The sequence below is a fragment of the Sandarakinorhabdus sp. genome (assembly GCF_051860625.1).
In the GTDB taxonomy this organism is placed as follows: Bacteria; Pseudomonadota; Alphaproteobacteria; order Sphingomonadales; family Sphingomonadaceae; genus Sandarakinorhabdus.
Genome location: NZ_JBHYDQ010000015.1, coordinates 1 through 57,671, shown reverse-complemented (window position 1 = coordinate 57,671; position 57,671 = coordinate 1). Strand labels below are relative to the sequence as shown.

At 66.5% G+C, this 57,671-nt stretch carries 32 protein-coding genes and 1 tRNA gene (1 of these 33 running past the window's edge); 17 read left to right on the top strand and 16 right to left on the bottom strand.

Annotated features, from left to right (window positions below):
* Together ACTIEZ_RS13460 and ACTIEZ_RS13455 are read right to left on the bottom strand one after the other, a co-directional pair.
* On the bottom strand, nucleotides 1-1,727 hold the 5' portion of the coding sequence (locus tag ACTIEZ_RS13460) for a caspase family protein (protein WP_439547199.1). 181 nt of this gene lie to the left of the window's left edge; 1,727 of the gene's 1,908 nt are visible here — the first part of the coding sequence; the start codon lies at nucleotides 1,725-1,727; the stop codon falls past the left edge of the window.
* Nucleotides 1,724-4,930 carry a caspase family protein gene (locus ACTIEZ_RS13455; protein WP_439547198.1) on the bottom strand — a complete coding sequence of 1,069 codons (3,207 nt, stop codon included), beginning with the start codon at nucleotides 4,928-4,930 and terminating at the stop codon, nucleotides 1,724-1,726. Before ACTIEZ_RS13455 ends, ACTIEZ_RS13460 begins: the two co-directional genes overlap by 4 nt.
* 114 nt (nucleotides 4,931-5,044) lie before the next feature.
* Here ACTIEZ_RS13455 and ACTIEZ_RS13450 point away from each other — a divergent pair, with 114 nt between their 5' ends.
* Entirely contained in the window at nucleotides 5,045-6,991 is a 1,947-nt protein-coding gene (locus ACTIEZ_RS13450) for a hypothetical protein (protein ID WP_439547197.1), read from the top strand.
* A gap of 118 nt (nucleotides 6,992-7,109) precedes the next feature.
* Here ACTIEZ_RS13450 and ACTIEZ_RS13445 read toward each other — a convergent pair whose 3' ends face one another.
* From ACTIEZ_RS13445 to ACTIEZ_RS13435, 3 genes are read right to left on the bottom strand one after another with little or no spacing between them, the layout of a single operon-like run.
* Nucleotides 7,110-8,063, bottom strand: coding sequence for a fumarylacetoacetate hydrolase family protein (locus ACTIEZ_RS13445; protein WP_439547196.1), 954 nt, complete (start codon nucleotides 8,061-8,063; stop codon nucleotides 7,110-7,112).
* 10 nt (nucleotides 8,064-8,073) lie between these two features.
* Nucleotides 8,074-10,680, bottom strand: a complete 2,607-nt coding sequence (locus tag ACTIEZ_RS13440; RefSeq protein ID WP_439547195.1) for a bifunctional 3-(3-hydroxy-phenyl)propionate/3-hydroxycinnamic acid hydroxylase — start codon at nucleotides 10,678-10,680, stop codon at nucleotides 8,074-8,076.
* A 4-nt stretch (nucleotides 10,681-10,684) separates the two neighbouring features.
* Nucleotides 10,685-11,791, bottom strand: coding sequence for an MBL fold metallo-hydrolase (locus ACTIEZ_RS13435; protein ID WP_439547194.1), 1,107 nt, complete (start codon nucleotides 11,789-11,791; stop codon nucleotides 10,685-10,687).
* 103 nt (nucleotides 11,792-11,894) lie between these two features.
* Between ACTIEZ_RS13435 and ACTIEZ_RS13430 the strand changes: the two genes are divergently transcribed.
* On the top strand, nucleotides 11,895-12,527 hold the full coding sequence (locus tag ACTIEZ_RS13430; RefSeq protein ID WP_439547193.1) for a TetR/AcrR family transcriptional regulator: 633 nt from the start codon (nucleotides 11,895-11,897) through the stop codon (nucleotides 12,525-12,527).
* Nucleotides 12,528-12,587: 60 nt separating this feature from the next.
* Here ACTIEZ_RS13430 and ACTIEZ_RS13425 read toward each other — a convergent pair whose 3' ends face one another.
* Both ACTIEZ_RS13425 and ACTIEZ_RS13420 read right to left on the bottom strand, forming a co-directional pair.
* Nucleotides 12,588-13,196 (bottom strand): response regulator transcription factor, encoded by a 609-nt coding sequence (locus ACTIEZ_RS13425; RefSeq protein ID WP_439547192.1) that lies wholly within the window; start codon nucleotides 13,194-13,196, stop codon nucleotides 12,588-12,590.
* Nucleotides 13,196-15,652 carry a hybrid sensor histidine kinase/response regulator gene (locus ACTIEZ_RS13420; RefSeq protein WP_439547191.1) on the bottom strand — a complete coding sequence of 819 codons (2,457 nt, stop codon included), beginning with the start codon at nucleotides 15,650-15,652 and terminating at the stop codon, nucleotides 13,196-13,198. Before ACTIEZ_RS13420 ends, ACTIEZ_RS13425 begins: the two co-directional genes overlap by 1 nt.
* 292 nt (nucleotides 15,653-15,944) lie before the next feature.
* On the opposite strand from ACTIEZ_RS13420, the gene ACTIEZ_RS13415 reads away from it, so the two are divergent.
* The 3 genes from ACTIEZ_RS13415 (at nucleotide 15,945) to ACTIEZ_RS13405 (ending at nucleotide 20,036) form a co-directional block, all read left to right on the top strand.
* Nucleotides 15,945-16,439 (top strand): DUF4402 domain-containing protein, encoded by a 495-nt coding sequence (locus ACTIEZ_RS13415; protein WP_439547190.1) that lies wholly within the window; start codon nucleotides 15,945-15,947, stop codon nucleotides 16,437-16,439.
* Between the two features lie 120 nt (nucleotides 16,440-16,559).
* Nucleotides 16,560-17,399, top strand: coding sequence for a fimbrial biogenesis chaperone (locus tag ACTIEZ_RS13410; RefSeq protein ID WP_439547189.1), 840 nt, complete (start codon nucleotides 16,560-16,562; stop codon nucleotides 17,397-17,399).
* Between the two features lie 15 nt (nucleotides 17,400-17,414).
* Entirely contained in the window at nucleotides 17,415-20,036 is a 2,622-nt protein-coding gene (locus ACTIEZ_RS13405; protein WP_439547188.1) for a hypothetical protein, read from the top strand.
* Between the two features lie 68 nt (nucleotides 20,037-20,104).
* Here the strand turns inward: ACTIEZ_RS13405 and ACTIEZ_RS13400 are convergent.
* Nucleotides 20,105-20,181: transfer RNA gene (locus ACTIEZ_RS13400), tRNA-Arg, on the bottom strand.
* A gap of 71 nt (nucleotides 20,182-20,252) precedes the next feature.
* Here ACTIEZ_RS13400 and ACTIEZ_RS13395 point away from each other — a divergent pair.
* On the top strand, nucleotides 20,253-20,807 hold the full coding sequence (locus tag ACTIEZ_RS13395) for a hypothetical protein (protein WP_439547187.1): 555 nt from the start codon (nucleotides 20,253-20,255) through the stop codon (nucleotides 20,805-20,807).
* Here ACTIEZ_RS13395 and ACTIEZ_RS13390 read toward each other — a convergent pair.
* Nucleotides 20,801-21,715, bottom strand: a complete 915-nt coding sequence (locus ACTIEZ_RS13390; protein WP_439547186.1) for a P1 family peptidase — start codon at nucleotides 21,713-21,715, stop codon at nucleotides 20,801-20,803. The genes ACTIEZ_RS13395 and ACTIEZ_RS13390 overlap by 7 nt on opposite strands.
* A gap of 88 nt (nucleotides 21,716-21,803) precedes the next feature.
* Here ACTIEZ_RS13390 and ACTIEZ_RS13385 point away from each other — a divergent pair, with 88 nt between their 5' ends.
* The 5 genes from ACTIEZ_RS13385 (at nucleotide 21,804) to ACTIEZ_RS13365 (ending at nucleotide 28,558) form a co-directional block, all read left to right on the top strand.
* Nucleotides 21,804-22,901: a type III polyketide synthase gene (locus ACTIEZ_RS13385; RefSeq protein WP_439547185.1), complete on the top strand. Its 1,098-nt coding sequence runs from the start codon at nucleotides 21,804-21,806 to the stop codon at nucleotides 22,899-22,901.
* On the top strand, nucleotides 22,898-23,632 hold the full coding sequence (locus ACTIEZ_RS13380) for a methyltransferase domain-containing protein (RefSeq protein WP_439547184.1): 735 nt from the start codon (nucleotides 22,898-22,900) through the stop codon (nucleotides 23,630-23,632). Before ACTIEZ_RS13385 ends, ACTIEZ_RS13380 begins: the two co-directional genes overlap by 4 nt.
* A complete protein-coding gene (locus tag ACTIEZ_RS13375) occupies nucleotides 23,617-24,723 on the top strand; it encodes an NAD(P)/FAD-dependent oxidoreductase (protein WP_439547183.1) in 1,107 nt (368 codons plus the stop codon). The genes ACTIEZ_RS13380 and ACTIEZ_RS13375 overlap by 16 nt, the downstream gene beginning before the upstream one ends.
* 21 nt (nucleotides 24,724-24,744) lie before the next feature.
* Nucleotides 24,745-25,515 (top strand): NAD(P)-dependent oxidoreductase, encoded by a 771-nt coding sequence (locus ACTIEZ_RS13370; RefSeq protein ID WP_439547182.1) that lies wholly within the window; start codon nucleotides 24,745-24,747, stop codon nucleotides 25,513-25,515.
* A 277-nt stretch (nucleotides 25,516-25,792) separates the two neighbouring features.
* Nucleotides 25,793-28,558, top strand: a complete 2,766-nt coding sequence (locus ACTIEZ_RS13365) for a phosphoenolpyruvate carboxylase (protein WP_439547181.1) — start codon at nucleotides 25,793-25,795, stop codon at nucleotides 28,556-28,558.
* Here the strand turns inward: ACTIEZ_RS13365 and ACTIEZ_RS13360 are convergent.
* Entirely contained in the window at nucleotides 28,537-29,658 is a 1,122-nt protein-coding gene (locus ACTIEZ_RS13360) for a hypothetical protein (protein WP_439547180.1), read from the bottom strand. The two genes, ACTIEZ_RS13365 and ACTIEZ_RS13360, sit on opposite strands and share 22 nt — an antisense overlap.
* 46 nt (nucleotides 29,659-29,704) lie before the next feature.
* Nucleotides 29,705-30,103, bottom strand: coding sequence for a MerR family transcriptional regulator (locus ACTIEZ_RS13355; protein WP_439547179.1), 399 nt, complete (start codon nucleotides 30,101-30,103; stop codon nucleotides 29,705-29,707).
* Between the two features lie 68 nt (nucleotides 30,104-30,171).
* On the opposite strand from ACTIEZ_RS13355, the gene ACTIEZ_RS13350 reads away from it, so the two are divergent.
* Genes ACTIEZ_RS13350 through ACTIEZ_RS13340 form a run of 3 tightly spaced genes read left to right on the top strand, consistent with a single transcriptional unit; the run spans nucleotide 30,172 to nucleotide 33,604 of the window.
* Nucleotides 30,172-30,924: a MauE/DoxX family redox-associated membrane protein gene (locus ACTIEZ_RS13350; protein ID WP_439547178.1), complete on the top strand. Its 753-nt coding sequence runs from the start codon at nucleotides 30,172-30,174 to the stop codon at nucleotides 30,922-30,924.
* Nucleotides 30,924-32,903, top strand: a complete 1,980-nt coding sequence (locus tag ACTIEZ_RS13345) for a multicopper oxidase domain-containing protein (protein ID WP_439547177.1) — start codon at nucleotides 30,924-30,926, stop codon at nucleotides 32,901-32,903. Before ACTIEZ_RS13350 ends, ACTIEZ_RS13345 begins: the two co-directional genes overlap by 1 nt.
* Entirely contained in the window at nucleotides 32,903-33,604 is a 702-nt protein-coding gene (locus tag ACTIEZ_RS13340) for a copper resistance protein B (RefSeq protein ID WP_439547176.1), read from the top strand. Before ACTIEZ_RS13345 ends, ACTIEZ_RS13340 begins: the two co-directional genes overlap by 1 nt.
* Nucleotides 33,605-33,647: 43 nt before the next feature.
* Here the strand turns inward: ACTIEZ_RS13340 and ACTIEZ_RS13335 are convergent, their stop codons facing one another.
* From ACTIEZ_RS13335 to ACTIEZ_RS13315, 5 genes are all read right to left on the bottom strand, one after another.
* Nucleotides 33,648-35,033, bottom strand: a complete 1,386-nt coding sequence (locus tag ACTIEZ_RS13335) for a serine hydrolase domain-containing protein (RefSeq protein WP_439547175.1) — start codon at nucleotides 35,031-35,033, stop codon at nucleotides 33,648-33,650.
* Nucleotides 35,034-35,047: 14 nt separating this feature from the next.
* Nucleotides 35,048-37,270, bottom strand: a complete 2,223-nt coding sequence (locus tag ACTIEZ_RS13330; protein ID WP_439547174.1) for a DPP IV N-terminal domain-containing protein — start codon at nucleotides 37,268-37,270, stop codon at nucleotides 35,048-35,050.
* A gap of 175 nt (nucleotides 37,271-37,445) precedes the next feature.
* Nucleotides 37,446-38,579 carry a serine hydrolase domain-containing protein gene (locus ACTIEZ_RS13325; RefSeq protein WP_439547173.1) on the bottom strand — a complete coding sequence of 378 codons (1,134 nt, stop codon included), beginning with the start codon at nucleotides 38,577-38,579 and terminating at the stop codon, nucleotides 37,446-37,448.
* Nucleotides 38,576-39,739, bottom strand: a complete 1,164-nt coding sequence (locus tag ACTIEZ_RS13320) for a deoxyguanosinetriphosphate triphosphohydrolase (protein ID WP_439547172.1) — start codon at nucleotides 39,737-39,739, stop codon at nucleotides 38,576-38,578. Before ACTIEZ_RS13320 ends, ACTIEZ_RS13325 begins: the two co-directional genes overlap by 4 nt.
* Nucleotides 39,736-40,860 (bottom strand): CaiB/BaiF CoA transferase family protein, encoded by a 1,125-nt coding sequence (locus ACTIEZ_RS13315; protein ID WP_439547171.1) that lies wholly within the window; start codon nucleotides 40,858-40,860, stop codon nucleotides 39,736-39,738. Before ACTIEZ_RS13315 ends, ACTIEZ_RS13320 begins: the two co-directional genes overlap by 4 nt.
* A 127-nt stretch (nucleotides 40,861-40,987) precedes the next feature.
* On the opposite strand from ACTIEZ_RS13315, the gene cobT reads away from it, so the two are divergent.
* The 3 genes from cobT to ACTIEZ_RS13300 form a co-directional block, all read left to right on the top strand.
* Entirely contained in the window at nucleotides 40,988-42,841 is a 1,854-nt protein-coding gene (gene cobT, locus ACTIEZ_RS13310; protein ID WP_439547170.1) for a cobaltochelatase subunit CobT, read from the top strand.
* Nucleotides 42,842-43,110: 269 nt separating this feature from the next.
* On the top strand, nucleotides 43,111-44,817 hold the full coding sequence (locus ACTIEZ_RS13305) for a ShlB/FhaC/HecB family hemolysin secretion/activation protein (RefSeq protein WP_439547169.1): 1,707 nt from the start codon (nucleotides 43,111-43,113) through the stop codon (nucleotides 44,815-44,817).
* Nucleotides 44,817-57,671: beta strand repeat-containing protein (locus tag ACTIEZ_RS13300; RefSeq protein ID WP_439547168.1), on the top strand; the 12,855-nt coding region annotated here is incomplete at its 3' end. The genes ACTIEZ_RS13305 and ACTIEZ_RS13300, both read left to right, overlap by 1 nt.

Here is a 57,671-nt window from a genome sequence, read left to right as displayed (position 1 = left end):
CTGGACAGCGCCACAAAGCGCAGCGGGCCGGCTTCGTCGGGCACGATATCCTGCCCCGCCGGCATCGGCAGCGCCTGGCCGGCGGCCAGTGGCGGCTCGATGGCGCCGAAGCCCGGCAGCACCAGCGTCACCTCATATTTCTGGCCCACGGCAAACACATAGGTGTGACGCGGCGCATCGGCCTCGTTGATCACCGAGAGCAGCGCCGGCTGCTCCAGCTTCAGCGTGCGCCGGCCCGGCGGCACCGGACAATAGGCTGGATCGAAGCTGGCGCGATCCCCGTTCAGCACACACAGGCCCACGCCCGGCCGCACCACGGCCAGCTCCAACACTTCTAGCCACGCCTCCACCCGCGCGATCTTCTCCAGCGCGCTCGCCAGCCGCACGCCGAAATCCGGCGCGTCAGCAGCGGGCAGGGGCGCCAGCACCATATTGCCGCGCCGCAGCGCCATGCCGTCGCCGGTGGCCGTCAGGGAAAACGGCCCCTGCGCAGTCACCGCCACAAAGCCCAGCCGCTGCACCGCGGCCAGCGCCGCCGGATCGCTCACCGCCAGCCCCAGTTTCAGCGCGCCAAAGCCATGGCTTTCCTCGCGGGCCACCATCCGACCGGGCAAGCTGGCGGGCAATGGCCCATCGGGCGCCAGCAATGCCATTCCCGACGCCACTTGCGCCACCCGCGCGCGCAGCAACGGCGCATCCCCGCCGGCCCGCACCGCTGCCGTAGTACCCGCATAGAGCGCAAAGCGTGACCCCGTTGTGATGCCCACCAGCGCGCCGCCGGTCATCAGCAACTGGCCGCCATCCACCACCACATCCAAGGTCGGCACCCGGATTTCCGGGCTGTCCAGCGCCGCGCGCAAAGCGCCTTCGGCATGCGGCACCTGGCGGCCACCCGTTGCCTGCGTCACCTCCGCCACCACCCGTGCCGCGATATCGGCAAAGCTGGCGCGCGGCATTGCTTGCAGTGCTGCGGCAAGCGCGGTGGTGAACACGCCGGCGCGCGCGCCGACACTGCCGACTTCCTTGGCGTCCTGGCCATCGCCGGCCGCGCCCAGATGCACGCGATAGGCACCATAGGCGCCATATTGCGCCGGCGCCGCAATCGGGCGCAGGCCGCTTACCCGCAGATCCGGCGCGGTACGGCTGGCAGACCGGCCATCGCGGCTGGCGGTGCCCGAATTGCAACTGTCGAACCAGGTCACCACGCGTATTCCCTTGGCGGTGGCCCGGTCGATCACCCCGCGCACTTCATGATCGACGATATCGGCATTGGCCACCGCGCCGGGCTGGCGGGCATCGGCGGCCATCAACGTGCTGTTGTAGCGGCTGGCCTGATCCAGCGCGACATCATCGATGAAGCGCGATCCATGGCCGGCGAAATACAGGATCAGCGTGTCACCGGGCTGCGAGGCCGCGATCGCGCTGGCCCAGGCCTGCAGGATCGCCGCCTTGGTGGCGCAGCGGTCGGTCAGCGTGATCGATGCCGCATTGCCCGATCGGCACTGGCCAGGGGTGGGCACATCGAGCGCGAAGCCATAAGCCTGTGCCAATGCCGTCTTGATGCGCAGCGTGTCGCCGACCGCGCCCGACAAGTCGTCAAAACCCGCGTTCGCTACCCCGGCGTTTCGCGAAAACTGATATTTGTCGATGCCCACGAACACCGCACGCACGGCCGCCTGTGCCGCCACCGGCATCGTCAGCGCTGCCAATGTCAGCAGCCACCTCACGGCTGCCCCCGCAGCACCACCGGCGACGGCGCCGGGTTGAAATCGAACAGGCTGGGCTCCTGCACGCGCGGTGGCGGCGTGTTTGGCGTTCGCATCACCAGCCGCACGCCGCGCTGCGCCATCGGCCCGCCGCCGCGCCGCACCTCCTCGTTCAACGAGGGCAGCCGGGCGACGGCGTAGCGCAGCCATTCATCCAGCCGCACCCGGCCATCGCGGTTCAGATCGGCCGGGCCACCCGTCGGAGTCAGCCCTTCGCCCAGCGCCGCGGTCAGCAGCCCCTGGCGTAGCGAGGCGCTTTCCAGCGCGACGTCATCGGCTTGGGTGGCGGCCAGGATGCGCAGGCCCTTGTCATAGGCCAGTTGTCCCAGGCCGGGGTCGCCCATCGGACCGGGCTTGAAATCCGGTGTGTCGACCGCGGCGCCGGAATGACAGGCATCGATGATGAAGGCGATTTCCTGCGCCTTGATGGCGCGCAGCCACATGGTGAGATCGTTGGCCGAAATCACGCTGCTGCCCGCAGGCGCTGCGGCCATCGCCGGCCATTGCACATCGGATGGCAGCAGCGCGAAATTGCCGGCGGCATCGGCATGGCCATGGCCGGAAAAGCTGATGATGACGATATCGTCGGGCGTGGCATTGTCCAGCGCGCTGCCGTCATGCCCGTTTCGGGCCAGTTTTTCCTGATCCGGCCCCGGCGGGAACCCGGCCAAGATGCCGAGTGCCGCGTCAATATCGGCGCGCGTCACCTTCACCATCCGGCCATCCGCCAGCCGCCTGGTCACCAGGCTGGTACGTCGCATCTCATAGCCGGGGATTGCAGACAGGCGTTCACCGATCACCCCGGCATCGGCCACCGCAAAGTTCAGCGCCAGTCGCGGCTCGATATAATCATCGACACCGATGGTCAGCACGAAGGCGCGGCGTGGGCGCGGCGCCATCGCTGGCGGGGTCCAGCGGGTGCGTACCGTATCGCTTTTCACCCGGTCGCTGTTGAAGGCATAGGCCTCAAATTCGATCGGCTTGCCGTCGCTGGGCACTTGCACCTGCTGCGTCCAGCGCAGCGTTGCCCCGTCGCGGACCGCATCGATGACATTGCCGGCCCGCCAATCGGGGAGCGAATTGGCGGTTGCGGCGTAGGGGACATCGGGATTGCGCGCCACTTCGCGGTTGTTCATCAGCAATTTGGCGCCAAACGCACCCGAACGCTGCCCGTTGGCAGCGGTGAATTCGGTCACTTCCAGGCCCACATCGGCCAAGCCTGGCCCGGCGCTGGTGATGCCGGTGATGCGCATCGCCGGCAGCAGGAAATTCAGCCCAGCAATCGGCGGCACCGGCCGCAGCACCTGCGCACAATTGCCGGCGCTGTTGCAGTCCATCATCTTGCGGATCAATTGCGGCTCGAAATAATCGCGCATGAAGGTCTGCGGTGCCAGGCTCAGGAAGGGCGCGTTGGGGATGAACCAACGGAAATTCTCCGCCTCCGGGCCCAGATTGGTGTCATAACGGCCATCCCGTGCCACCGTGACATGATGCTGATCCGGCAAGAAGGTTGTCGTCATCAGGAACTGGCCGGTGCGCGCGTTCCAATATTGCAGTTGCCCGGTCAACGACACGCTCCACAGCACCGGCCGACCGGGCATGAAGCCTACCGCCACGGCGCCTGGAAACTCCACTGGCGACAGGGTCTTGCCGGTCAGCAGATCAATGCGCACAATGCGCTCCTCCACCGAACCGGCCACCAGCAACTGGCGGCCATCACTGGTCACGCTGCTGGGAAACGCCGATATCGCATCGAAATCGCGCAACGCCGGCCCGCCATCGGCAGTGGCCGGCGCATCGGGCGTCCACTCGCTGACCTGGGCATCGCCCATCAGCCAGACCTTGCGGCCGTCGCTGGAAAATTCGGCCATGGTCATCGAGAATTTCTCGCCGAGCACGAATGCCGGCCCCACGTCGCCGTTGCGGGCGTCGACAATGCTCACCACCACATCACCATCGTCCAGCCGCGTCGCCACCAGCAACCGGTCGCCGCGCGGGCTGGCGGCAATTGCCCGCACATGGGCGCCTTTTGGCACCACATAGCCGGGCAGCGCCTGCCAGCGCCCGTTCACCAGCCGCGCCAGCGCCGTATCCGTCCCCACCCCGGAACGGCAATTGGCCAGGCCGGACCCCACCAGACTGCCATCGGGCAGCGGCACCACGAAACAGCGCGGCGGGTGGCTGGCCACAACGGCGCCAGTGGCGGCATCGACCCGGCGCAACGGTGATGGCGTGCCCGGCGCAGCACTGTCACGCGGATCATCATTGGCATCCTGCGACATGGCCAGATACTGCCCGCCATTCAGCCAGCGGATCTTGTCATACGCCCCGTCCAGTTGCACCTGCGCAGCAAAACGGCCCACACTGGTGTCAAACAGGTCGATCCGGGTCGTGGCAATGCCGGTCTCCACGCTGATCTTGCCCAGCAAGATCATGGCCAGCCGCCGACCATCGGGTGACATGGCGGCATCATCCACGCCAACGATTTCGGTGGTCACCGCCAGCGCGCGCGGGCGGCCATCGCTGCCCTGCAAGGCAAAGGCCGGCGCGGTGCGCAGCATCTGCCAGCGACCATCCGGCGATGGGGGCAGCGCCGGGAGCTGATTGAGAGCCTCGGCGCGGCTCATGTCGCCGCCGCCCTCATAAATCACCTCCAGCGCCGACAGCCGCCGCCGCAGATGGCTTTCCCAAGTGTCGCCTGCCCGCATCGGCGCAAGGGCCGGCGGCGGCGCGATGCTGATGCGCCGGCTGGCGACATCTACCAGATAGGCCCGGCCGCCACGCAGATTGGCGCTGCGCAGATCCATCACTTCGCCTTCGATGCGCAGCGTGCGGCCGTCGGCTTGCAGCACCATGCGATGCAATTGCATCAGTTCGGTGGGGGACACATTCTCGCTTGGCAACCGCAGCCGATCGATGATCAGGCCGCGTGCCACATCCCACACCAGCAATTCGCGCGCGAAACCCGAAGCCGTGAAGATAAAGCGGCTGTCTGCCGACCACGCGGCGACATCAATGCCCCCCGATTGCAGCGCCTGCACCACGATCTTGGGCGTGACAGCCTGAGCGGTGGGCGGCCGGGCCGGCTGCTGGACCGGCTGCGACAGCGCCATCGCGGCACCCATCAGCATCACCGCCATTCCGATCACGTGGGTGATACGCACTGGCTTCCTCCGCAGGGTAAACTGTTGCAGGGCGCGACCCCCGCTGTCAACGCATCTGCATGCCGACCCAAATTGACTGTTGTCTTTGGGCACAAAGCCCGGAATGTGGCGGCGATGGCCGCCGATCCTGCTTCTGATGCGCAAGCACCGCCGCTGCCGGTCCCGGTGCTGTCGCTGGCCATCACCGGCCACCGCACCAGCAATGCCGATTTTGCCGGCCAGCAGGATCGTATCGCTTCGGTAATCGCCAGTATTTTCGCCACGGTATCAGCCTGTTCAGCCACCGCCCCGGTGCGCCTGCACAGCCTGCTGGCCGATGGCGCCGATCAACTTGCGGCAACGTTAGCACTGGCGCGGGGCTGGGCGCTGGTGGCGCCGCTGCCCTTTGGTCGCGGGCTCAACCGGGCGATCAATGCCCACCCGACAACGGCGGCCGATGCTCAGTTACTGATGGGCGGGCAGCAACCCGTCGATCCGCAGGTCGCCGCCAGCGCCGCCGCGATCGATGCGCTCTATGATCGGGCCCACCTGTTCGAACTGGCCGATGCCGATGATGGCATTGCCGAAAAATTCCTGGCCATGCTGTCGGCACCCGGCGATGTGGTCGTGGCCCAGCGTTATACCGCCGCCACGTCACGCCGCGTTGCCCTGGCCGGCCGCGTGATGATCGAGCAGGCCGATATCCTGCTGGCGGTGTGGGATGGCGCCGCCCGCGATGCACCGGGTGGCACCGGCCATACGCTGGCTGCGGCTCTGGCGGTTGGCGTTGCAGTGGTGCTGATCGACGCCAGAAACCCCGAAGCCTGGCACATGCTGGACGCCGTGGAGGCGCTGGAACAGCCCGGCGATATCGCGGGGCGGGACGCACAATTGGCGGCGGCCGTGCACGGCGCCCTTGCCGCGACCGGCCATGCCGCAACCGCGCTGGCCAGCACCGCCTGGCGATCGCGCAGCAACCCGATATTCCATGCCTATCGCCGCATCGAGGCGGTGTTTGGCGGCAACGGCCGGCCGTGGCGCAATCTGACGCTGGTGCACGAACCGCCGCAGGCGATCGCCACCGGCAGCGGCGCGCCCTTGTTGGCGGCCATTGCGGCGCTGCCGGGCGCCGATCCGGCTTGGCCGAACCGGATTGGGGCGGCCGTGCTGGCGCGCTTTGCCTGGGCCGATGGCATCTCGACCCGCTATTCCGATCAATATCGCGGCGGCATGGTCACCAATTTCGTGGCGTCGTTGACGGCGATTCTTGCCGGCGTCACCTATCTGCCGCTGTCGGTGCCCGAATCGAAATGGGCGTTCGCGCTGGCAGAGTTTCTGCTGCTCGGGTTCATCGTGCTGCTCACTGCGCGGGGGCATCGTGGCCATTGGCATGATCGCTGGTTCGAAACACGCCGCGCCGCCGAATATCTGCGCCATGCGCCGTTTTCGCTGGTCCTGGGCGTCGGCCGGCCACGCGGGCGCTGGCCGCGCGGCCCCGGCGCCGATTGGCCGGAACATCACGCCCGCCATGCCCTGCGCGAGATCGGCCTGCCGCAAGTCGCCATTACCCGGCCCTGGCTGCGCGCCGCCCTGGCCGGTCTGCTGCTGCCGCATCTGGCTGGCCAGCGCGATTATCACCAGGTCAAGGCACAGCGGCTGGCGCATGTTCATCATCGCCTCGATGCGGCCTCTGAAACTGCTTTCAAACTGGCGCTGGCTTCGGTCGCCATCTGGCTGCTGTTGTGGACTGGCGGCGCCATGGGCCTGATCGCGCCAGTGCTGGCTGAAAAACTGGCCAAGCTGTTCACTTATCTGGGCATCATGTTCCCGTCTATCGGTGGTGCTTTTGCCGGCATCCGCTATTTCGGCGATTTCGATCGTTTTGCCGCCATCTCGCGCGTGTCGGCCGAAAAGCTGGACGCCCTGCACCGCCGCGCCAGCCTGCTGCTTGCCACGCCCGAAGCCACGCTCGATTACGGCAATGTCGCTGATCTTGCCCATGCTGCCGACGATGTCGTGGTGTCGGAAATCGAAAGCTGGCAAGCCGTGTTCGCCGGCAAGCATTTCGCGGTTCCCGTTTAGTGCGGTTTCCGCGGGAGATTTTGGCGCCCTTGGGGCGCTGATATCAAATATGTTCCAATGAAACCTGCTGCTTGTCTTCGTCTGCCGCGATTCCAGACTCCTTGCGCATTCCCGGCAGTCAGGCGCCGGCACGGATCAGATTGCGCTGTTGCCCAAGATCGATCGCACCATCCGGGGTGCGAATGCTGGCCGTGATCACCTGTCCGTCCCGCAAATAGCGGGGCTGCTGCAACTGGCCTTTCATGAACGCCTTGAACCGGCGTGCCGGGGACAGAAATCCCGCCAGCGCCTGCACAAAAGCCGATGGCGGGTGCAGCGCCACACCGCCGGGCGTGCCGGTGGCGATCAGGTCCCCGGCCTGCAAATCCATGATCCGGCTGAGTTCGGCCAATGTTGCGGCCGGTTTGAAGATCATGTCACCGGCGGGGCTGCGCTGCCGCTCAGCGCCGTCCACCGCCAGCACAAGCTCCAGTTCACGCCAGCGCGCCAGTTCCGCCGGCGTGGGCAGCACCAGCCACGGGCCGGTGGGGCCGAACGTGCGATAGCTTTTGGATTTGTGGAACTGCATGTGGCTGATTTGCACGCAGCGCGCGGTGATATCGTTCACGATCACCAGAGCGCCGATCCAGTCGGCCAGATTGGCCTCGGTGATGGCCTGTGCACGGTCAAAGCCGCGTTTCAGCACCAGCCCAAGCTCGATTTCGTAATCCAGCAGCTTCACATGCTTGGGGCGGATGATGTCGGCATCGGCCGGCACGATGCAGGATGAGGCCTTGGTGAAGATCACATTGTTGACGATCGCCGCCGGATCGCCGCCCACTTCCCGCACATGGCTGGCATAGTTGGTGGCCTGGCAGACGAATTGCGCATCCTGCGTAACCGGGCTGAGCACGCGGTCGGCCACCACCAATTCGCCGCTTGTCTGCGCGGCCGCCGCATCATCGGGGCCGCCGCTTTCGAAAAAGCTGCGCGTGGTCGGATAATCGCCTGACAGACGGCGCAAGCCGGCGGGGCTGTCCACCGCCCACAGGATGCGGCCGGCGCTTTCGATGCGGGCAATGTTCAGAGCCATGGCTATTTCCTCATTTTGCCCAGGGGCGTGAAGGTGCGCTGATCGCCGCGAGCAGCCGGCGCAGGCGGGCGACGTCCAGTTCGGGGCTGGCGCGCAGGTTGCGGATGGCGGTGAAGATCAAGGCTGGGGTCAGCTTGGGCTTTTCGAAATCGCCCGGCACCGGCGGCCCCCATTGATAGAGGCTGCTGCTGGTCAGCCGGCTGTAGCCGGTCGGCACATCGGCCGAGAGCAGATCGCCATCGGCATAATGTTCCAGCTTGTCGCCAACCGGATCACGCCAATAATCAAAGATCTGGCTGCCCAGCACATGGCGGCCCACGCCCCAGGCATGGCGCCAGCCCTTGGCCAGCAGCCATTCCTGCCCCAGCGCGACATCATCGATATCGATGACTTCAAAGGCGGCATGGCTGAAGCCATTGGCAACATTCTGCGCCACCACCACCGTGTGATGATCGGCCGGATCGTCGCCGCGATCACAGCGCATGAAGCTGAGCGCCGGATCATCGGCGCTGAGGCACTGCACATCCGACGGGATCAGGCCGAACGTGTCGATGTACCAGCGCGCAGTGGCGAAGAAATTCACCGCGCCGATCACGCAGTGGCCGGGGCGCAGCACCGTGGCCGCCTGCAACGGCGCCCGTGCCAGCGCATTGACGCGCTCCAGCCGCGCCGGCGTGTTGGCCGGTGTCGGCGCACGCACGGGATCGTGTGCGATATTCGCCTGCCCATGCACGGCCCACACCTGGAAGCCGGCGGGATCCGTCAGCCGCACGTGGCGGCCACCGCCAGGCAGATCGAGTGGTTCGATGGCCGACGCGCCGGGCAACCGGGCGAGCGCGGCCAGATCATCGGCATCGCGTACCCGCAGCGCCAGGCCGACAAAGCCGGGCTGGCGAGCCTGCCAGGTGACATGCGCCGGACCCAGCCCGCGCGCCGCGCGCATCACCAGCCGGTCCGGCCGACGTTCGGCACGCTTCAGGCCGAAATCGACCAGAAACCGCTCCATCACATCAAGATCGGGCCGGTTGAACATCACGAACGCCAGATCCTGCGCCTTCACCACCGGGTTGGCGGCGCGGGCCAGGCGTGGGTCGGCAGCAGGATCGGTCATGGCAGTTTCTCCGGCACGAAGGGCAAGGGCGCTGCCCAACCAGCCAAGGCGGGGCGCGGCGGCATCGGGCGTCAGCACATCGGCGATGAAGCGATCGGGCCGCACGATGGCGATGCGGCCGGCGCCGACCTGTTTCACCAGCGCCGGATGATCGGCCTGCACAAACCGCGCACCCAGTTGCGCCAGCAGCGCGCGATCTTCGGCGTGCAAGCCTGCGGCGGGATCGACGCCGACCCCCAGCGCCGCCCAGCCAGCGCCGATCAGTTCATCCAGCAGCACATCGTCGATCGGCGGCTGCACCAGCATATGGCCGGCGGCCTTTGCCGTGCCACGGATGGCGCCATCGACAAGGCGCGGACGCGGCAGCAGGCCGCCGCCATCCACATGATCCTTGTGCCCCGGCACCATGTTCATCGTTGTCAGCGACAGATCGCGCAAGGTGGCACGCCAGCGTGCAGTCGGCATGATGGTGTTGCCCAATTTGATGGCGAGATCGGTCATCGCCTGCACATGTGGGCGGCGTTCGGTTTCATAACTGTCGAGCAGCGCATCACCGGCCAGCCCGCGGCGCACCAGATCGAGCTTCCACGCCAGATTCTGCGCATCGCGCAGCCCGCCATTCAGGCCCTGGCCGGCAAACGGCGGGTTCACATGGGCCGCGTCCCCGGCGAGCAGCACGCGGCGCTCCCGAAAGCGATCGGCATAGCGGGCGTGGAAGGTGTAGACCGTCGCGCGCTCGATCACCGATCGGTCATGGGGCGCATAGCCGGCGATCAACCGGCGCACGCTTTCCTCGCGCTCCAGATCGGCGCTGGTTTCGCCGGGCATCTGCAGGAACTCCCAGCGGCGCCGGCCACGTGACACCGGCAGGGTCAGGGCCGGGCGGGCCGGATCGCAGAAGAACTGCATCTCGCGCACGCCATAGCCTTCATCGATACAGTCCACGACCAGCCATTTTTCGGCAAAGGTCGCGCCGCCAAAGCCGATGCCCGCCGCATCGCGCACGAAGCTCTGTCCGCCGTCGCAGCCGATCACATAACCCGCTTCGGCCAGATGGCGCTCACCGTCGGCCGTCGTGAAGGCAACGCGCACGCCGTCCGCATCCTGGGACAAGCCCGTCACCGCCGCGCCCATGCGCACATCAACATCATCAAAGCGGGCGAGGCCGGCGCGCAGCACAGCCTCCATCTCCGGCTGATAGAAACTGCCGAGCTGGCTGTGGCCATAAGGCCGTTCAAACCGCGACATGCGCATCAACTCACGCCCTGCGCCGTTGAAATAGGCGACCGGCACATCCAGCTCCAGCGTCGGCGCCCATTGATCGAGCAAACCGATCTTCTGGAACAGCCGCAGCGTTTCGGCGTCATAGGCGATGGCGCGCGGCACGGTGTAGGGCTCCGTGCGGCGTTCCAACACCAGCACGCGCGCGCCCGAAAGGCCCAGCAGATTGGCCAGCATCAGGCCGACCGGACCGGCACCGACAATGATGGCGAAGGGACGGGTCATGGTCTCAACCCTTCAGCTGGTCGAAGCGGACGGGGCTGCCATCCAGCGGGATGGTGATCAGCATGCCGTCCTCGCCGATGGTGACGCCCTCCGGCCGTTCGGCACTGACCCCGCGCAGCCACGGCGTTTTCAGGAAACCGAACACCAGTGGCGGCGCGACATGGGTGTACACCAGCTCCCGCACGCCAGCTTGGTTGGCCATGCGTGCCGCCTCGACCGGGTTGATATGGTATCGGCTGGTATCCCGCAGCACGCCGGCCAGAGTCGTCTGGCCGGCGGCATCGGCTTCGGCCGCAAGGATGTTCTGTAGATGATGGGCCTGGGCTTCGCTCACCAGCACATCGGCCTTGCTGGCGGCGCGGGTCAGCCCGGCGTTCAGCACCGTGTCCCCGGTGATGACGACCGAACGGCCCTTGTAATCGAACCGATAAGAAAAGGCCGGTGCCACCGGGCGGTGATCGGTCTCGATCGCGGTCACCACGATCCCGCCCTGATTATAAACGATCTGCGTGCGCCCCGACGGCGCATCACCGGGCGTCACGAAATCGGCCGGGTGGGCAGTCATCACCCCAGCCGCGAGCGGCAGCCGGCCAGTGCCCTCGCCATGGTGCGCGTTGCGATACTGGCGATCAAAGCTGTAGGCGGCGTTAAAGCCAGCCACCACCGTCTCAAGCCCGGCCGGGCCGTATACATCCAGCGGCCGCATGCGCCCCTGCGCCCAGCCCTGCATGTTGAGCTCACCCAGCTCGCCGATGTGATCGCTGTGAAAATGCGTCAGGAATGCCGCTTCCACCCGCGGCGTAGGCACCCGCCACAAGGCCAGATTTTCCGCGGCTTCCGGCCCGATGTCGACGATGAACAGGCGTCCGCCGGCCACCACCAGCGTGCAGGCCTTGGCTGCCTGTGGCCGCGGCAACGGGCTGGAGGTGCCGCACAACAGCACGCGCAGCGCATCATCAGTCAACGGCAATTGGCTCTGCCGCGCCAGTTGCCGCCGGGCACCGGCCGCGAACACCCCGTCCTGCACCGCGTGTGAGAATTGAAACGCCAAGCCCGCTGCCAGCGCCAGGCCGCCGCCAGCCAAAGCCAACCATCCTGCTGCGCGCTTCATTCGATTCCCCAATTTCTGACCAACTGGTCAAGTTGTCGCCTGTTTTGACCATATGGTCAAGAACTATTGACTTGGGGCGGCTGGATCGCCAAGCGTCAAGCCCATGGGCACGATCGCATCCTCCAAACCCGGCAGTGACGAAGGCCAGCAACGCATCCTGCTGGCGGCGCGCGCGGCCTTTGCCACCCACGGGTTCGAAGGCGCGAAACTGCGGGCGATCAGTGCGGATGCCGGCGTGCTGCACACCGCCATGCTCTATCATTTCCCCTCCAAGGACGCGTTGTGGCGCGCGGTGATGGCCGATCTGTTCGAAGCCGTGGAGGCGCGCCTTGCCGCCGAAGCCGCGCGCCTTGCCGATGCGCCGCCACCGCAAGTGGCCCGCGCGTTGGTGCGCGCCTTCGTGGCGTTCAGTGCCGGGTGCCCGGAATTGCACCGGATCATGACCGGGGAAGGCCGCAGCGACACCGATCGCCTGGCCTGGCTGGTCGACAACTACAGCAGCCGGTTGTTTGCCGGCGTGCAGGCCCTGGCACCGGTGGCCAGCCCGCTGCTGCGTGATCCCATCCAGCTTTATTATGCCATCATCGGCCTGTCGGCATCGGTGTTCACCCTGGCGCCCGAATATCGCCGGCTGTCTGGCCGCGACCCCTTTGCGCCTGACGAAGTCGCCGCCACGGCCGATCTGGTGGAACAACTGGTGTTCGGGCCCAACGACGCGCCCGACCAGTCGGGCTAAGCCGTCATCAACGATGCAATTGGGCGATCAGAATATTGGCTGTTCCGGTAAGGCTTATGGTCAGCAAAGCGATCGCTCGCGGGCGATCATCGCGGCGTGGGTGCGGTTGCGGGCGCCAAGTTTCCGGCAGATCAGCTTGACGTGCAATTTGATGGTGGGTTCGCGCAGGCCCAGATCGCGGGCGATCTCCTTGTTGGCGTGGCCGGCACACAGTCCGGTCAACACTTCGCGCTCCCGCGGGGACAAAACATTGTCTGATCCTGCCGCTGCCGGTGTTGGTCGCGCCAGATCGAGCGGTACATAGGTTTCGCCGGCCGCCATGAAGCGGATGGCATTGACCACCGATCGGGCCGGCAGCGTCTTGGGCAGATAGCCGGCCGCACCGCACGCCAGCACCTTTTCGGGAACGCCCGCTGGGGCCAGGCCAGACATGAGGGCCACCGGCGTGCCGGCCGCAGCGGCAATCGCTGTCTCCAGCCCGGCAAAGCCGTTCATGCCGGGCATGGCATAATCCAGCAACACCAGATCAAAGGCTGGCCCGGCCGCGATGGCCGCCAGCGCCTGCGGCAGATCAGCAACGGTGGTGACGGCAAATCCGCTTTCCGCCTCCAGATACGACCGCAGCACATCGCGCAACAGATCGTGGTCGTCGGCGATGAGAATGCGCATCAAGCAGTCCTTTTGCGGGCAGCCGCCATGGCGGTGCGAGCGGCCGCCACCAGATTATCCAGACTCGCCGGTTTGCCCAGCACGGCGTCGAACAATTCGGCTTCGCCGGCACGGCGCTGGTGGGCGCGCGGCAACGCCGACAGTAGCATCAGCGGCAGATCGGCCCGCACTTCGCGCAGTTTCCTGGCCAGCGCAGCGCCGTTCATGCCCGGCATGTCGTAATCGGTGATGACCAGGCTCCAGGCATCGGGATCTTCCCGCACCGCCGCCAGCGCGTCGGCTGGATCCAGGCACGGGCCCGGTTCCGCGCCCGCCTGTTCCAGCATGGCGACCAAGGTGTCGACCACGGCCGGATTGTCGTCAACCACCAGAACCGCCTTGCCCGCCAGCAGCTCGGCATCAGCAGTGGTGTCGATGGCCAGGCGATCGGGGGTCTGCGCCGCCGACTGCAACGGCCACCAGACTTCGAACACAGCGCCGGCCCCCGGTTGGCTGGATAGCGCAATCGCGCCGCCGGCATCCACCACGATGCCGGCCACTACCGCGAGCCCAAGGCCGGTGCCGGCATCGCCCTTGCGCGTGTAATAAGGCTCGAACACCTGGGCCAGATGTTCGGGTGCAATGCCGCAGCCGGTGTCACTCACCCGGATCAGGGCCGCCGGGCCGTCCGGCACTTGCCCGACCAGCACCGTACCAGCCGGTGCATGATCCTCGGCCGCCATCATGGCAAGGCTGATGCGCCCCGCGCGCCCCACCGGCAACGCATCGCGGGCATTGAGCGCGAGGTTGAGGATGACCTGCATGACCTCGGTCGCATCGGCGCGGGCCAGCACCGGGGCCGGCGGCACCTCCAGATTGATGCGGTGCAAAGCGTCGGCCAGGCTGGGCGCCACCAGATCGCGCACGCTCGACAATATGGCGCGCAGATCGACGGTCTTCAGATCGGGCGCGCGGCGGCCCAGCGCCAGCAGCTTGTCGACCAGCCCGGTGGCGGTGGCAGCCGCCGATTGAATGCGCAGCGCGTGGCGCCGCACCTCGGTATCCTCGATGCGCTCCAGCAGGCTGGCGGTGCCGACAATGGCCGCAATCAGATTGTTGAAATCATGGGCGATACCGCTGGCCAGTTGCCCCACGGCCTCCTGCCGCTGGGCCAGCATCAACTGTTCGCGCAGACGCGCCTTTTCCCGCTCCAGCGCCAGGCGTTCGCCAATGCCGCGTGTCACGCACACGATGCCGCCGTCTGCCGACAGTGACAGGCTGACCTCCTGGTCGACCTCGCTGCCGTCAAGCTGGCGGCCCTGCAGTTCGCCGCGCCACCGGCCGGTTTGCGCCAGCATCGGCATGGCGACATCGGCAATTATCCGCGCATTGGTATCGTCATAAAGCACGGACCATGGCTTGCCGATCAACGTGTCCGCGCTGTCGTGGCCGAACATCGCGGCATGCGCGCGGTTCATGAACATGAAATTGCCGTCTGCATCGGTCACGGCGATGCCGTCGTCGGAGGCCTCGATGGCCGCGATCTGCTGTGCCAAACGGGCTTCGGTGGCGGCGCGCTGTGCCTCCAGCGCCTTGCGGGCCGAAACGTCGCGGATGATGGCGGCAAAGCCTTCCGGATCGCCTTCGCCTTCGGCTGGCCACATGCCCAGCGACAACTCGATCGGAATCTCCTCGCCGGATCGGCAGACGGCAGGCACCTCGACCGTCTTGCCGACCAGTTTGGTGGGGCCGCGTGCGCGCAAGCGAGCCATGCCCATATCGTGGCCGTGGCGATGGCGATCCGGGATGATCATGTGCATGGGTTGGCCCAGCACTTCATCGGCCCGCCAGCCGAACATGGTCTCGGCGGCGCGATTCCAGTGGATGATCCGGCTGTGCGGATCGGAACACACAAAGGCATCGGTGGTGGTTTGTGCGATCAATTGCGAAATGCGCTGATCCTGCCGCAGACGCGCCGATTCCAGAAACGCCATCACTTGCCCGGCTTTCAGCCGCAACGCCTGCGCATCACGCGCGGAAAATCCCGTCCGCGGCTTGCTGTCGATCACGCACAGCGTACCGATGCACTGCCCCCCGGCCGTGATCAGCGGCGCTCCCGCATAAAAACGGATGAAGGGCGCGCCCAGCACCAGCGGATTGGCCGCAAAACGCGGATCCGCCGTCGCGTCGGGCACCACCATGATTTCATAAGATGCAATGGCATGCGCGCAAAAGCTGTCGGCGCGGGGGGTTTCGCAGGCATCAAGGCCATAGCGCGATTTGAACCACTGCCGCTGCTCGTCCACCAGGCTGACCAGGGCGATTTCGGCATCGAAGCGGTCGGCCGCCAGCCGCGTGATGACATCCAGCGATGGTTCGGCCGGCGTGTCGAGCACCGCCAGCGCCCGCAGTGCCGCGATACGCTGCGGCTCATCGGGCAGTTGGGGCGGTCGGGCCGGGTTGGTGACGGTTATCATGGCAGGCTCTTTGGCAGCAGCATGCGCCGTGATGCGCAGGCGGGTCGCGCGCGCGCAAGCCCACCAGAAGGAGGCTGCGCACTATACTTTGGTATGGTCGCGCTGTCGTGTTGAAGGGTCAAGTGCCCCGAATGGCAGCGGGCGTCCGCCCGAATGGGTCGCGGCGCCATCCCACGGCAGGGGCAAGCCATACCCCCGCGTCCGCGACACGAAAGATTTAACCCGCCATTAACCTCCTCAGCCCCGGCACAGTGCCGGACGGCCCAAACCACTGTCACAAAGGGACTATATCATGATGAACAAGATGCTCGCCGGCGTTGCCGCCCTGATCGCCGTTGCCGCTGCCGGTACGGCCAATGCCGCCACTGCCGATGCCGGCGCCGGCGCCAAGATCATTGCGCCGCTGGAAATCAGCCGCACCGCCGATCTGTATTTCGGCACCATCGCGCCGTCGACGACGGTTGCCGACAAGGTGGCCGTGGCCGCCGACGGTGCCCGCCTGTGCGGCCCGGCGCTGACCTGCCTGACCAGCGACCACACCGCCGCCGCCTTTGCCGTGACCGGTGAAGCCGAAGCGTTCTACACCATCTCGCTGCCGGAAGAGATCAAGATCGTGAACGGCAACGGCACCGCCATGCGCGTTGCCGCCTTCAGCGGTTCGAAGGCCAAGGGTCAGTTGCTGAACGGCGAAGACAGCTTCACCGTTGGCGGCACGCTCGAAGTCGCCGCCCGCCAGGAAGCCGGCCAGTACAAGGGCAGCTTCACCGTCGCGGTCGAGTACCAGTAAAAGCTCCGTGGCAGGGGGGAACGGCCCCCGGCGTGCTGCCCCTGTGGCGGCCGCCGGCGGCCCGACCCCCCTTTCACGCACCCACCAGACCAACCCCTGCCATCCGAAGGTCTGCATCCCATGACGAATTTCCTGCGCGCTGCCGTGCTGGCGGCGCTGGCGACGGCTGCCCCCGCCGCCGCCGAACTGCTGGTGGCGCCCACGCGCGTCATCCTCACCCCCACAACCCGCACTGCCGAACTGGTGTTGGTCAACAAGGGCACCGAAGCGGCAGCGTTTCGCCTCGCGCTCGAAAACCGCCGCATGCGCAGCGACGGCGGCCTGGAAGCCGCTGCCGACACCCGCCCGGACGAAAAATTTGCCGCCGACAAGCTGCGCTTTTCCCCGCGCCAACTGGTGCTGGAACCTGGCGCCCGCCAGGTCGTGCGCATCATGGCGGCTGCCGGCGCCGATCTGCCGCAGGGCGAATATCGCAGCCATCTGCGCCTGATGTCCGCCCCGATCAGCGCCGGCCGCACGCAGGTCGCTGCGCCGGGTGCCGGCGCCAGTGCGGCCCCCGGCGCCGACAACAGCCTGTCGATCGAGCTGATTGCCATCCGCTCCATCACCATCCCGGTGATCCTGCGCGTCGGCAAACTCGATGCCAGCGTTGCGGTCGATGGCGCCAGCCTGGCCCAGGACGCCAGCAATCAGTTGGTCGTGAAGCTGACCCGGCAAGGCACACGTTCGACCTATGGGGACATCAGCCTGACCGTGGACGGCGAAAAGCAACCGGCGTGGCTGGTGCGCGGCGTGGCGATTTACACGCCCAACACCAGCCGCGACGTGATCCTGCCGCTGCCGCCCGAAACCCGCGCCAAACTGGCCGGGAAGCGGGTGCGGATCGCCTATGTCTCCACCGACGGCGCCGAACCGGCGCTGGCCGGCACCGTGCTGGCCAGCCTGACCGCCGCGCTCTGACACCAGGGATAACCGATGCGCCGCCGCCTGCCTGCCGGTGGGCGGTGGCTGGTCGCGTTTGCGGCGATGGCCCTCGTTGCCACCGCCGCCTCTGCTGCCCCACCTGCACCTGCCCCTGCGCAGGCGGAAACCGGCCTGTTCGATGCATTGTTCGGTGCCGATGCCGCCGCCGAACGCGCTGGCCAGGCCAGCGACGGTCTGGCCCTGCCGGGGCTGTTTGCCGATGGCCAACGCCTGGCTGATGCCTTGCCGCTGCACGATCTCGGGCCCGGCGCGGGGGCCTGCGTGGCCATCGTGCCACTGCTCGATGCGCTGGAGCTTGCCCATCAGCCGGCATCCGATGGCGCCATTGCCGTTACGCTGCCGCAGCCCAGCCGCACCGTCATGCTGCCGGCGGCCGCGCTGTTGGCCAGCCCCAACGGGCCGTGCCTGCCCCTGGCCACCGCGTCGTCACTGCTGCCGTTCGCGCTCAGCCATGATCCCGAAAGCCAGCGCCTGCTGCTCAACGCCCAGGCACCGCTGCCGGTGCTGATGCGATTGGCGCGCGCCGAGCGCCAGGCCCGGCTGCGCCCCGAAACCAACCGCCCTGCCTTCGCGCTGCAACCGCGCCAGCCCGCGCTGGCGCGGCTGTGGAGCGCCGATCTCGCCATCGGGGCGGTCCAGGCGGGCGCCGGCAGCGATGCGTCGGCCAGCCTGCTGGCCAGCGGCGAACTGCTTGGCCTTGGAGTGCGCACCAATCTGGGCCTCGGCAGCCGCAGCGGCATCACCGGCGGGGTCACTGTGTCCGAAGCCCGCGACACGCCCGATCTGCTGGGGCCACTGCACGCCCGCAGCGTGGCAGCCGGTGATATCGGCAGCCCGGCCCAACCGTTGATCGCCGATGCCCTGGCCGGGCGCGGGTTGATCATCTCGTCCCGGCCGCCCTGGCGCGCCGATCTGGTGGATGCGATCGATCTGTCCGGCCCGCTCCCCGCCGGCTGGGAGGCCGAACTCTGGCACGAAGACCGGTTGGTCGCCGTCACCCGCACGGCGGACCCGGCGGGCAACTGGCGCTTTGCCGGTCTCCCGATGCGCGTCGGCGAAAATCGCTGGCTGGTGCGCCTCTATGGTCCGCATGGCGAAAGCAGCGAGCAAGCCTTCACGCGGCTGGTCGGTACCGAGATGAATGCCGAAAACGAAGTGGATTATGCCATCGGCTTCATCGACGGCGGCATGCCGTTGTTTGGCGCAGCGCCCACGCGCGTGGCCAGCGGTGCGGCCGCCTTCGGCACGCTGGGCTGGGGCCTCGCCCCAGCGCTCACCGCCCGGCTGGATGTGCGCGCGCCCACGGCCGGCAGCCCGGCATTGGCGCTCGGCCTGCACGGCGCCCATGGCGGTGGCCTGTGGGCGGCAACGATGGCGCGTGACAGCCCGGGCGGCTGGGCAGGTGCGGTGCGGCTGGCGCGGCGGCTGGGATCACAGGATCTGGTGATCGATCTCGCCAGCCACGGCCGCGATGCGGGCCCGGCACAGCCGCCGCTGGTGCGCGAATTTGCAAATCTTGCCGCCATCAATGGCCAGGGCCGGGTCGCGCTGGGCCGGCTCAGCCTGCCGTGGCAGGTGCGCCTGCAATCGGCCATGCGGCGCGGCGGCGACCCCCATCAAAGCGCCGCGCTGCGGCTGGCACTGCCGCTCGCCCGCTGGCAGGCCAATGCAGCCATGGCTTTGGTGCGCCAGGGCCAGAGCGGCGAGACGGGCGCCGGCTGGCAAGGCAATGCGGCCCTGGGCGTCAGCGCCGGCTGGGGCAAATTGCGCCTGCGCGGCGGTGTCGATGCGGTGTTGGCAAGGGGCTGGCGCATCGGCGGCGCCACGCTCAGCGCCGCGCGCAGCAGCGCCGATGGCGCGATCAGTCTGGATCTGGGCTGGCAGACCGCCACCCGCCGGTTGAATGCCGGCATGTCGGTCAATCGCCGCATCGGCGCGTTCGGTCTGTCGGCCGGGGCTGCGCGCGGTGCGGATGGCTGGCGCATCGGCCTGGGGCTGGTGGTCGGCCTGTGGCAGGGCGCTGGCCGGTGGCACATGGCGCCTGCGGGGCTGGCCCGCAGCGGCGCGGTGCTCGCCGACATGTTCATCGATGACGATGGCGATGGCGAGCGCGACGCCAACGAACCCGGAGTGCCCGGGGGCCGGTTCATCGTCGGCAACGCGCTGCGCGGCGAAACCACCGGCGATGATGGCCGCGTACTGCTGCGCGGGTTGCCGGCCGGGCCCATGGTGGACGTGGAAACCCAACTGGCATCGCTTCCGGATTTCAACCTGCGCCCGGCGCGCGCCGGCGATCGCCTGGGCCTGCGGCCTGGTGAAGTGCGAACCCTGTCGATCCCGGTCAATCCCACGGGAAGCATAGAGGCGCAGGTGCTGCTGGTCGCTGGCGACACAAGAACGCCGCGATCGGGCATTCCTGTCTCCCTGCATGACAAGCACGGCAAGGAAGCCGCCCGCGGTGTCACCGATTTCGATGGCTATGTGCTGTTTGACGGCCTTGCCCTGGACACATGGCGCGTCGAGGCCGCCGGCCAATCCACGACCGGCCTCCGGCTGTCCCGAACAGACCCCGACAGACAAGCCAGCATCCTGATATCGTCACCAAGGCCTTGAACACGCACCAGCATCGGGGCCTGCCCATTCGGAGCAGCCTTGCGCAATGCTGGTCGGCAGGTTTTGAATGGTGCGCCCGGAACGATTCGAACGTCCGACCCTCAGATTCGTAGTCTGATGCTCTATCCAGCTGAGCTACGGGCGCACTGTGGAGGCGGCTCTTAGCGGCGGCGGCCAGCCATTGCAACCTCTTCCTTGCCGCTTTAGGCACAAACGATGTTGCTGCGCCCCCAACTGCTGTTGCCCCTGCTGATGCCCGTGGTCGCCGCCCTGTTGGCGGGCTGCGGTTCGCGGCGGACGGATTGGCCGACGCTGGCGCCGCGCGCCGGTGAGGTGACCACCATGGTGCCGCGCAATGTGGCTGGCGGCTGTGCCACCGCGGCCGATTGTGCGCCGCCGCCGGCGCCGATCCCGGCCGGCGTGGCCGTGGCGATGCCGCCGCCCGAGGTGGTGCCCAGCCTGGCAGCCGCGCAGGCCGAATTGGCCGCCATCGCCGCCGAGATCGATGCGGTCGAGGCGGTCGTTGGTCCGGCACGGGCAACCTTGGCCACCGCGCGGCCGGCGGCCGGCGGCAGCGCCGATGACAGCGCGGCAACCTCCCGTGCCGAGGCGGCGCAATCCGGGCTTTCGGCCGCACTGACGCCCCTGGCCGGTGCAGCGTTCCGGCTGCAGGCGCTCGATCTGGCCACCGCGACGGCGCCCGAACGCGCGGCCTATGCCGATCAGCTTGCGGCGCTGTCCAGCCGCATTGCTGCGCTGCAGGATCAATAAAGCCCCACCGCCTGCCGCGTCGCCAGCGCCACCAGATCGGCCGCAACCGTCGCAATGATGGTCAGTTGCACATCATCGATCACCGCCTGCTCGGGCGGCGCCGTCGAAATCGCGAACAGGCAATCGCCATCGAATATCGTGTGCACCGGCCGCACCGCGCGCGCGAGCCCGGATTGCGCCACCATCGCCACCCGCAGCGCCTGGGCGCGGCTGAGCGGGGCATTGGTGGCCACCGCGCCAATCACCGTGTTTTGCCGGCCAAAGCCGCGGTTTGCGCTCAATTTCGGCATCGCCACCGGGCCAGCGTCGGGCGGCGCCCCGGCATAGACTTCACCGAAACTGTTGGCGGCAATCAAGGCCCCCACCATCACGCCGTTGCCAAGATCGCGCGCCACGCTGCCGATGCCACCGGCGCGGCTGCCCGATCGCGCGCCATGGCCGGCACCGATCGCGCCATGGCCATCGCTGCCTGGTTGGCCAATATTTGCAAAGGCTTCGTGCGTCAGCCGGCGATAAGGCGGGTCCATCCCCCACGTCTTGTCACCGCCATTGCCCAGATCGAACAGGATCGCGGCGGGCACCACCGGCACCGGCGGTACGCCGGCGCCCATCGGCAGGCCGTGCCCGGCCGCGCTCAGCAGCAGTGCCAGTTCATCGCCCGCCGCCAGCCCGAACACCGAACCGCCGGCCAGCGCCAGGCCATGGACGCGCGTTACCAGATTGATCGGGTTCAACGCATCGGTCTCGCGGGTGCCCGGCCCGCCGCCGCGCACTTCGACGGCCATCACGACCGGCGCTGTCGGCACGATCAGGGTCACACCGGTGCGGGCCACCAGGCAGTGCGCGTGGCCGACGCGGATGCCCGGCACGGCGCTGATGCCGGGAGGAGAAGGAGCAGGACCAGTCATACGCCGCAACCATCGGCCGCAGCGCGCCCACTTGCAACCAATGGCTGAGGGGCGCAGTTATGATGGGGTACAAAGTTCAAGGATCGTGATGGCCGCCCCCGCAATTGCGCATGTGAACCGCATCGGCACCGCGCTGCCGCCTAACGACGTGCATGAAGCATTTGTCGATTTCGTCGGCACCATGATCAAGGAACGCCGCGATCAACTGATCTTCCGCCGGCTGGTCGGCCGGTCCGCAATCGATCACCGCTGGAGCTATTTCACGCCGGTGAAAGACCCTGATGGCTTCACCGCCGATGCCGAAGGCTTCTACCGCCCCGGCGGCTTTCCCGGCACGGCCCAGCGCATGGCGCGCTTCGAAGCGACCGCGCCCGATCTTGCCGAACAGGCGATCGCCGGCCTCGGCCTGTCCGCTGCAGAACTGCAGGGCATCACCCACCTTGTCGTCACCAGTTGCACCGGCATGGTCGCGCCCGGCCTCGATCAGATCCTCGTCCAGCGGCTTGGCCTGCATCCCGGTGTGGAGCGCACGCATGTCGGCTTCATGGGCTGCTATGCTGCCGTCAACAGCCTTCGCCTGGCCCATCATTTCGTGCGTTCCGATCCGGCCGCGCGCGTGCTGGTGGTGAATATCGAATTGTGCACGCTGCATTTTCAGGAAACCGGCAATCTGGAAAGCCTGCTTGCGATGCTGTTGTTCGGCGATGGCTGCTCGGCGGCGCTGGTCAGTGCCGACCCACAGGGCCTTGCGCTCGTCGATTTCCGCGCGACCACCGTTGCCGATTCGGCCGACGCCATCACCTGGCGAATTGGCGATCAGGGCTATGACATGCATCTGTCGGGCCAGGTGCCGCCGTTGCTGCAGCGCGCGCTGGCTGGCCCGGCCGGCACCGATCTGCTGCGCGGACAGTCTCCGGATGATTATGGCGTGTGGGCGGTGCACGGCGGCGGCCGTGCCATCCTGGATGCGGTCGAAACCGGGCTTGGCCTGGGGCAGGGGGCGCTCAATTGGTCGCGCGATGTGCTGCGCGAATGCGGCAACATGAGCAGCGCGACGGTGATGTTCGTGCTGCAACGCATCATGGCCGGCATCGGCACCGCGGTGCCACGCGGCACGCCGGGCTTTGCGGTGGCGTTCGGGCCGGGGCTGGCGGCCGAAAGCTTCCGCTTCACGGCGGTCGGATGAACAAGCCTTTCGTGGTGCCGGCGGCCTGGCCGCGTGCGCCGCTGGATTTCAGCCGCCGTGCCGATCTGCCCGAGGTGATGGACGAGGCGCATCTCGATCCCGGCATTTACGCTGCGGTGATTGCCGATCTGGCGCGGGTGAACAGTATCACGATGGCGCGGCCGCCAACGCTGGCCTGGCTGAAGCGGCAAACGGCGGGGCTGGAACGCTTTTCGGTGCTCGATGTCGGCTTTGGCCATGGCGACATGCTGCGCGCCATCGCGGCCTGGGCACAATCGGCCGGCAAGCAGGCGCGGCTGGTCGGCGTCGATCTCAATCCGCGTTCGGCGCCCGTGGCACGCGCCGCCACCGCTCCGGCGCTGAACATCGATTATCGCACCGGCCCGGCCGATGGCATCGAATTTCAACCGGATTTCATCATCTCCAGCCTGGTGGCGCATCATATGGACGATGTTGAGTTGGTCGGCTTCATCAAGTGGATGGAGGGCGTGTCGCGGCGTGGCTGGCTGATCAACGATCTGCATCGGCACCCCATCGCCTGGGCCGGGTTCCGCGCGCTGGCGGCGTTGCTGCGCTGGCATCCGATCGTGGCCCATGATGGTGCATTGTCGGTGCGCCGTGCCTTCACCCGCGCCGAGTTGCGGGCGCTGCTGGATCGGGCCGGCGTGCAGGCGCGGGTACGCTGGCATGTGCCGTTCCGCTATACGGTGGCGTCGTGTCCCACCCGCTGAAGCAACCGCTAATCATCGGCGGCGGGCTGGCCGGCACCGCGGCGGCCATTGATCTGGCCCGTGCCGGACACGCGCCGCTGCTGTTGGAACGCGAAACCGCGCCACACGACAAGATTTGCGGCGAATTTCTGAGCGGGGAGGCCGTGGCGGCGCTGGTCGCCTTGGGGGTCGATCCCATTGCCCATGGCGCAGTGCCCATCACCCGCGTGCAGATCAACGCCGGCCCCCGCAGCGTCACCACCAGTCTGCCATTCCCGGCCCTCAGCCTGACCCGCCGGGTGCTCGATGATGCCTTGCTGGACCGCGCCGCCATGGTGGGCGTCGCCGTGCAGCGCGGCACCGCGTTGCGCAGCCTGTCCGCCGCCACCGTCCACACCACTGCCGGCGACATCAAGGCCACCACGCTGCTGATTGCCAGTGGCAAGCATGACATCCGCGGCCTGCCGCGCCCGCCGGGGCCGGACCAGATCGGCTTCAAGATGTATCTGCGCAGCGCGCGGTTGAGCCGCGCATTGGCCAACACCGTGGCCGTCACCTTCTTCGATGGCGGCTATGCCGGGCTGCAACCGGTGGAGGGCGGCCGGCTCAATCTGTGCCTGCTGGTCGATGGCGCACAATATCGCAGTCTCGGCGATTGGCCTGCGCTGTGGGCGCGGCTGGTCCGCGAGCCCGGCTTGGCGGCGCTCGCCGATGCCGAACAAGTGCTCGCCCGGCCGCTGGCGATCAGTCGTGTGCCCTACGGCCATCTCGTGCCCATCGCACCCGATGGCCATTGGCGGCTGGGCGATCAGGCGGCCGTGATCCCCAGCTTCTGCGGCGACGGCATGGGCATCGCGCTCACCTCAGGGCGGCTGGCCGCCGAAATGCTGAGCGCCGGTGCCACCGCCAATGCCTATCAGCGCGCGCTGTTCGCCCGCACCCGCCGGCCGGTGCGCCTTGCCATGACCGCGCTCGGCCTTGCCCGCCACCCGGCCGGGCGCTGGGCGGCGATGGCCGGGCTCGGCGCTGTCCCCGGCGCGCTGGCGCTGCTCGCCCGCGCCACCCGCGTGGCGGACCCGGGCCAGAAGCCCCGGGGTCTTGCGCCAGCCTGACGCGCAGGCCACAGCGCCCCCATGCAACAACTGCCGATCTTCATGACGCTCACCGGCCGCCCGGTCATCCTGGTTGGTGAAGGCGAACCCGCTGACGCCAAGGCGCGGCTGATTCTGGCGGCCGGCGGCGTGATCGTCGGCGAAGATGCACCCGAAGCCGCTATCGCCTTCGTCGCGCTGGAGGATGACGACGACGCCCGCGCCGCCGCCACCCGCCTGCGCGCGCGCGGCCTGCTGGTGAATGTCGTGGACAAGCCGGCGCTCTCGGATTTCCTGATGGGCGCCATCATCGATCGTTCGCCGGTGCTGGTCTCGGTCTCCACCGGCGGCGCCTCGGCCAGCCTGTCGCGGGCCTTGCGCACAAGGCTGGAGGCGCTGCTGCCCGCCAGCCTGGGGCCGGTTGCCGCCGCCATCCGCGCGTCGCGCGAGGTGGTCAATGCCCGCCACAAGACGCCATCCGACCGCCGCCGCCTGTGGGAACGCGCGCTGGCCGAATTTGCGCCGCTCGATCCGTTCGCGGCGCTGCCCGATCCTGACACTGCCGTGGCGCAGGTGATCGCCGGCGACTCTGCCGCCACGCCGCAACTTGCCACCATCCACGTCACCAGCCCGGATCCCGGCGAGCTGACGCTGAACCAGCTCAACCGCCTCGCGCGCTGCGACGTGCTGGTCGCGGATGGCGCCATCCCCCCCGCCATCATCGACCGCGCCAGACGGGATGCCATGCGGCTGGACGCGGTCCCCGATCCGCTGCCGCTCGGCCTGACTGTGCTCTTGAAGGGCCGGGAATAGGGGCCTCAGGCGGGCAGGGCCACCTATCCCGTCCAGCCGACATGGTCTGTCCTACACAGCCAAATGCTGTCATCATGGCGTTGTCCAGGGGTCTTTTCCAGGTGGGATTGCCGGCGGCTGCGTGCACCGAAACCCACATAATTCGTCAGAACTGGCAAAACCGAAGCGTTGAAAGCGGCTGCGCGCCACAGCCGCCGAACAGCGAAATCATCACCGCAATCACGGCTTGCCCCGCCGCCCGTGCCAAGCGAGATTGGCGGCGAAAGGGGCCCCCGCCATGATCGAAGCCTGTCGCCAGCGCCTGGGTGAACTGCATGTCCGCACCGCCGAAACGCCGCTGTTCAATCCGGTGTTCCAGCTCGGCCTGGAAATCTCGCGCCAGCTCGAAAAGGGCGAGATCACGCTCGCCGGCCTCGCCGAAGCCATCGCCGAACTCGGCCGCGATGGCCTGCAGGCGCGCGCCGATCGGCTGGCGCGATTGATCGGGCCACTGGCGGAAGATGAAAATATCGCCGAATTCCGCGCCCGGGTGACAGCATCGGCGCAAGGCCAGGCTTTCGCCAGCTTCGCCGCCCGCTGGTCGCAGCCGCTGCTGCATGTCGTGTTCACCGCGCACCCGACCTTCCTGATGACGCCCGCCGAGTATGCCGCCATCGCCGATGCCGCCGTGACCGGCACCGAAGTGGCCATCGCCCCCCAGCCCGACCGGCCATCCCCGAGCCTGGCCGACGAACATGCCGAAGCCATGGCCGCCATCACCCGCGCCGCCGCCGCCCGCGACCGGCTGCACGCCGTGCTTCTGGACGTTGCCGCCGCGCATTATCCCGATGACTGGCAGAGCCTTACCCCGTGTCTGTTCCGGCTGGCGACCTGGGTCGGTTATGACATGGACGGTCGCACCGACATCGGCTGGGCGACCAGTCTGCGCTTCCGGCTGGAGGAGAAAGCCCGCCGATTGGCGCTGTTTGCCGACACCGCAGCCGCCGTCGGCGAAGCGGACCTGGCTGACCAGCTCCGCCGCGCCGGCATCCATGCTGCTGCGATGGCCGCGCTGCTGGCGGGCGACACCGAAACGCCGGCCGCGCTGTCCGCCATCGCCAACCGGATCACTGCGCCGCATCCCGACAGCCTCACCAGCCTGTCCGGCGCCATCGCCCATTTGCGCGCCGCCGCCGCTGCACTGCCCACCGATCAAGCTCAGCCCATGCTGGTGCTCGCTGCCGCCATGGCCGCCGATGGCCTTGGCATGGGCGCCATCCATTTCCGGGTGAACGCCGCGCAACTGCACAATGCCATTCGCCGCCGCATCGATCCGGATGGCAGCCTCGATATGGCCAGCGGCCAGGCGCTGATCCGGCTGCGCAAACTGCTGGACGATGTGCAGCCGCTGCGCAGCAATTTCGCGGCGCTGGCCGTCGAAAGCACCACCGCCGTGCGCCAGTTCCTCGCCATAGCCGCCATTCTGCGCCACATCGATGCCGACACGCCTATCCGCCTGCTGATCGCCGAGTGTGAACAGCCGCAGACGGTGCTGTCCGCCCTCTATTTCGCGAAGGCGTTCGGCATCGATGAAAAGGTCGATGTTTCGCCGCTGTTCGAAACCGAAACCGCGCTCGAACATGGCGGGCGTTTCCTCGATGCGCTGCTCGCCGAGCCAGCCTATGTGGCCCACGCCCGCCGCCGCGGCCGGGTGGCAATCCAGACCGGCTTTTCTGATGCCGGGCGCTTTGTCGGCCAGATACCGGCAGCGCTGGCCATCGAGCGGCTGCAGTTCCGCCTGGCCCGCGCCATGGCCAGCCACGGCCTGTCCGATGTCGCCGCGCTGATCTTCAACACCCATGGCGAATCCATGGGCCGCGGTGCGCATCCGGTGGATTTTGCCGATCGCCTGTCCTGGCCGCTCAGCCGCTGGGTGCGCAGCCAGTTCGACCGCGCCGGCATCCGCATCGAGGCCGAAGCCAGCTTCCAAGGCGGTGACGGCTTCCTGTTCTTCGGCCATGACGCGCTGGCGCTTGCCACGCTGGCGCGCATCGCTGCCCTGTGGCCCGGCCTTTCCGACGGTGAGCAGGACGATTTCTACACTCGCACTGATCTCAGCCTCGATTATTACCGGATGATCCGCCAGCATCAGCGCCGGCTGTTCGAAACCCGCCCCTATGCCCGCGCCATCACCGCCTTCGGTCTGGGCCTGCTCCCGGTCACCGGATCGCGGCGGCTGAAGCGCCAATCGGATATCGGCAGCGACCGTGAAGCGAATTTGCGCCAGATCCGCGCCATCCCGCACAATGCCGTGCTGCAGCAATTGGGCTATCCGGCCAACGTGCTGGCCGGCGTCGGCACCGCGGCCGGCGAAGCCCGCGAGGCACTGGCGGCCCTGCTCAGCGGTTCGCCGCGCGGTCGGCAAATCCTCGGCCTGGTTGGCGCATCCAACGCGCTGGCCAGCATCAAGACGCTCGCCGCCTATGGGGAACTGTTCAACAGCGCCTATTGGGCAACGCGCCCCTATCGCGGCACCGAGGATCATCTGGCCCGGCCCTGCCTGGCGCTGGCCGAACGGCTGGTGGAGGACGACCGGTCCGGCCAGTTCCGCCGCCTCGCCTCGCAATTACGGGTGGACAATATCAAGCTGCGCCAGATGCTTGCGCATGTCCCGCCTGAACCGGTCGATCCCGCTGCCGATGCCACCCGTCGCACCCTGGGCGTGCTCCACGCGCTGCGCCTTGCCCTGATGCAGCATCTGTTCCTGCGTGCGGTGGACATGCCGGCCTTTTCACGCAGCAACGATATCAGCCGCGATGATGTGCTGGACATGATCCTGTCGCTGCGTACCGACGAGGCACTGGCCCAATTGCGCCGCGCATTCCCGGTAACGGCGCCCGACCTGGCCGATTACAGCATGGACGAACCGAGCGACTGGCCCGATGGCGACCCGCAAGCCTATGCCGGCATCCAGCGCCGTTTCATCGGCCCGATCGCGGATGCGGCGAAACTATTGCCGCTGATCGGCATCGCGATTGCCAATCATTTTGGCGCGTTCGGCTGATCCCTTTCCAGCCTGGCCGCATAGAGCGCCATGCGGTTGCGCACTGGGGCCTCGCTGCCCGTGTTGGCCGGCAGGCCCAACTTGGGCAAGCTGGTGCGGGCTGCCACGCTGCCCTGTTCCGGCGCGGCGGCAATCGCCCGCAGAATGGCCGCGCGCTGATCAGCCGGGATGCGCGCCTTCAGTTCGGCCGCGACCAGCGCCGGCAGGTGGGATTGCAACGGTTCGGTGTCGTAAAGATCGGGCACGGCAGCGATCAGCAACAGATTGCGGGCGCGCTGGGTGAGGTCAGGCTCGGCCGCGCCCGGCCAGGAGGCGATCTGGCGCTGGACCCGCGCCAACGCGCTGGCTGTTGCGGCATCGGGCGCGTCCGTTGTCATTGGTGCAATGGCGCCGGCCGGTGCCGCGGCGATGGCCAGATCGGCGCGTGGCGGCGGCGGGCCGGGCCGATGCCAGACCAGCGCCGACAGGCCGATCCAGGCGGAAAACATCAGCGCATAGGGCCAGCGTCGCGGCCACAGCCAGGCGACAACCAGCGTCGCTGCCGCGGTGCCGGCCAGCGCGAACAGCGCCGAACTTGCCGCGCGGGTGCCGGTACCGGTCAGTGCGGTCTGGATCGCCGTGCTGGCCCATTGCGCCGGCAACAGCACCAGCAGCCAGGCCGGCAAATACGCGGCCGAAACCAGGATCGCTGCTTCACCGGAAACCACGAACAGCGCCATCAGCCAGCCCTTGCCCGCCATCGCCCGGGCAAACAACGTGCCCCGCGCGGCAAAGCTGATGCTGGCGATAACCACGGCCAGCCCCGTGGAAAATGGGTGCGGCAAGGCCGGCATGCCCAGCCCACGCGCCACCTGGATCAGGCCCACCCCGGTGAGCAGCGCCAGGATCACGCCGATCCACAGCCGCCCTGCGGTGGCCGCTGCGATCATGCCCATGCCCATCAGGCCCACCGCCAGGATCGGCCCACCCACCAGGGCCAGCGGTGCCGGCGCCGGCACATCGCGCAGCGCGAGCATGGCCGCAACGGGCAGCACGAGGCCGGCCAATATCACGGCCAGCCAGGCCAGCCGAGGCGCATTGGGAGCGGTGCTCTTTTTCATCGGCCGCACCTTGGGCGAACCCCTCGGCCCTGTCGAGCCGCCGCCATCAATGGCAGCCGCCGGCGGCAAAAGTCGCGATGATCGGGCAGGGGCCGGCAGCAGTGCCGGTACATTCGTGCAGCAGGCCGGACAACAAGCCACGGGCGGCAGCCAATTCGGCCATTTCGGCATCGAGCGCTGCCAGCCGCGCCCGGGTGATCGCCTGCACACGGGTGCGATCGTCGCTGGCATCCAGTTCGGTCAGCTCGGCAATTTCCTTCAGGCTGAAACCGGCGCGTTGGGCGGCACGAATGAAGCGCAGGCGCTGCACATCGTCATCGTCATAATGGCGCACGGCGCCGCTGCTGGCGGGAACCGGCATCAAGCCCTTGCGTTGGTAAAAGCGCACCGTTTCCACGCCAACGCCGGCGCTGGCGGCAAGGCGGGCAATGGTCAGGGCGGTCATGGCTTGACTCCGTATCGTGGTACGGAGGCTATACCGCGGCGACTCGCTGATTGCAAAGGACGTGTCCGATGGATGCCCAACTGCCCCGCACGGCCCGCCTGGTGCGCATGGCGCTGCCCGATCATGTCTGCCCGTGGGGGCTGCGCGCCCGCCATCTGCTGCAATCCAAGGGCTATGAATTCGAGGATGTGCTGCTGACCAGCCGCGAAGCCACCGACGCCTTCAAGGACGAGCATGGCGTGAAGACCACGCCACAGGTCTGGATCGCCGGGCAGCGCGTGGGCGGCCATGATGATCTGCGCCGCTGGCTGGGGTTGAAAGTGCATGATCCCAAGGCGCTTACGTATCGCCCGGTGATCGCACTGTTTGCAATGGCCGCGGCAATTGCGCTGGCGATCAGCATGGCGGCGTTCGGCACGCCGTTCACCGGCCAGGCGGCCATCTGGTTCATCGCCACCGCCATGTGTTTGCTGGCCTTCCTGAAGCTGAAGGACATCGAAGGCTTCGTCACCGGCTTTGTCGGCTATGATCTGCTGGCGCGCGCCTGGCTGCCTTATGCCTATGTCTATGCCTGGGCCGAAGCCGCCGCCGGCGTGCTGATGCTGTCTGGCCAACTCGTGTGGCTGGCGTCTGCCATCGCGCTGTTCATCGGCGGCGTCGGGGCCGTATCGGTGATCAAGTCGGTCTATATCGACAAACGCGAACTGACCTGCGCCTGTGTCGGCGCTGGCAGCAACGTGCCCTTGGGCTTTGTGTCGCTCTTGGAAAATCTGATGATGCTGGGCATGGCAGTGTTCATGTTGATGATGCGATACGCCTGATGATGAAGAAATTTGCCCTGCTGCTGCTGGCGCCCATGGTGCTTGTGTGCCTGCTTGCACCGACGCCGGTGGTTGCCGCCACCTATGAATTGCTGGTCGAACGCCGGCAGATGGAGGTCGTGCCTGGCCGCACCGACAGCGTGATTGCCATCAACGGCAGCGTGCCCGGCCCGATCCTGCGGTTCAAGGAAGGTGAAGAGGCCATCGTCAAGGTCACCAACCGGCTGAGCGCCACCACCTCGATCCATTGGCATGGCCTGCTGGTCGATGGGCCGTTCGATGGCGCGCCCGGCTTCAACGGCTTCATGGGGATCGCGCCTGGCGAGACCTACACCTACCGCATCAACGTGCGGCAGAGCGGCACTTACTGGTATCACGCCCACAGCGAAGGCCAGGAACAGGCCGGCCAATATGGCGCGCTGATCATCGCGCCCAAGGGCGAAGACCCGATCAAGTCGGATGCGGAGCATGTCATCCTGCTTTCGGACCACACGCGCGAGGACCCGGCGCGCATCCAGCGCAACCTGAAAAGCGACAGCGGCTATTACAACTGGAACAAGCGGACGTTTCCGGAACTGGTGCGCGACGCCGGCAAGTTCGGCATGAAGGCGACCATGGCGGAGCGTAAGGCCTGGGGCCAGATGCGCATGGACGCCACCGACATCGCCGATGTCACCGGCTATGCGCTGCTTGCCCACGGCAAGCCCACCGCCGCCAAGCCGGTGTTCGGCTTCACCCCCGGCCAGCGCGTGCGGCTGCGGCTGATCAACGGTAGCGCGATGAGCTTCATGGACGTGCGTATTCCGGGCCTGGCGATGACGGTGGTTGCCGCCGATGGCCGCCCGGTGCAGCCGGTGGTGGTTGATGAATTGCGCATGGGTGTCGCCGAAACATGGGATGTGATCGTGGAGCCGCACGCCGGCGCGCATGCCCTTTGGGTAGAAACGCTCGATCGCCGTGCCAGCGTGCTGGTCAACCTGACCAGCGATCCGGCGTTGTCGGTGAAGGCGCCGCCCTCGCGCCCGAAGCAGGTGCTGCTCTTGAGCGAGATGGGCCACAGCATGCCGGCGCCGGGCGAGGCCTGCAGCGCCGAGCATGCCGCCATGGGGCATTGCACAGTCGCGGGCGCCCCCACTGCTGCTGCACCAGCCGCCGGTCCGGACTGCCCGCCGGAACATGCTGCCATGGGCCATTGCACGCCCAAGGCGCCTGCCCCCGCGGCGGCCGCTGCTGATCCGGACTGCCCACCCGAACATGCTGCGATGGGCCACTGCACGCCCAAGGCCGCCGGCCCCAGCACCGGACCGCGCGTCGGCACTGCCGTGGCACTGGCCGAAAAGCCCGCTGCTGGCACCCCTTTCCCGGTGGTCGATTATGGCTATGGCCGCGATCCGATGGCCGGCATGGACCACAGTAATTTGCCGGGCATGAACATGCCGGTGCTGGGCAAGGAAGGCGACACCGATGGATCTGGCCGCGTCTTCGGCTGGGCCACTGGTGCGCCTTATGGCGCCCGCGTGCTGTCGATGCGCGATCTGGTGGCGCTGGAACCGCGCGCCGATGCCGCGCCGCCGACGCGTGAAATCATCGTGCGGCTGCAAGGCAATATGGAACGCTATATCTGGACGCTGAACGGCAAGAAATTCGGCGAAGGCCCGCCCATCGATGTGAAATTCGGGGAACGGGTGCGCGTCACCTTCATCAACGAAACCATGATGGCGCATCCGATGCACCTGCACGGCATGTTCTTTGAAGTGGAAAACGGCCAGGCACCCGGCCTGACTCCGGAGAAGAACGTCATCGTGGTGGCGCCCGGTCGCACCCAGTCGATCGTGCTGACTGCCGACGAAGCCGGCGAATGGCCGCTGCACTGCCACCTGCTCTATCACATGAACAGCGGCATGATGCAGAAGCTGGTGGTGGCCAATGTGATGGGGCCGGATGGCAAGCCCGGCCCGACCATGCAGCATTCGCACTGATGCGCGTGCTCTTGCTGGCGGCGCTGATGGCCGCCCCCGCCGCCGCGCAGGATATGCCCGGCCATGGGCATGACGGTGGCATCAACAACTTCACCCTGGTCGAAGAAGCCGACATCACCCGCTTCAACGGCAAGCTGGTCGCCAATTGGGAAGTGCAGGGCTGGATCGGCAGCGATCTCAACAAATTCTGGTGGCGCGCCGAAGGCGAAACCAAGGGCCCGCGGCTGGAGCAGAGCGAATTCCAGGCGCTCTACAGCCGCAACGTCGCCACCTTCTTCGATGCCCAGATCGGCCTGCGCCACGATATTGCGCCCGACGTCCGCACCTATGTCGCGGTCGGCGTGCAGGGTCTGGCGCCACTGTTTTTTGAAACCGAAGCCCATGCGTTTTTCGGCCTGGCCGGCGATGTGCTGTTCCGCCTGCGCCAGAGCTTTGATGTGCGCGTCAGCAACCGGGTTGTCGTGCAGCCGCTGGTCGAGCTCGATGTCTATGCCACCCGCGAACCTGAACGCCTGATCGCGCCCGGCCCCGCCATCGTCGAAACCGGCCTCGTCACCCGCTATGAAATCACCCGCCGCGTGGCGCCCTATGTTGCGCTGATGTTCGAACGCCGTCTCGGGGAATCCAGCCGCCTGGCCCGCGCCGCCGGCGAAAATCCCGGCGGTTGGTCGTTGCGCACCGGCGTGCGTTTCTGGTTGTGAAGCAACCACGTTAGGGGCTGGCTTGCCCCTTCGCGCTGCGAACCTATCGCACGGCCGCCACCACATCTGCAGCAAAGCGCGGCATGTCAAAGCCTTCGCCAACATGATCAAACCCGCGCCGCACGACGATCAGGCCGGTACCCGGAACGATCACTGCATATTGGCCGCGATTGCCGTTCATGGCGTAGGTACCTTCCGGCAGGCCGTTCATGCCGCTCCAGCGCCAGAAACCGGCGCCATAGCCTTCCGGGCGTCCAACCGGCTGCGTGGCATCGCCGCGCTCGACGAACGCTGCCCAATCGGGGGGTAGCAACTGCTCTGCGCCAGCCTTGCCGCCGTCCTGGTACAATAAGGCCAGCCGCGCCAGATCACGCGCCGTCATCCACACCTGGCTGGACAGTACGAAATCGCCGCGCCAGTCCGTTTCCGGCGTGGTGCGCGTCATGCCCGCTTTCCACAGCAATTCGGTGAACGGAAACGCCAGCGCCCCGCGCCGCAGCGTGCGCGACAGGCTGAGGGACGCCAGCATGATATCGTTGTTGCTGTAATTGAAATGTGTGCCGGGTTGATATTCCAGCGGCATCACCGCCGCCGTCTGCCGCACGGTGGCACCGCCCAGATAGACTTCATCGGTGCGGTTGCCCGGCGCGTCTGTCCACAGGCCGCTGTTCATGCGCAGCAACTGGTTCAGCGTGATGGCGGCGCGCGGATCGTCCGGCATGCGCCATTCCGGCACCAGCGCCGGCGCGTTCACATCCACCAGCCCCATCTGCACCGCGCGGCCGACCAGCGTCGCGGTCAGCGATTTCGCCACGCTCCAGGTGCGTTGCGGCGTGTGCATCGTCCACCCGTCGCGATAGCGTTCGGCAACGATCTTGCCATCCTTCAGCACGATTACCGCCGTGGTGCGGGCGCTGCGATAGGCCGGGGTGAAGGCGGCCTGCACCAGCCGGTCCAGTGCCGCCCGCTGCTTGCGATCCTTCAAGGGCTGCACGGCCTTGGCATCGCCCATCGGCCAGGCCAGCGCATCAGTCGCGGTCAGATCGGGCCGCGTCACCCCCGGCGCCAGTCGCGGCACCTTGGCGGCAGCATCGGCACTGGCCCCCACCGGCAGCTGCGCACAGCCCAGCAACGGCCGCCACACCGCAACCCGCGGCGGCAGGCTGTTCGAGAATGTAACCGATACGGTCCTCGCGTCCTCATCGATCCTGGCCGGCAGCGCCGGGATCAGCGGCTCGATCTCCTTGTAAATCCCGGTCAGATCATCGCGCGTGATCGCCGCTTCATCCTGCCCGGCATTCCACCGCCCCGAACATAGAAACGCCGCCTTGTACCCCGCCGCCAGCGCCAGACGGTGCGAATCGGCCGGCGCATCGGCCGCCATCACCGGCGCGGCCAGCAGCGCCACGGCCATCAGAAACTGCTTCATGCCACCGATGCTCCTCACAGGCGATCCGCAAGCTTGTTCCAGTCCGGCGTCGTCTCACCGCGCAGCGTGCGCACGAAAAAGTCGAACTGCCGGCGCTGCAGATAGCGCATCGGTTCGGTCGATCGGCCAGCGCCATGGCCACCGTTTGGCACCACCATCTGCTCGAAATCCTTGCCGGCCCGGATCAGCGCGTCGGCGACCTGCATTGACACCGCCGGATCGACATTCATGTCCAGTTCGCCCGACACCAGCAGCAGCTTGCCCTGCAATCGGTGCGCATTCACTACATTCGAACTGCGCTCATAGGCCTCCCCCGCCGGCCAGCCGAGCCACAGCTCGTTCCAGATCGGCTTGTCGAGCCGGTTGTCGTGGCAGCCGTTATACGCCACTGCCGCCTTGTAGAATTCCGGGAAAAACAACAGCCCAGCCAGCGCATTCTGCCCACCGAGCGAGCCGCCATACAGTCCCACGCGCGTCGCATCATACCAGCGAAATTTCGCTGCCGCCGCCTTGTGCCACGCGATCCGGTCCGGCGTGCCGGCCTCACCCACATTCTGCCAGGTCACATCCTGAAACGCCTTCGATCGGTGCAGCGTGCCCATCCCGTCGATCTGCACGACGATGAAGCCTAGGTCGGCCTGCGCCTGCATCCCCACCACCTTGTCGCCGCCGCCGTGATAACCGAACGGCCAGAAACGCTTGGGCACAAACTGGTCGAACCCGGCGCCATAGATATTCTCGATCACCGGATAGGATTTGGCCGGATCGAAATCGCTGGGCCGCACGATCAGGCCGTGAATGTCGGTCTTGCCGTCGCGTCCCTTGGCGACGAAGGTTTCGGGCGCCTTCCAGCCGGTGGCAAGCAGCCGCGAAATGTCGCCGCGATCCACCTCTGCAATCTTGCTGCCGTCGGCCACCCGCCGCAACTCCATCACCGGCGGCATATCCACCCGCGAATAAAGATCGACATAAAGGCTTTTGTCGGGCGACAGCCGCACATCGTGAAACGCATCGGCGGTGGTCAATGCGCGCAGCCCGCTGCCGTCGAAATTCACGATGTAATAATGCTGGAAATAGGGATCGGAGCCCGCCGCCTTGCCGTTCGCCGCAAAGATGATCTGCCGCCCCGCCTCATCCACGCTAACGATGCTGCGCACGACCCACTCGCCCTTGGTGATCTGCCGCATCTGCCCCGACTTGCCATCGACCATGTAGAGATGGTTCCAGCCGTCCCGCTCGGACATCCAGATGATTTCGCGGCCTATCCCGCCCACATCATGATGCTGATGCCGTGGCGCATAGACCATCGTGTCGGCGTTTTCGCTCACCATGCTGCGCGCCGCGCCGGTGGCGGCTTCGACCTCGACCAGCCGATAAACCTGATGCCCCCGCTGGTTGTAGGTAAAGCTGATCGCCTTGCCATCCGCCCGCCACACCAGCGGCGACAATTGGAACGGATTGGCGAACAGCGTATCGGCGACCGGAATCGCCTTGCGCGCCGCCACATCGATGATCACCGGCTCGTCCTTGTCCAGCCGGTCCCCCACGGTCGGATACAGCTGCGTCACCAACCGCGGCCGGCCGCCGCCAGGTGGGGACGACTGCACCCGATACACCTCCCGCGCAAAGCCCGGCTTCACCCGCACCAGCGCCACCCGCGCCGAGTCCGGTGACCACACCAAAGATTCCGGATCGTAGAAATAGCCCGGCGTGCCATCCAGCGTGCGAAACACCGTGCGGCCATCAGCAACGGCGCGCACCACCACATTGTCCTCGATCACCAGCGCTTCATATCGGCCATCCGGTGACTGCCGCGGGCGATTGTCTGCGGGCACCCGCAAATCGCGCAGCACGCCATACATGTTCGGCCGCCCCGCCGGCGCCGGCGCCTTGCTGCACACATAGGCGGCCAGGCTGCACACGAACACATTCTCCTCGATGCGCACCCTTATGCTCGCCCCATCGGCCGCCGGCGTGAAACTCTCGAACGGCAACCGATCCGCCCTGATCTTCGCCCCCGTCACCACCGCGAGCGCCCCCGCCAGCCGCCCATGATCAAATGCCGGCCGATGCCCCGCCGTCGCCAGATCATAGGTCACAAATTCAAACCCATCTCCCGCCGTCCGCCGATAATGAAACCGGCTATTGTCGGCCGCCCACACCGGCGCATCGGCCACATGATCGGTCAGATACATGGTCCGCTCACGCAAATTCAACGACCGCTCGAATGCAGCCATGTCCGGGCCGGCGGGCATGGAGTCTGCGCGTGCTGCCGCTGAAAGATTGGTCCCGGCAAGCGCCAGCAAAAGGGTTGCAATCCGAATTGCTGACCCATGAACCCGGTTAAACACCACAGATACCCTCAATGTTGAAAACGCAGTTTACAGGAGAATATTCGGCAACAGGTACCCCTCAAGCCATCACCGCCTGCCACACGCCCGCCATCAGCATGCCAGCGCGCATATCCCCCACCGTGGTGCCGGCCATCTTGTTCATCACATAGCTCATGCACAGCCGCGCATCCATGTCGCAGACCACCAGCGATCCGCCGTAACCGCCCCAGAACACGCTGTTCGGATTGGGAAACGGCCGCGCCGGGCCGGGGAGGCCATAGCCCAGGCCATAGCGCACCGGCATGTTGAGAATCATATCCTGGCCTTCGATCTGCAGTTCCTGGGCGCGGCGGACGCCGGCTTCGCTGAGCAGGCGCTTGCCGCCGGCAACGCCGCCATTGGCCATCAGCGTCTGCACCGCCACCACGCTGCGCGCGTTGCCTTGACCGCCTGCGGCCGGTATTTCGGCGCCGCGCCAGGCGCGGGTGCGGGTATCGATCGGGTTGATGCGCGGGTTGGTTTGCATGTTCTTCGTCAGTTCCGACGGTTCGCCGGGGCTGATCGCGGCGCCGCCGGGCGGGGGCACCAGATCGGCGACGCGATGATCATGGCTGGCATCAAGCCCGATGTGGAAATCGGCGCCGAGCGGCCCGGCGAGCTGTTCGGCAAACACCGTGCCCAGCGATTTGCCGGTGATGCGGCGCACGACTTCGCCGACCAGATAGCCTTGGGTGACGGCGTGATAGCCCGGCTGCGTGCCCGGCGCCCAATAAGGCGCCTGAGCGGCCAGTCGGCTGGTGACCAGTTCCCAATCATACAGGCCTTCCGGCGGCATCGGTTCGGCAAAGCCCGACAGGCCGGCGCTGTGGCTCATCAACTGCGCGACGGTCACATCCTGCTTGCCGGCGGCAGCAAATTCGGGCCAGTAATGCGCGACGCGCTCTTCAAATCTCAACTCGCCCTGGTCCGCCAGCCACAGCGCGGTCAGCGCCGTCATCGTCTTGGTGGTGCTGTAGACATTGACGATGGTGTCGCGTTCCCATGGCCGCGTCTGCGCCTCGTCGGCCCAGCCGCCCCACAGGTCGATCACTGGCTCGCCATCGATGGTGGCGGCGAAGCTGGCGCCGATATCCTGGCCGCTGCTGAGCATCGAAGCCATTGTGGCGCGGACGCCTTCGAAACGCGGGTCAACGAAACCGTGAACTTCGCTCATGTCACCATCTCCTGCGGCAGGGGCGATGGCCCCACCAGTTGCTCATAGAGTTTCAGCGCATATCGGTCGGTCATGCCAGCCACGAAATCGCCGACATGGCGCGCGCGGCCGGGTTCGTCAGCCGGGCACGATGGCCCCCAGTCGCCGGGCAGGCGGGCGGGTTCATCGTGCAGGGCGGCAAACAGCGCGGCCACCACCTGTTCGGATGGGTCACGCAGGCGCGCCACGGCCGGCGCGCGATACATGTTTTCGCGCAAATAAGCTTTCAGCACGCGCACGTCGGCGGCCAATGGTGTGGACAGGTTTGCCAGCGTGTGGCCGGCGCTGCGGATGTGCCGGGCATCGGTTGCATTGAGGGCGAGCAGCCGGGCTCGGGAGGTGGCCAGCACATCGTCCACCATGCGGCCGATCATTTCGCGCACCAGTTCGGGAACCAGCCGCCGCCTGGCCGTTACGCCGGGCCAGCGTGTGGTGACCGCCTGCCAGCACTCGGCGACGAACGGCACCGCCTGCGCGACGTCCTCCACCGCAAACAGCCCGGCCCGGATGCCATCGTCCAGATCGTGATTGTCATAGGCGATATCGTCGGCCACCGCCGCCAGTTGCGCCTCCAGCCCGGCATGGCTGTCCAGATCGAGCGGCCAGGCGGCATCTACGCCAGCCAGCGCCCAGCCAGGTTCGAACACCGGGCCATTGTGCTTGGCGAGACCCTCCAGCGTTTCCCAACTGAGGTTCAGGCCATCGAAACCCGGATAACGGCTCTCCAGTTTCGTCACGATGCGCAGCGCATGGCCGTTGTGATCGAAGCCGCCCCACGGCGCCATGGCGCGTTCCAGCGCATCTTCACCGCTGTGGCCGAACGGCGGGTGGCCAAGATCATGGGCGAGCGCCAGCGCCTCTGTCAAATCTTCGTCCACGCCCAGCGCGCGGGCCAGGCTGCGGGCGATCTGAGCGACCTCCAGGCTGTGGGTAAGCCGCACGCGGAAGTGATCGCCATCGGGGGCGACGAACACCTGCGTTTTGTAGCGCAAGCGCCGGAACGCGCCCGAATGGATGATGCGGTCGCGATCGCGGGCGAACGGCGTGCGGGCGGACGTAGCCTCCCCATACAGCCGCCCGCGCGATGCCTGCCAGTGAGTGGCGTAGGGCGCGAGGTTCAACGAACCGTTCCGGCCGCCTTCAACGCGCCAATCTTGTCCGCGTCATAGCCAAGATCAGCCAGGATCGCATCGGTATCGGCTGCCTTCGTCATGCGCGGAGCGGCGGTGACAGTGGCGGAATAGCGCGGGGCCGGCGCGGGCTGCATGACGCCATCGGCCTCCACGAACGTCTGCCGGGCGGCATTGTGCGGGTGGTACGGGGCTTCGGCCATGGACAGCACTGGCGCGAAGCAGATGTCGGTCATCTCCATGATTGCGCACCATTCATCGCGGGTTTTCGTGGCGAACAGCGCCGTCAGCCGGTCTTTCAGCAGCGGCCAGCGCTTTGCGTCCATCTGGGCGGCGAAATCGGGATCATCCTTCAGGTCGGTCTTTTCCAGCAGCAGGGCATAGAATTGCGGTTCCAGGCTGCCGATGCTGATGAACTTGCCATCGGCGCAGGCATAAGTGTCGTACATATGGGCGCCGGTATCGAGCAGGTTGACGCCGCGTTCATCCCGCCAGATGCCGTTGGCCCGGAACCCCCAGATCATCGCCATCAGCGCAGCAGCACCATCGGTCATCGCGCAATCGATCACCTGGCCCTGGCCAGTCGTCTTGGCATGCAGCAGCGCACTGACCATGCCGAAGGCCAGCATCATGCCGCCGCCGCCGAAATCGCCGACCATGTTGATCGGCGGTGTCGGCTTGTCCCCGGCGCGGCCATAGCCATGCAGGGCGCCGGCGAGCGCGATATAGTTGATGTCATGCCCCGCGGCATGGGCATAGGGCCCGAACTGCCCCCAGCCGGTCATGCGGCCATAGACCAGCGTCGGGTTCACGGCATGGCAGTCCGCCGGCCCCAGCCCCAGCCGTTCGGTCACGCCGGGACGGAAACCTTCGAACAGGGCATCGGCGCCTTTCACCAGATCGAGCACCAGCGCGCGGCCTTGCGGCGATTTCAGGTCCACCCCAATCACCCGCCGGCCGCGCAGCAGCGGATCGCGGGCATCGATGCGGGCACCGGGCCGGTCGACTCGGATCACTTCGGCGCCATGATCGGCCAGCATCATGCCGGCGAATGGCCCGGGGCCGATGCCGGCCAGTTCGATCACTCTGATGCCTTGCAGTGGCCCTGCCATGTTCGTCACTCCCGTTTGTGTGCGTCTTCCGTGCCACCTGCGCGTGAAAGGTCAAGCTGGTGCCGGTCACAGGTACCCGGACATTTTGGGCATTTGACAGGTCACGGGGGAGGTCACAAAGAAAGCCATGGCCGACAACAGCCCCATCGAGGATTTCCGCCAGGCCGTGGCGGCCAGCATGCGCGCGCTCGGCCATGCGCCGGGCATGGACCTGGCCTATACTGCTGACAAACCAGCCTGTTTCGGCGAACAGGCCCGCGTACCGCAACCGGCGCGCGCGCTGCCGGCCGAACAGGTTGCCGAAGTGCGCGGCTGGGCCGACAGTTTCGCTCTGAAGCGCCGCCACCACGATGCCAAGCTTCATGGGGCCGATCTGCCCGATGCCGGACTGGCCCGCGAGATCTGGAACGCCCTGGAACAGACGCGCTGCGAAGCGCTGGGAGCGCTGGATATGGCCGGGGTGGCGCGCAATCTGGATCGCATGGTGGAGGCCCGGGTGCGCACCGATCCGATCGTGCGCGCCCGCACGCCGGAAGAAGTACCGCTGGCCAGTGCGCTGGCCCTGATCGTGCGCGAACGGCTGACGGGCGCTGCGGTGCCGCGTGCGGCCGAAGCCGCGGTGGAGATGGTGCGCGCCGATATCGAAGCGCGCAGCGGCGGGCATCTCGATGATCTGGCCGGAACCCTGGATGATCAGGCTGGCTTTGCGCAGGCTTTGCGCCGCGTGCTCAACGATCTTGGGCTGGGCGCTGATCCGGACGAAGCGGCTGAAGAGGCCGAGGAAAGCGAAGGCCAGGACGAAGAAGAACAGCCCGGCGAGGACAGCGACGACCAGCAGCAGGATGACGGCGGTGGCCAGGAACAGTCCACCGAAACGCGCGCCGAGGAATCGGCCGATGCGCCCGAAGATTCCGAAAGCCGCGAAGTCGAGATGGACACCGACATGGTGTCTGACGCCGAAATGGGCGAGGACGGCGACGAGGGCATGATGCCGTGGCGGCCCAACCAGCCGCTTTCGGACCTGCCGCCGGATTTCGATTATCGCGCCCACACCACCAAGTTCGACGAAGTGGTGGGCGCCGCCGATCTGTGTGACGACGAAGAACTGACCCGGCTGCGCGCCTATCTCGATCAGCAACTGATCCCGCTGCAATCGGCGGTGACCAAGCTGGCCAACCGCTTGCAGCGCCGGCTGATGGCGCAGCAGAACCGGAGTTGGGACTTCGATCAGGACGAAGGCATGCTCGATGCCGGGCGGCTGGTGCGTATCGTGACCAACCCTACCCACGCACTGTCATATAAGGTGGAGCGTGATACCGAATTTCGCGACACGGTGGTAACGTTGCTGATCGACAATAGTGGCTCGATGCGCGGGCGGCCGATCTCCATCGCGGCGATCTGCGCCGACATATTGGCGCGCACACTGGAACGCTGTGCAGTGAAAACCGAAATCCTCGGCTTCACCACCCGCGCCTGGAAGGGCGGGCAGAGCCGGGAGGCGTGGCTGGCCGCCGGGCGTCCGGCCAAGCCAGGTCGCCTCAATGATCTCAGGCACATCGTTTACAAGCAGGCCGACGCACCATGGCGTCGGGCGCGCAAGAATCTTGGCTTGATGATGCGCGAAGGCCTGTTGAAGGAGAATATCGACGGCGAGGCGCTGTTGTGGGCGCATGATCGTCTGCTGGCCCGGCGCGAGGATCGCCGCATCCTGATGGTGATTTCCGATGGTGCGCCGGTGGATGATTCGACCCTTTCGGTAAACAGCGGCAATTATCTGGAACGCCATCTCCGGGCTGCCATCCGCCAGATCGAAACCCGCAGCCCGGTGGAATTGATCGCCATCGGCATCGGCCACGACGTGACGCGATATTACGCCCGTGCCGTTACCATCATGGACGCCGAACAACTTGGCGGCACAATCATCGACAGCCTGGCCGCACTGTTCGAACAGGGTGGTGGCAAAGGCAAGCGGCGGCGCTGACCGCTTGTGCTGCACGCTTGACCGTCAATCACTTGCGTTGATTGCAACGCAGGCCGTGATGCACGCGTAACCAAATCATAAGTCGCTGGCGCTATGGTTCCAAATCGGTTTAAGGTGGTAAATAACAGGGGTCGCAACGCAAGGTTGCGGAGGGAATCGGGATGGACGATGGCGGCTGTTGGGCAGGGCGCGAGCCGCGGCCATATCCGTATCCCATGCGTGTATCGGGGATGCAGATCGCTGCGGTCATGCTTCTGGCGTCTGCCGCAATGCCTGCCGCAGCGCAGGTTGGCGTAACCGGCGCCCCAACCCGTGAAGAAATTGATCCCAGCCGGCGACCTACCATCAGCCAGCCGAGTCGGCTGATCGTCGATGGCGATATCGAACGCAGCCCATGCGCGCTCGCCGATCCGGCTTATGCAGCCATCAAATTGACCCTGACGCGTGCCGAGTTCAACAATCTGGGACCGGTGGCGGCCGCTGAACTGGAGCCGCTATGGCGGCCCCTGACCGGCCGCGAACTGCCGGTGTCGGCGCTGTGCGAAATTCGCGATGCGGTGGCGACCAAATTGCGCCGGCTGGGCTATCTGGCGGCCGTGCAAGTGCCGGCCCAGCGGATCGAAGGCGGTATTGTTCGCTTTGAAGTGTTGTACGCCCGCCTGACCGCCATTCGCGTGCGCGGCAACGCAGGCCGAAATGAAGGCCAGGTGGCGCGTTATCTGAAAAAACTGGCGACCGGTGAGGTGTTCAACCGCATCACGGCCGAACGCTATCTGCTGCTGGCCCGCGATTTGCCCGGCATGGATGTGCGGCTGGCGTTGAAACCGGCGGGCACTGGCGCTGGCGACATGGTTGGCGAGATCAGCGTGCGGCGCCGCGCGGTGGAGGCCGATCTGGTGGTCACCAATCTGGCGCCTTCGCAAACCGGACCCTGGGGCGGGCAGCTTCGCGTGCAGGCGCATGGCCTGACCGGGCTGGGCGATCACAGCTTCGTATCGTTCTACACCACCAGCGATGTGCGCGAGCAGCAGGTGCTGCAGGCCGGCCATGATTTCGCCGTTGGTGGCGAAGGCCTGCGCTTGTCGGGGCGGGTCACTCAGGCCTGGACCAAGCCATCGCTGGGCGCCGGCGTACCGCCTGTGGAGGCCGAGACATTTTTTGCCAATTTCGAAGCGTCTTACCCGATCCTGCGCAGACAGGGCGCCAGCTATTTCGGCCGCGTTGGCCTTGATCTGGTCAATCAACAAGTTGATTTCAACGCCGTGCCCCTTTCACGCGACCGGCTGCGGGTTGCCTATGCCAGGTTCGATGCCGACTGGGTGGATTTGAAAGGGCGCGGTCCTGGCGGAACCACCGCCTGGCGGGTGGCGGCCAACCTGGAGCTGCGGCAGGGCGTGGCGATTTTTGGCGCCAGCCCGGATTGCCTGGAAAACCTGGCCGCGTGCACCGGCGTCGGTGTGGTGCCGCCCAGTCTGTTCAACGGCAGCCCGACCGCCACCGTGCTGCGCTTCACAGGCCTCGCCGAAGCGCGATTGTCGCGACGTCTCAGCCTGGTGGTGCAGCCGCGGGCGCAATATGCCAGCGGCAACCTGTTCGGGTTCGAACGTTTTGCCCTGGGTAATTACACGGTTGGCCGCGGCTTCGAACCGGGCGCACTGACTGGCGACGACGGCTTTGCGGCAAGCGCCGAACTGCGCCACGATCCGATCATCCTGAATCAAGACTTGAAGCTGGCAGCCCAGCCTTATGTGTTTGTCGATGCCGGCTGGGCGTGGACCCGCAATCTGGGGGCAGCGGCACGTAATCCGGGCAATCTGGTGTCGGCTGGTGGCGGCGCACGGTTCATTGTATCGGACAGGGCGCGGATCGATGTCGGCGGCGCGATAGCCTTGAAGGGCCTGGGGCCGGTCAATGCCGGCGATGTGCGCATGCTGGTGACACTGACCACCCGCCTGCTGCCGTGGAGGACCCGCTGATGCGCCTGTTCGACAAGCACGCCTCGGCGCTGACGTCTCGCGCCCGGCTGGCCCTGGCGGCGTCCCCCGGCGTTCTGGCCAGCATGCTGGCTCTGCAACCACAGGCGGTGCGGGCCCAGGCGTTTCAAGGCACGCCAGAAGTGGTTCTGGGCAACGCCAGCCGGACGGTTACCGCCGGTGCAGAGACAATCACGATCAATAGCCCGCAGGTGACGTTGAACTGGTCTCCGACCGACGTCGGGCCGGGGCCGAATCCTGTCGATTTTCTGCCGCAGGGCAATGTGGCAACATTCCAGGGCGGCGCGGCGCTGGGTGGCGGCAGTTACACGGTCTTGAACCGCATCATCGCCCATCCCATCCTTGCCGCAGATCCAAGCCGGATTATCCAGCTTTCGGGCACTGTGAACAGCGATGCGGCGGGCAGCATCTGGTTCTACTCGCCGACCGGCATGCTGATTTCCGGCACTGCGAGCTTCAACGTTGGCAGCCTGCTGTTGACGGCGAGTGAAGCCGATGGCGGCAATCAACTGGCAACACCGTTCCTCAACGGCAACCAGGCCCGGTTCCGGAACACGACCGGCGGTTTCCCGAATATCGAGATCGCAAGCGGCGCTAGTTTCGCGTTCAGCACGACAGGTGGCTATCTGGTCGCAATCGCGCCGGGCAGCATTTTTGATGATGCGGGCTTCATTACCAGCAATCCCAGATTGGCGCTGCCAAACGCAGAAGACGTTCTCGTGGAATTCTCCCCCGAGTTTGTCTCCTTCGTGTATGATCCGGATGCGCCGCCACCGCCGCCGCCTGGCGTTTTTTCCTTTCAAGGCACGCCAGACGTCATTCTCGGCAGCATCGACCGATCGGAATTCGGCCAGACCGAATTTATTGATGTCAATGCCACCCAGACCACGATCAACTGGACCCCGATCGATGACGGCTCGAGTGGAACAATCAATTTCCTGCCGAGTGACCGCACGGTTGAATTTCGGAGTGGATCGTCGATCAACGGCTCCAGCTATACTGTCCTGAATCGCATCATCGCGGCAAACCCATCGGCCGTGATCGGGCTGTCGGGCACGGTCAACAGCGACGCGGACGGCAGCATCTGGTTTTATGCGCCGGGCGGCTTGCTGCTGACAAACACCGCGAACTTCAACGTCGGCAGTCTGCTGTTGACCGCCAATGATCCGGTAGGGGCGGCGGGCGGGCAGCCGTTCATCACCAACGGCAATCAGTTCCGGTTGCAGGCCGACAGTGGCAGCACGGCGCGCGTTGAAATCGAATCCGGTGCGGGGATCAATGCCTCCAATCATAACAGTTATGTCATTGCCGTGGCGCCTGGTTTCCGCATGGACGGCAATATCAACGTCAATGGTTCGGCGGCGCTGGTAGCGGCCGAAGACGTCAGCTTCACGCTGAATGGTGGGCTGTTCGATATCACCACCAATATCTCGTCGGCTGCTGGCGGGATGTCTTCGGTTTCCGGTAATATCACCGGGCCGGGCGGAAATTCGGCGATTTTGGATTATCACCGCATCTACATGATGGCGATGCCACGCAACGATGCGATGACGATGCTCATCACCGGCAGCGGGCAGATCGGGTTCGATATCGCCAGCGCGGCCGATGTCGACGGCAATGCTGTCGTGCTGTCGGGTGGCTATGACATCCAGGGCAGCGCCGCCGGCAAGGGCCTTGGCCACTTCGCCAACCAGCCCGCCGCCACCAGCACCGCCACCGCGACGGTGGACGTCGATGCCGCCACCTTCACTTCCAACCTGGTGGTGCGGTCGAAGAACGTGGCGCAGGCAATTGCGCGGACCGGCCAGCTCGACATCGCCCGTGATATCGAAGTCTATGCCGACGGCCAGGCCTTCATCGGCGCGCGCAACAACCAGCTGCTGGAAGTGTCGGGCAATGTGCTGGCCGATGCCTCAGTGCAGTTCAACGAGACGGCAGGCGCCAACCGCACCGCCGGCCAGGCCGATGTGGCGGCGATCGACGGCGGCATCGTGGGCGTGCTGGGCACCATCACCGCCCGCGCTGACGCGCGCGGGGACAGCACCACGGCGGCCGGGCAGGCCGGCGGCATTGGTACCGGTGGCTTTGCGCAGATCCGGTCGGCGGACGGCTTCCTGCAAGGCCAATCGCTGCTGGCCAGCGCCAATGGCGCCGGCGGCATCGCAGCCGACGGCGCGGGCGGCAGTGGGGTTGGCGGCCTGGCCATGGTGCAGATCGGCAGTGCTGGCAATTTGCTTCTCACCGACGGCTCGCTGGTGATCCTCGCGCAGGGCATCGCCGAACAGGGCGCGGATGGCCAATCCTCCGGCTCCGCGACGGGCGGCAGTGCTTTGCTGGAGGTGCAGTCCGGCGCAAATCTGGTCGTTCCCAACCGGCTGGAAGTGAACGCAGACGCGCTTTACCTCATGGGCACGCCCACAAATCATCTTGGCGGCGGCGTGCTTCAGGCCGGTGATGCGCGCGCCTTCGTCGGTGATGGCGCAACGGTCAACGCCAACGAGCTGCTGATCAGCGCGATCGCCTTTGGCCCTGACGGCACCGGTGGCAATGAATTCCGCGGCGGTATCGCGGAACTGATTGTTACCGACGCAGCCGCCAACACCAGCGTCAACATCGGTTCAGGCACGATCATCGACGCCGGTGGTTATGGTGCCAACGGGCTGACCGGCGGTAATGTGCAGGGCGGAAATGGCATAGGCGGCAACGCGTTTCTGATTGCCAGCGGCAATCCAAGCATCTCCCTGGGTGTCGATATTGTAGGTCTCTCGGGTGTTCGCGCTGACGCGACTGGCGGCTCGGGCGCACCCGGCGGCGACGGAGGCAATGCGCTGGGCGGCAGCGCTCAGGTCCGGCTGGCAAATGGCGGCGGGCTGCAAGTGCCCGGCGGTCTGATCATTTCGGCCGACACCATCGGCGGTGACGGTGTTTCAGGCGGCACCGCCACGGCCTTCGGCGTGACTCAGGCCAACAGCGCGGTTTCGCTCTACTATGGCCCTGACGGCATGTCCGCTGATGGCGGCATCGAGGTGTTTGGCGATCTGCGGCTGTCCGCCACCGCCATCGGCGGCAATGGCAGCAGCGACATCGGCGGTGCGGCCCTGGGCGGCTTCATCGATCTGCGGCTGGAATCGCAGTCGACGAACGTCGGATTTTTGACGGTCGACAGCAGCGCCGTGGGCGGCGGCGGCAGCATCGGCGGTGCTGCGCAAAGCGGCCGCGCATTCGTGGACATCACCGACAGCGAGTTGTTCGTTTCCAGCCAATTCCAGATGCTGGCCAATGCCACGGGCGGGTCTGCACTGGCAGACAGCGGCGGCGCCGGCGGCAATGCCACGGTGGGACAGGCAAGGGCCACGATCAGCGGCGCCGAAAGCGGCCCCGGCGGTCGCCTGCTGATCGGCGGGGGTGATCTCATCATCTCGGCGATCGCCCAGGGCGGGGCGGGCGGCTCTTCCACCACGGGCAACGGTGGTGCGGGCGGCGCGGCCGGGAATGATTCGGCCGGGGCCAACGTCCAGTTGGTCGCGCTGGGCGGCAACGGCAGCATCGACGCGTTTACCGCCACCATCAGCAACAATGCCATCGGCGGCGCTGGCGGTGACAGCACCGGTGGTGCCGGCGGCAGTGGTGGCAATGCCACGGGCGGCTATACCGACCTCGGGGTGTTCAGCGGACCGGCCACGCCGCTCAGCAATCTTTCGTTTGCCAGATTCGGCGGCACGATCCTGCTCAACGGCAGCGCGCAAGGCGGCAACGGTGGCGCCGGAAATGGCCCGGGGCCGGCGGGACGCGGTGGCGATGCCATTGGCGGGAAGCAGTTCATTCCGGTGCAGGGTGCCAGCTTCGAAGCGGTCGACGTCAATGTGAATCTGACGGCAACCGGCGGCAATGGCGGCGGTGGCGCGCAGAACGATGCGGGCGGCGGCAATGCCCAGGGCGGCGAAGGCGCCTTGCTGGCGACGTCACACGCCACCGGCGGGCAGCCGGCAAATGTGCAAGTGTCGGGCTTGTTTAACATCACGGCTCCCGGCAATGGCGGTGCCAGCAACACCGCACCGGGCAGCGGACAGGGCGGCCTGTCCCAGATCAGGGTTGAGGAAGCGGGCCTGCCCGTAAGCAATCATGGCGATCTGCTCTTCCCCGGGGGCATATTCATGTCCGCCAACGGTTTCGGCGGAAGTTCGCTGTCGCTGGCAACGACCGGCGGTGATGGGTTCGGCGGCACGGTACGCATGCTGGCCAACCGTGGCACGCTGGAATCAACCGGGTTCCTCAGCATGTTTGCCGATGGCTTCGCCGGCCCGCAGATTGCCGGGCAACAGGCCGGCAGCAGCACCGGGGGCCTGTCGGAAATCGTGGTCAATGGTGGTAGCGCCACGATCGGCAGCGCCCATCTTGTCGCCACCGGCTATTATGGCACAGCCACTGGTGGGACGATACGCACCGCCGTGGAGTCATTGGGTGGCACCCTGACCATCTCCGGCAGCTTCGTGGCGCTGTGGGCCGACGGGTTGGGCGGGGTTGGCCAGTCCACGCCTGGTTCCGGCACCGCAACCGGTGGCACCGTCGATATCAGCACGGCTGCCGGCGGCACGACAATTATCGAGAATATCGGCCCGGGCACACTGCAAATCTCCGCCCAAGGCGATGTGAGCAGCGGCATGATCGGCGACAGCAGCGACGCCATCGGCGGGCAGATCATCATCAGCAACGCCGGTACCACCAGCATCACTGACAATGTTGGCGAACTGCAACTGCAGACATTTGCCCGCGCCGGCAACGGCGGGACATCTTTGGCGGGCGGCTCGGCCAGCGGTGGCTCGCTGGCCATTACCAACACGGCCGGCACGCTGGATTTCGGGGCGATTTCTGGCACGATCCGGCTTGGCACCAACAATTTTGGTGGCAATTCGAACTTGGCACCGGGCAGTTCCACAGGCGGCACCACCAGCATCACCGCCAGCGGCGGCACGATCGGCTTCAGCGGCGTTACTGTCATCGATGGCCTGGTGCGTGGTGGCACGGGTTTTGGGGTCGTGCCCGGCAATGCCACCGGCGGTACGACCACCATCAGCCTGACGGGCGGCAATATCGGCGTGGGTGGTAACCTGGAGGTCAATCACTTCGTCGACGGCCAAATCGCCCGCAATGGCAACGCCAATCTCATCGTTACGGCCGGGCAACTGGACGTCGCCGGCAATTTCACGCTGTTCAACGATGTCTCTCTCTTTGGCTTTAGGCCTGACGCTCAGGGCTTTGGTGGCAGCTTTAACGTCGATACGGCGGTTGGCAGCACGGTCACGATCAATGGCGCCTTTGAAGCGTTTCTGGATGCCAATGACTTCGGCGATGGCGCCAACCGCACCACCACGGGTGGTACAGCAATGATCAACAGCGGCGGTACCTTCACGGTCACGGGTAGCACCAGAATTTCGGCCTCCGCCGGCTTCCCGGATGGCGGCGGCGGGGTCGCGACCGGCGGGAATATCCTGATCTCGGCCAACAGCGGCACGTTCACGCAAAACGGCCTTTTCCTATCGACGGGCGCCTTCGCCGGCAGCGTCGGATCTGCCGATGGGCCGGGTGCGGCCGCTGGCGACATTGTTGTGCAAACATTGCCTGGCGCCCAGTTCACGGTCAACGGCCCGGTATCGCTTTTGGCCAACGCCGTAGGCGGCGGCACCTTCAATTTCGATGTCAGTGGCTTCACCGGCGGCCTTGGACGTGGCGGTGAGATCGCCATCATCAATGGCGGCGCGATGCTGTTCAATGTGGGTGACAATCTGGTCTCCATTCGGGCCACCGGTATGGGTGGCGACAGCAACATCGGTATCAACGGCCTTGGCGTTGGCGGCGACATCAGCATCTTGACCGGCGCGCTGGGCAGCTTTGAACTGCAGTCCACGTTTGGCGACGCTCTGGTGCTTGATGCCGTGGGTGTCGGCGGGTTAGCCCCGCTGACCGGCCAACCGCCTGGAAACGGGTTTGGCTCACCGGAAGGCCCACTGCCTGGGTTTGCGGGTGGTCCTCTGGACGGCCCTGAATTCGAAGGCGGATCTCGCCTGCCGGCCGGCGACGCCATCGGCGGCACAGTCATCATCAGCAACGCCGGCAATTTCACGCTGCCGGGCGGATTGAACATTCTGGTCAATGCCAGCGGCGGCATCGAAGGGACGACCGGCAACGTCACCGGCGGCATTGCCGAAGTCGGCACCAGCGGGGGCGTCACCACCATCAATGGTGATCTGGTGATGAACGGCAATGCCAATCTGCAGCTCAATTCGCCGAATGGCAACGGCACGGGTGGCACCTTGTCGCTGCTGGCCGATGGCGGCACGTTGAACATTGCCGGCGGTGTAAACATGGCAGCCATCGGCGCTGGGCTGGAAGCGCGCGGTGGTGATCTGTTCCTGCGTGCGGCCGGTGCGCTGAACGTCGACGGCAATGTCAACCTGACAGCCGCCATCGTCAGTGCAACCAATGCCACTGGGGCGTTGTCGCTGAGCGGCACGATCGATATGCAAGTGCCCCTGGGCGGCGAACTGACGATTACTGGCAGCCTTTTGGCGGATGTCAGTGCGTTGGTGCAGGTGCCGCTGGCCGACCACGACGCCCGCGCCGGCAATTTCGGACTCAGCTCCAGCGGCGCGATCAGCGTTGGCGGCAGTGGTATCGATATCAATGCCAATGCGGCCTATCTGGATCCCGACGGCCAGGGCGGCAACGCATTCGGCGGGTCTGTGCTGCTGAACCTGAATGGGGGCACCCTCGACACACCAGGGCTGCGGGTCGATGCGTCGGCGCAGGCCGATCGGTTCAACGACGATGTCGGCGGCATGGCAAGTGGCGGCACGGCCCTGTTTCAGGTCGGCGCCGGTGCGACGGCCAGTGTTGCGGGTCGATTGGAATTGAACACATCGGCCGTGGGCGGCAACGGCATTACCGGCGGCGCTGCCACGGGCGGCAACAGCCGATTCGAGGTGGCCGGGATCGCCCAGGTCGATCTTGATCTGAACAGCATCGTGCTGAACGCGTCCGGCACGGGCGGGGCGGCGTTCGACGGTACCGGCGGCGCCGGCACCGGTGGATCAGTGACACTGATGAGCATCGGCGCTGCCAGCGACCTGGCCATCACCAGCAGCAGCACCGGTGAAATTTTCCTGAATGCCGCGGGCACAGGCGGCGGCAGCATGTCCGGTGCCGGCGGCAGTGGCTTTGGCGGCAGCGTCACTGTCGCCAACGGCGGCAGCCTGGTTTTGCCTGGCTCTCTGGACTTGAACGCCAGTGGCCTCGGCGGTGCAGGCGTAACCTTGGGCAACGGCGCGGGTGGTTCTGCACTGCTTGATGTCAGCAACGGCACGTTGGCTGCAGCCTCCGGCAACGTGGGCTTGGCGGCAACAGGAGCGGGTAGCGGCGCGTCTGGCGGCATCGCACGCATTGTTTTGACCGGTGGCTTGTTGCAAGTGGGCGGGGCTGCTGAAGTTGACGCAGGCGCGACTGGTCTTGGCGTTGGAACATATAATATCGCTGCTGGCCTTGCTGAGGTTACTCAAGCCGATACGTCCCAACTGCAAGTAACCGGTGACCTCAACATCCTGGCAAGAGCTTCTCTCAATTCCGGGGACGACAACGGGTTGGGCTCAATCATTGGCGGGACGGCCCGATTCGATGCACATGGCACTGTGCAGATCATGGGTTCTTCAGAACTGTCCGCGCTGGCATTTGCCGATGGCAATGGTGGTACTGCTCAGGGCGGCACGGCCAGCTTGACGGTATCGGGGACCTATGGTTCCCAAGCCATCATCTTGAACAGCGACGGTTTTGGCGGTGACAATTTCATGGGCGCGGGACGCGCGGGCACTGGCGGCACCGCCGCGTTCAGCTTGCTTGGTGGCGCCGATTCCACGATCATATCAAATGTACAAATCTTTGCCCGCGGCGACGGTGGCGCCGGTGAAGTCCGCGGTGATGGCACCGGCGGCACAGCGAGGATCGATGCCAGCGGACAGGGCACTAGCCTGGTTGCTGGTGAGATTATATTGGACGCAACCGGTGCCGGCCGCAGCGCTGCGGGCGGTGTGGCGGAAATACGCTTTTCGCCCGATGCCAACAATGAAGGCGGCAGCATTTCGTCCCAGGGGGGCGTGGCCTTGCGGGCCGGCAGTGTGGCCGGAGACGGCACCGCCGTTGGCGGCACTGCGCGTGTGATGAACCAGCGCGGCGTGCTGATGGTCGGCAATGCCCTTGAACTTGCGGCCGGTGCGAGCGGTGCAAGTGGGGGCAGCGGTGGCAATACGATAGCCGGCACGGCCGAAGTCACGGTTGCCGGCGGCGAGATAACGGTCACCGGCACAACATTATTCAACGTCAATGCCTTCGCCGGCAACGGCATTGAAGGCGCGGGCGGCCTTGCCAGGGCCGGCACCGTGCGTTTGTTGGTCAACACACTTGGCGAAGCTGAATTGGGCAGCTTTGCCGGCAATACCATGAACGTGTCGGCGATCGCACTGGCCGGCGCGGGCGGCCGTGGCGGCGCCGGCGGCGACTCATTCGGCGGCACGATTCAAATCCTGACGGGTGCCACCGGCAACCTGATGATGGGCGGCTTGGGGGTATCGGCCGATAGCTTTGGTGGCATCGGCGGTTTGGGTGACAATGACATCAGTGGCCCTGGCGGCGTTGGCGGCAGCGCAACCGGCAGCATGATCGCCTTGGGTATCGCCAGCAGCGCCGGTCCCGGCCAGGGCGTGTTCACCGCCGGCGACATCTCGGTTTTTGCCAGAGTGGGAGCCGGTCGTGGCGGCGACGGCGCAGCGATTGGTGCCGGCGGCGCCGGCGGCAATGCGCAGGGGTCCAGTATCGAGCTGCGCAATGATGGCGGGCTGCTCACCGCAGCCGCGATTCTTGCGAATGCCGTTACGACCGGCGGACGCGGCGGTATCGGCGGCAGCGAGCCCGCATTGGCCAACGGCGGTAACGCCACCGGCGGCGACATATTGATCCAAAGCCGGCCGAACGCGGCCAACGGCACCCCCGGCACCATGACCTTGGCCAGCCTTACCGCCCAGGCCAGCAGCGAGTCTGGCCTGGGTGGTGTGACCAGCGGCAACGCCACTGGCGGGTCGGTCACGCTTCGCGCGTTACGTCAGGACACGCGTCCCGGCGATACCGATACCGGCAGCATCACCATCTCTGGCGCGCTGACGCTGGACGGCACTGGCCAGTCTGGCGGCGTGTTCGGTGGCGGCATAAGCACGGATGGCGGCAGTGCCACGGGCGGCACCATCACGCTGAGCAGCGAACTGGGTCAGATTGCCGTGAACGACTTGAGTTCGCTTTTTGCCGACGGCCTTGTGGCAGATAGCAATTTCGGCGGTGATGCCCAGGGTGGCACGATCGATCTGCGGGCCAGCGGTGGTTTGCTTGATTTGAACGGCTCCACATTTGCGACGGTCGCGGGTTTTGGCGGTGTCAGCTTCGACGGCGACGGCGGCAGCGGGATCGGCGGTTTCATCAACATCGGTGCCGATGGCGGGGGCGTGTTTGAAGCCGCTGCCGGCTTGTCGCTTTTTGCGACCGGGGCCGGCGGCGATGGCGGTACTGGTGTCGGCGGCATTGGTGCCGGCGGCAGCATCTTGGCCGAGGCCACTGGCGCGGCCTCCAACGTCATTCTGGGTGCGACCACCATGCAGGTCACCGGCACGGGTGGCGATGGGGGTGATGGGGACTTGCAAAATGGTTTCGGCGCCAACGGCGGCAATGGCTTTGGCGGCACCATCGATATCTTGGCCGTCGGTGGGAATATTGCGATCGCACCAACGCTGACGGGCAGTCGCGCCCTCATCATCGCTGGCGGCGGCTTTGGCGGCTTTGGCGGCGCCGGTTTTTTTGCTGGCAATGGCGGTGACGGCACTGGTGCCACCGTCAGGATCGGCGCCCAGGTGGCAGGCGTGCTGGAAACGGGCGGGCAGTTGGTCGACACGGGCGGTCAAGGCGGGGCAGGCCGTATCGGCGGCGACGGATTTGGCGGACAGATCAGCCTATTGGCCAGTGGTGCTGACAGCTTGCTTGTTGCACTGCAAACCGACCTGATCGCAACGGCCTCGGGCGGCAATGGCGAGATTGGCGGCCGGGCGGCAGCGGCAACGGTGGTGATTTCGGCCAGCCAGGCTGGCGCCACGGTCGATCTTGGCGATCTCTTCATCGACGCGGACGCCAGAGGCGGGAACGGCGGCGTCCAACCGCCATTCAGCTTGGCGGCTGCGGGTGACGCAATCGGCGGAAACGTGCAATTGCAGGCTGCTGGCTCGCTGTTGATAAGGGGGAACGCGCAAATAGATGCTGCCAGCATTGGCGGCAGCTGGATCGACCCGAGCATTGGTGACGCCGGAAATGCCGATGGCGGCACGGTGCGGATAGCGGCTGAGCAGGCTGGTGGCATCCTGCGTATCGACGGCAGTTTGACAGTATCGGCGCCAGTTTTTGGCGGGAATGTCGATGCCTTGGCCGCGGGCCAAGGCGGAAATGCGGCAGGTACGCGGCTGGAACTTGGCGTCGCCGCATCGGCTGAACTGAATTTCGCCGGCGGCGCGTCGTTTGACCTGCTCACCAGCGCTGGTAGCGGCGGTAACAATGCTGGCGGCACAGCGATCGGCAGCCAGGTCGCGGCAACGATCAATGGCAATCTCGACATTGGCGGAACCGGTCTTGCGATCGCAGCGCAGACGCTTGGTGGCAGCGCCGTATCGATCAGTGGCGCCAGTTTTGCATCGGGGGGCAACGCCACTGGCGCGCAAGTTGATTTCAGCATCCTCGACGGCGGATTGACGGTCAGTGGCAATACCAACATCGTGGCCGCTGCCGTCGGTGGAGATGGTCAATCTGGCGCAGGCGGCAATGCGACCGCTGGCCATGTGCGCTTCCTTGCCGTTGGCGGTGACACTGCTGGTCCGCTCACCCTGTCGCCGCTCGGCACCGTGGTGATCGAGGCGGATGCGCGCGGCGGTCTTGGCGGCAATGTTGGCCCCGGCGGTGATGGCGGTACGGCTGTCGGCGGAGTCATCGAGCTTGGCTCGGCCAGCAACGCCGGTGTGGTGGCCCTCGGCGCACTGACCGCATCAGCAAATGGCATTGGTGGCCGCGGCGGCGACGGCACGAGTTTCATTGCAGGTGGCGATGGTTTCGGCGGCACGATCCGCATCGGAATGGGCGACAGCGAACCGGCTATTGTGGCCGGAAACTTCAGCCTCGCTTCTGCCGTTCTTGGCGCACGCGGCGAAGGCGGTTCAGCTGGCAGTGGGGCGGGGGTCCATGGCCTTGGCAATGGCGGCAGTCTCGAATTGGTGATCAACGGTGCCGTCGGCACGGTTGCAGGCCCGCTCACGATGATCGCCAATGGCTTTGCCGGTGGCTTCAGCGGCGAACCGGGCGAGCCCGCACGTGGCATCGGTGGGTTTATCACCGTGGGCAGCATCGGGCTGCCCGGCGGGCCAGGTGCCAACCTGCAAATCGCCGGCGCCGTGACCGCTCAGGCCACCGGGTCTGGCAGCGACGCTGCTGCTTCCCTGAGTGATGTCGGCATCATCCAGATCCGCAGTAACGGCGGCAGCGCGCTGACGATGGCATCAGTCGACGCCACGACCTTCGGCACGTTTTCTGCGTTTGCGTCGCGAAGCGGGCTGGTGGCTGATCCGGGATCGACGATCACCATCGCCGGCAACGGACAATTCCTGTCTGGCGGCAGCCTCGCCTTGAATGATGGCGGCATCATCACCGTTGGTGGCACGTTGCTGTTCGATGCAGTCGGGCCTCTGGTCAGTGGCTTTGAGACGCCGACGCCGGGCGCAGTTGGCATTGTGCAAGCGCTCAATCTTGATCTGACAAGCGGCAGCACGATCACGCTTGCCACGCAGACTACCAACAGCGAGGATGTGAAAATCATTGCCGGCGCGACCAGCGCGCTCACGCTTGGCGACATCAATTCCACGCGGGACATCAACGTTGCTGGCGGCACGGTCATAATCGACAGCCTGCGCGCTGACCGCGATGCCGTGGTCAGTGCTGCAACGGAGCTTGTCATCAGCGGCGCCAGCAGCGGCGGCGCGCTCACCCTGCTCTCCCTTGGAGCGCTGACCGTTGGGCCGCTGGATGCAGGGGTGATCAATCCCGCCGTCGGCGTGCAGACTGACATCTTGGTGGACGCGGTGGGCGCCTTGAATGTCGGCGCCATCAATGGGGCCGGCAATGTGAACGTGACCGGCAGCAACGCCGTCACCATTGCAAGCCTGACAGCCGGCGGCTCGCAGATTGCCACCAGCGGCGCACTTGTGATCAGCGGCGCGTTTGTCACCACGGGTGCCACGGAACTGTCGGTTGGCAGTGCCAGCCTCGGCAGCCTGAGTGCGGGTTCGGCGGTGGTTGTCAGCAGCGGGTTGTTCGCGGTTGGCGGGAACCTGGTCACCACGGGCAGCAGCCAGTTGACCGTTGGCAGTGCCCAGTTGGGCAACGCGATGGCGGGTGGGGACTTCATCCTGGCCAGCGCTGACGCGCAGTTTGCCAGCATCAGTGCCGGCAATGATCTTGATATCCAGGTCACCGCCGGCAGCGTGGCGGGCAGTGGCTTGAGCGCAGGCCGCAACTTCACGATCGCGGCATCGGGCGGGATCGATCTGGGCGACGTGACCGCGGGCAGTGCTGCGCCCGGCAATATCGTGCTGAGCAGCGGTGCCATGCTGAACGCCGGCAGCCTGACCGCCACTGGCGGCGACATCACGCTCGATGCGGCAGACAGCATCATGATCGGCGCAGCGCGCGCCGATGGCCGGTTGCTGGCGCTG

Excerpts from the sequence above, each read along its gene's own strand:
- ACTIEZ_RS13315 (WP_439547171.1), bottom strand. The coding sequence starts at position 40,860 with ATGGCAGGGCCACTGCAAGGCATCAGAGTGATCGAACTGGCCGGCATC.
- ACTIEZ_RS13410 (WP_439547189.1), top strand. The coding sequence starts at position 16,560 with ATGACGAATTTCCTGCGCGCTGCCGTGCTGGCGGCGCTGGCGACGGCT.
- ACTIEZ_RS13425 (WP_439547192.1), bottom strand. The coding sequence starts at position 13,196 with ATGCGCATTCTCATCGCCGACGACCACGATCTGTTGCGCGATGTGCTG.
- ACTIEZ_RS13330 (WP_439547174.1), bottom strand. The coding sequence starts at position 37,270 with ATGGCTGCATTCGAGCGGTCGTTGAATTTGCGTGAGCGGACCATGTAT.
- ACTIEZ_RS13435 (WP_439547194.1), bottom strand. The coding sequence starts at position 11,791 with ATGAAGCGCGCAGCAGGATGGTTGGCTTTGGCTGGCGGCGGCCTGGCG.
- ACTIEZ_RS13325 (WP_439547173.1), bottom strand. The coding sequence starts at position 38,579 with ATGAGCGAAGTTCACGGTTTCGTTGACCCGCGTTTCGAAGGCGTCCGC.
- cobT (WP_439547170.1), top strand. The coding sequence starts at position 40,988 with ATGGCCGACAACAGCCCCATCGAGGATTTCCGCCAGGCCGTGGCGGCC.
- ACTIEZ_RS13360 (WP_439547180.1), bottom strand. The coding sequence starts at position 29,658 with ATGAAAAAGAGCACCGCTCCCAATGCGCCTCGGCTGGCCTGGCTGGCC.
- ACTIEZ_RS13445 (WP_439547196.1), bottom strand. The coding sequence starts at position 8,063 with ATGGCTCTGAACATTGCCCGCATCGAAAGCGCCGGCCGCATCCTGTGG.
- ACTIEZ_RS13420 (WP_439547191.1), bottom strand. The coding sequence starts at position 15,652 with ATGATAACCGTCACCAACCCGGCCCGACCGCCCCAACTGCCCGATGAG.
- ACTIEZ_RS13395 (WP_439547187.1), top strand. The coding sequence starts at position 20,253 with ATGTTGCTGCGCCCCCAACTGCTGTTGCCCCTGCTGATGCCCGTGGTC.
- ACTIEZ_RS13415 (WP_439547190.1), top strand. The coding sequence starts at position 15,945 with ATGATGAACAAGATGCTCGCCGGCGTTGCCGCCCTGATCGCCGTTGCC.
- ACTIEZ_RS13335 (WP_439547175.1), bottom strand. The coding sequence starts at position 35,033 with ATGAAGCAGTTTCTGATGGCCGTGGCGCTGCTGGCCGCGCCGGTGATG.
- ACTIEZ_RS13345 (WP_439547177.1), top strand. The coding sequence starts at position 30,924 with ATGATGAAGAAATTTGCCCTGCTGCTGCTGGCGCCCATGGTGCTTGTG.
- ACTIEZ_RS13340 (WP_439547176.1), top strand. The coding sequence starts at position 32,903 with ATGCGCGTGCTCTTGCTGGCGGCGCTGATGGCCGCCCCCGCCGCCGCG.
- ACTIEZ_RS13355 (WP_439547179.1), bottom strand. The coding sequence starts at position 30,103 with ATGACCGCCCTGACCATTGCCCGCCTTGCCGCCAGCGCCGGCGTTGGC.
- ACTIEZ_RS13430 (WP_439547193.1), top strand. The coding sequence starts at position 11,895 with ATGGGCACGATCGCATCCTCCAAACCCGGCAGTGACGAAGGCCAGCAA.
- ACTIEZ_RS13450 (WP_439547197.1), top strand. The coding sequence starts at position 5,045 with ATGGCCGCCGATCCTGCTTCTGATGCGCAAGCACCGCCGCTGCCGGTC.
- ACTIEZ_RS13380 (WP_439547184.1), top strand. The coding sequence starts at position 22,898 with ATGAACAAGCCTTTCGTGGTGCCGGCGGCCTGGCCGCGTGCGCCGCTG.
- ACTIEZ_RS13365 (WP_439547181.1), top strand. The coding sequence starts at position 25,793 with ATGATCGAAGCCTGTCGCCAGCGCCTGGGTGAACTGCATGTCCGCACC.
- ACTIEZ_RS13440 (WP_439547195.1), bottom strand. The coding sequence starts at position 10,680 with ATGACCCGTCCCTTCGCCATCATTGTCGGTGCCGGTCCGGTCGGCCTG.
- ACTIEZ_RS13370 (WP_439547182.1), top strand. The coding sequence starts at position 24,745 with ATGCAACAACTGCCGATCTTCATGACGCTCACCGGCCGCCCGGTCATC.
- ACTIEZ_RS13350 (WP_439547178.1), top strand. The coding sequence starts at position 30,172 with ATGGATGCCCAACTGCCCCGCACGGCCCGCCTGGTGCGCATGGCGCTG.
- ACTIEZ_RS13305 (WP_439547169.1), top strand. The coding sequence starts at position 43,111 with ATGCCTGCCGCAGCGCAGGTTGGCGTAACCGGCGCCCCAACCCGTGAA.
- ACTIEZ_RS13385 (WP_439547185.1), top strand. The coding sequence starts at position 21,804 with ATGGCCGCCCCCGCAATTGCGCATGTGAACCGCATCGGCACCGCGCTG.
- ACTIEZ_RS13390 (WP_439547186.1), bottom strand. The coding sequence starts at position 21,715 with ATGACTGGTCCTGCTCCTTCTCCTCCCGGCATCAGCGCCGTGCCGGGC.
- ACTIEZ_RS13405 (WP_439547188.1), top strand. The coding sequence starts at position 17,415 with ATGCGCCGCCGCCTGCCTGCCGGTGGGCGGTGGCTGGTCGCGTTTGCG.